Origin of the sequence: Thalassospira tepidiphila MCCC 1A03514, from assembly GCF_001662875.1 — a bacterium.
Taxonomy (GTDB): Bacteria; Pseudomonadota; Alphaproteobacteria; order Rhodospirillales; family Thalassospiraceae; genus Thalassospira; species Thalassospira tepidiphila.
Genome location: NZ_JPVZ01000009.1, coordinates 1 through 57,671, shown reverse-complemented (window position 1 = coordinate 57,671; position 57,671 = coordinate 1). Strand labels below are relative to the sequence as shown.

Annotated in this window: 49 protein-coding genes and 1 tRNA gene (1 of these 50 running past the window's edge); 32 read left to right on the top strand and 18 right to left on the bottom strand. The window is 54.8% G+C overall.

Features of this window, described 5'->3' with window-relative positions; translation table 11 throughout:
- From choV to TH4_RS16755, 3 genes are all read right to left on the bottom strand, one after another.
- A protein-coding gene (gene choV, locus TH4_RS16765) for a choline ABC transporter ATP-binding protein (protein ID WP_064782084.1) crosses the window boundary here: on the bottom strand, positions 1-1,178 show its 5' portion. It extends 19 nt beyond the left edge of the window; only the first 1,178 of its 1,197 coding nucleotides appear in the window; it begins with the start codon at positions 1,176-1,178; its stop codon lies off the left edge, out of view.
- 2 nt (positions 1,179-1,180) lie between these two features.
- Complete coding sequence (choW, locus tag TH4_RS16760) at positions 1,181-2,029, bottom strand: choline ABC transporter permease subunit (protein ID WP_008891859.1); 849 nt, start codon at positions 2,027-2,029, stop codon at positions 1,181-1,183.
- A gap of 114 nt (positions 2,030-2,143) precedes the next feature.
- Complete coding sequence (locus TH4_RS16755; protein WP_064782021.1) at positions 2,144-3,103, bottom strand: choline ABC transporter substrate-binding protein; 960 nt, start codon at positions 3,101-3,103, stop codon at positions 2,144-2,146.
- Between the two features lie 377 nt (positions 3,104-3,480).
- Between TH4_RS16755 and betI the strand changes: the two genes are divergently transcribed.
- The 6 genes from betI to TH4_RS16730 all read left to right on the top strand — a co-directional run bounded on the left by betI (position 3,481) and on the right by TH4_RS16730 (position 10,704).
- The gene (gene betI / locus TH4_RS20900) at positions 3,481-4,101 is read left to right on the top strand and encodes a choline-binding transcriptional repressor BetI (RefSeq protein WP_008891857.1); all 621 of its coding nucleotides are present in this window, start codon (positions 3,481-3,483) and stop codon (positions 4,099-4,101) included.
- A gap of 60 nt (positions 4,102-4,161) precedes the next feature.
- Positions 4,162-5,619 carry a betaine-aldehyde dehydrogenase gene (betB, locus tag TH4_RS16745; protein WP_064782020.1) on the top strand — a complete coding sequence of 486 codons (1,458 nt, stop codon included), beginning with the start codon at positions 4,162-4,164 and terminating at the stop codon, positions 5,617-5,619.
- A 73-nt stretch (positions 5,620-5,692) separates the two neighbouring features.
- On the top strand, positions 5,693-7,378 hold the full coding sequence (gene betA / locus TH4_RS16740; protein WP_064782019.1) for a choline dehydrogenase: 1,686 nt from the start codon (positions 5,693-5,695) through the stop codon (positions 7,376-7,378).
- 162 nt (positions 7,379-7,540) lie between these two features.
- Positions 7,541-8,833 (top strand): L-serine ammonia-lyase, iron-sulfur-dependent, subunit alpha, encoded by a 1,293-nt coding sequence (locus TH4_RS16735; RefSeq protein ID WP_245227975.1) that lies wholly within the window; start codon positions 7,541-7,543, stop codon positions 8,831-8,833.
- Entirely contained in the window at positions 8,791-9,162 is a 372-nt protein-coding gene (locus tag TH4_RS20895; protein WP_245227972.1) for an L-serine ammonia-lyase, iron-sulfur-dependent, subunit alpha, read from the top strand. Before TH4_RS16735 ends, TH4_RS20895 begins: the two co-directional genes overlap by 43 nt.
- Positions 9,163-9,387: 225 nt before the next feature.
- Positions 9,388-10,704, top strand: coding sequence for an NAD(P)/FAD-dependent oxidoreductase (locus TH4_RS16730; protein WP_064782018.1), 1,317 nt, complete (start codon positions 9,388-9,390; stop codon positions 10,702-10,704).
- A gap of 38 nt (positions 10,705-10,742) precedes the next feature.
- Here the strand turns inward: TH4_RS16730 and TH4_RS16725 are convergent, their stop codons facing one another.
- The 4 genes from TH4_RS16725 to TH4_RS16710 all read right to left on the bottom strand — a co-directional run bounded on the left by TH4_RS16725 (position 10,743) and on the right by TH4_RS16710 (position 15,404).
- Positions 10,743-11,564: a cysteine hydrolase family protein gene (locus TH4_RS16725; protein WP_064782017.1), complete on the bottom strand. Its 822-nt coding sequence runs from the start codon at positions 11,562-11,564 to the stop codon at positions 10,743-10,745.
- A 355-nt stretch (positions 11,565-11,919) separates the two neighbouring features.
- A complete protein-coding gene (locus tag TH4_RS16720; RefSeq protein ID WP_063086936.1) occupies positions 11,920-12,405 on the bottom strand; it encodes a group III truncated hemoglobin in 486 nt (161 codons plus the stop codon).
- Positions 12,406-12,525: 120 nt separating this feature from the next.
- A complete protein-coding gene (locus TH4_RS16715; protein WP_064782016.1) occupies positions 12,526-13,875 on the bottom strand; it encodes an NAD(P)/FAD-dependent oxidoreductase in 1,350 nt (449 codons plus the stop codon).
- Between the two features lie 158 nt (positions 13,876-14,033).
- A complete protein-coding gene (locus TH4_RS16710) occupies positions 14,034-15,404 on the bottom strand; it encodes an aspartate aminotransferase family protein (protein WP_063086938.1) in 1,371 nt (456 codons plus the stop codon).
- Between the two features lie 307 nt (positions 15,405-15,711).
- On the opposite strand from TH4_RS16710, the gene TH4_RS16705 reads away from it, so the two are divergent.
- The 5 genes from TH4_RS16705 to TH4_RS16685 all read left to right on the top strand — a co-directional run bounded on the left by TH4_RS16705 (position 15,712) and on the right by TH4_RS16685 (position 21,038).
- Entirely contained in the window at positions 15,712-17,094 is a 1,383-nt protein-coding gene (locus TH4_RS16705; RefSeq protein WP_008891847.1) for a glutamine synthetase family protein, read from the top strand.
- 42 nt (positions 17,095-17,136) lie between these two features.
- Entirely contained in the window at positions 17,137-17,685 is a 549-nt protein-coding gene (locus tag TH4_RS16700) for a cupin domain-containing protein (protein ID WP_008891846.1), read from the top strand.
- A gap of 93 nt (positions 17,686-17,778) precedes the next feature.
- Positions 17,779-19,284, top strand: coding sequence for an aldehyde dehydrogenase (locus tag TH4_RS16695; protein WP_063086939.1), 1,506 nt, complete (start codon positions 17,779-17,781; stop codon positions 19,282-19,284).
- 66 nt (positions 19,285-19,350) lie between these two features.
- Positions 19,351-20,322, top strand: coding sequence for an agmatinase (gene speB, locus TH4_RS16690; protein WP_064782014.1), 972 nt, complete (start codon positions 19,351-19,353; stop codon positions 20,320-20,322).
- Positions 20,323-20,444: 122 nt separating this feature from the next.
- Positions 20,445-21,038 carry a tyrosine phosphatase family protein gene (locus TH4_RS16685; RefSeq protein WP_008891843.1) on the top strand — a complete coding sequence of 198 codons (594 nt, stop codon included), beginning with the start codon at positions 20,445-20,447 and terminating at the stop codon, positions 21,036-21,038.
- Positions 21,039-21,080: 42 nt separating this feature from the next.
- Here TH4_RS16685 and TH4_RS16680 read toward each other — a convergent pair whose 3' ends face one another.
- Positions 21,081-21,449 (bottom strand): cupin domain-containing protein, encoded by a 369-nt coding sequence (locus TH4_RS16680; protein WP_008891842.1) that lies wholly within the window; start codon positions 21,447-21,449, stop codon positions 21,081-21,083.
- Between the two features lie 261 nt (positions 21,450-21,710).
- On the opposite strand from TH4_RS16680, the gene TH4_RS16675 reads away from it, so the two are divergent.
- Together TH4_RS16675 and pgi are read left to right on the top strand one after the other, a co-directional pair.
- On the top strand, positions 21,711-22,670 hold the full coding sequence (locus TH4_RS16675; protein WP_064782013.1) for a PfkB family carbohydrate kinase: 960 nt from the start codon (positions 21,711-21,713) through the stop codon (positions 22,668-22,670).
- 149 nt (positions 22,671-22,819) lie between these two features.
- Positions 22,820-24,469 (top strand): glucose-6-phosphate isomerase, encoded by a 1,650-nt coding sequence (pgi, locus tag TH4_RS16670; RefSeq protein ID WP_064782083.1) that lies wholly within the window; start codon positions 22,820-22,822, stop codon positions 24,467-24,469.
- A gap of 6 nt (positions 24,470-24,475) precedes the next feature.
- Here pgi and TH4_RS16665 read toward each other — a convergent pair whose 3' ends face one another.
- The 3 genes from TH4_RS16665 to TH4_RS16660 are packed head-to-tail and all read right to left on the bottom strand — an operon-like array spanning position 24,476 to position 26,029.
- Positions 24,476-24,763, bottom strand: coding sequence for a DUF3253 domain-containing protein (locus TH4_RS16665; protein WP_083997155.1), 288 nt, complete (start codon positions 24,761-24,763; stop codon positions 24,476-24,478).
- Positions 24,760-24,954: a DUF2256 domain-containing protein gene (locus TH4_RS20530; RefSeq protein ID WP_083997154.1), complete on the bottom strand. Its 195-nt coding sequence runs from the start codon at positions 24,952-24,954 to the stop codon at positions 24,760-24,762. The genes TH4_RS16665 and TH4_RS20530 overlap by 4 nt, the downstream gene beginning before the upstream one ends.
- Positions 24,955-24,982: 28 nt before the next feature.
- Positions 24,983-26,029 carry an NAD(P)/FAD-dependent oxidoreductase gene (locus tag TH4_RS16660; protein ID WP_064782011.1) on the bottom strand — a complete coding sequence of 349 codons (1,047 nt, stop codon included), beginning with the start codon at positions 26,027-26,029 and terminating at the stop codon, positions 24,983-24,985.
- A gap of 194 nt (positions 26,030-26,223) precedes the next feature.
- On the opposite strand from TH4_RS16660, the gene TH4_RS16655 reads away from it, so the two are divergent.
- From TH4_RS16655 to TH4_RS16645, 3 genes are all read left to right on the top strand, one after another.
- Entirely contained in the window at positions 26,224-27,819 is a 1,596-nt protein-coding gene (locus tag TH4_RS16655) for a choice-of-anchor I family protein (protein ID WP_245227969.1), read from the top strand.
- A gap of 162 nt (positions 27,820-27,981) precedes the next feature.
- Entirely contained in the window at positions 27,982-28,716 is a 735-nt protein-coding gene (locus TH4_RS16650; protein WP_063086944.1) for a response regulator, read from the top strand.
- Positions 28,717-28,724: 8 nt separating this feature from the next.
- A complete protein-coding gene (locus tag TH4_RS16645; protein WP_064782010.1) occupies positions 28,725-30,224 on the top strand; it encodes a sensor histidine kinase in 1,500 nt (499 codons plus the stop codon).
- A gap of 81 nt (positions 30,225-30,305) precedes the next feature.
- Here the strand turns inward: TH4_RS16645 and TH4_RS16640 are convergent, their stop codons facing one another.
- From TH4_RS16640 to TH4_RS16625, 4 genes are all read right to left on the bottom strand, one after another.
- Positions 30,306-31,418 (bottom strand): ABC transporter ATP-binding protein, encoded by a 1,113-nt coding sequence (locus tag TH4_RS16640; RefSeq protein ID WP_064782009.1) that lies wholly within the window; start codon positions 31,416-31,418, stop codon positions 30,306-30,308.
- 4 nt (positions 31,419-31,422) lie between these two features.
- Positions 31,423-32,310 carry a carbohydrate ABC transporter permease gene (locus TH4_RS16635; protein WP_063086947.1) on the bottom strand — a complete coding sequence of 296 codons (888 nt, stop codon included), beginning with the start codon at positions 32,308-32,310 and terminating at the stop codon, positions 31,423-31,425.
- On the bottom strand, positions 32,303-33,211 hold the full coding sequence (locus TH4_RS16630) for a carbohydrate ABC transporter permease (protein ID WP_008891832.1): 909 nt from the start codon (positions 33,209-33,211) through the stop codon (positions 32,303-32,305). The genes TH4_RS16635 and TH4_RS16630 overlap by 8 nt, the downstream gene beginning before the upstream one ends.
- A gap of 97 nt (positions 33,212-33,308) precedes the next feature.
- Positions 33,309-34,571, bottom strand: coding sequence for an ABC transporter substrate-binding protein (locus TH4_RS16625; RefSeq protein ID WP_063086948.1), 1,263 nt, complete (start codon positions 34,569-34,571; stop codon positions 33,309-33,311).
- A gap of 266 nt (positions 34,572-34,837) precedes the next feature.
- Here TH4_RS16625 and TH4_RS16620 point away from each other — a divergent pair, with 266 nt between their 5' ends.
- The 3 genes from TH4_RS16620 to TH4_RS16615 all read left to right on the top strand — a co-directional run bounded on the left by TH4_RS16620 (position 34,838) and on the right by TH4_RS16615 (position 38,287).
- Positions 34,838-36,040: an adenylate/guanylate cyclase domain-containing protein gene (locus TH4_RS16620; protein WP_064782008.1), complete on the top strand. Its 1,203-nt coding sequence runs from the start codon at positions 34,838-34,840 to the stop codon at positions 36,038-36,040.
- Positions 36,041-36,338: 298 nt separating this feature from the next.
- The gene (locus TH4_RS20525) at positions 36,339-36,503 is read left to right on the top strand and encodes a DUF1127 domain-containing protein (RefSeq protein WP_008891829.1); all 165 of its coding nucleotides are present in this window, start codon (positions 36,339-36,341) and stop codon (positions 36,501-36,503) included.
- A 236-nt stretch (positions 36,504-36,739) separates the two neighbouring features.
- Positions 36,740-38,287 (top strand): FAD-binding domain-containing protein, encoded by a 1,548-nt coding sequence (locus tag TH4_RS16615; RefSeq protein ID WP_064782007.1) that lies wholly within the window; start codon positions 36,740-36,742, stop codon positions 38,285-38,287.
- Positions 38,288-38,290: 3 nt separating this feature from the next.
- Here the strand turns inward: TH4_RS16615 and TH4_RS16610 are convergent, their stop codons facing one another.
- Positions 38,291-39,868: a cryptochrome/photolyase family protein gene (locus tag TH4_RS16610; protein ID WP_064782081.1), complete on the bottom strand. Its 1,578-nt coding sequence runs from the start codon at positions 39,866-39,868 to the stop codon at positions 38,291-38,293.
- A gap of 263 nt (positions 39,869-40,131) precedes the next feature.
- Between TH4_RS16610 and bfr (TH4_RS16605) the strand changes: the two genes are divergently transcribed.
- From bfr (TH4_RS16605) to TH4_RS16585, 5 genes are all read left to right on the top strand, one after another.
- On the top strand, positions 40,132-40,608 hold the full coding sequence (bfr, locus tag TH4_RS16605) for a bacterioferritin (protein ID WP_008891826.1): 477 nt from the start codon (positions 40,132-40,134) through the stop codon (positions 40,606-40,608).
- Between the two features lie 21 nt (positions 40,609-40,629).
- Positions 40,630-41,121, top strand: coding sequence for a bacterioferritin (gene bfr / locus TH4_RS16600; protein ID WP_008891825.1), 492 nt, complete (start codon positions 40,630-40,632; stop codon positions 41,119-41,121).
- 174 nt (positions 41,122-41,295) lie between these two features.
- Positions 41,296-43,767 (top strand): heavy metal translocating P-type ATPase, encoded by a 2,472-nt coding sequence (locus tag TH4_RS16595; RefSeq protein ID WP_083997152.1) that lies wholly within the window; start codon positions 41,296-41,298, stop codon positions 43,765-43,767.
- Between the two features lie 9 nt (positions 43,768-43,776).
- On the top strand, positions 43,777-44,166 hold the full coding sequence (gene cueR / locus TH4_RS16590) for a Cu(I)-responsive transcriptional regulator (RefSeq protein WP_008891823.1): 390 nt from the start codon (positions 43,777-43,779) through the stop codon (positions 44,164-44,166).
- 30 nt (positions 44,167-44,196) lie between these two features.
- Positions 44,197-44,673, top strand: coding sequence for a c-type cytochrome (locus TH4_RS16585; protein ID WP_245227966.1), 477 nt, complete (start codon positions 44,197-44,199; stop codon positions 44,671-44,673).
- Positions 44,674-44,747: 74 nt separating this feature from the next.
- Here the strand turns inward: TH4_RS16585 and TH4_RS16580 are convergent, their stop codons facing one another.
- Together TH4_RS16580 and TH4_RS16575 are read right to left on the bottom strand one after the other, a co-directional pair.
- Positions 44,748-45,860, bottom strand: coding sequence for a sensor histidine kinase (locus TH4_RS16580; RefSeq protein ID WP_064782005.1), 1,113 nt, complete (start codon positions 45,858-45,860; stop codon positions 44,748-44,750).
- A 35-nt stretch (positions 45,861-45,895) separates the two neighbouring features.
- Positions 45,896-47,146 (bottom strand): D-amino acid dehydrogenase, encoded by a 1,251-nt coding sequence (locus TH4_RS16575; RefSeq protein ID WP_064782004.1) that lies wholly within the window; start codon positions 47,144-47,146, stop codon positions 45,896-45,898.
- Between the two features lie 195 nt (positions 47,147-47,341).
- On the opposite strand from TH4_RS16575, the gene TH4_RS16570 reads away from it, so the two are divergent.
- The 8 genes from TH4_RS16570 (at position 47,342) to TH4_RS16535 (ending at position 57,529) form a co-directional block, all read left to right on the top strand.
- Positions 47,342-48,805 (top strand): bifunctional ADP-dependent NAD(P)H-hydrate dehydratase/NAD(P)H-hydrate epimerase, encoded by a 1,464-nt coding sequence (locus TH4_RS16570; protein ID WP_064782003.1) that lies wholly within the window; start codon positions 47,342-47,344, stop codon positions 48,803-48,805.
- A gap of 149 nt (positions 48,806-48,954) precedes the next feature.
- Positions 48,955-50,361, top strand: a complete 1,407-nt coding sequence (locus TH4_RS16565; protein ID WP_064782002.1) for a malonyl-CoA decarboxylase — start codon at positions 48,955-48,957, stop codon at positions 50,359-50,361.
- A 167-nt stretch (positions 50,362-50,528) separates the two neighbouring features.
- Positions 50,529-50,613, top strand: a tRNA-Leu gene (locus TH4_RS16560).
- Between the two features lie 113 nt (positions 50,614-50,726).
- Positions 50,727-52,199, top strand: coding sequence for a trigger factor (tig, locus tag TH4_RS16555; protein ID WP_008891817.1), 1,473 nt, complete (start codon positions 50,727-50,729; stop codon positions 52,197-52,199).
- Positions 52,200-52,243: 44 nt separating this feature from the next.
- Positions 52,244-52,873 (top strand): ATP-dependent Clp endopeptidase proteolytic subunit ClpP, encoded by a 630-nt coding sequence (clpP, locus tag TH4_RS16550; RefSeq protein ID WP_008891816.1) that lies wholly within the window; start codon positions 52,244-52,246, stop codon positions 52,871-52,873.
- 301 nt (positions 52,874-53,174) lie between these two features.
- Positions 53,175-54,440 carry an ATP-dependent Clp protease ATP-binding subunit ClpX gene (gene clpX, locus TH4_RS16545; RefSeq protein ID WP_008891815.1) on the top strand — a complete coding sequence of 422 codons (1,266 nt, stop codon included), beginning with the start codon at positions 53,175-53,177 and terminating at the stop codon, positions 54,438-54,440.
- Positions 54,441-54,581: 141 nt separating this feature from the next.
- Positions 54,582-56,993 (top strand): endopeptidase La, encoded by a 2,412-nt coding sequence (gene lon / locus TH4_RS16540; protein WP_008891814.1) that lies wholly within the window; start codon positions 54,582-54,584, stop codon positions 56,991-56,993.
- Between the two features lie 263 nt (positions 56,994-57,256).
- Positions 57,257-57,529, top strand: coding sequence for an HU family DNA-binding protein (locus TH4_RS16535; protein ID WP_008891813.1), 273 nt, complete (start codon positions 57,257-57,259; stop codon positions 57,527-57,529).
- Positions 57,530-57,671: the final 142 nt, after the last annotated feature.

Sequence of the window (57,671 nt, the reverse complement as noted above, 5' to 3'; positions counted from 1 at the left end):
GTCTGCGTCAAGCTGTCAAAGAACTCCTTGCGGCCCAGCGTGCCGGTCACCTTGCCATCGCGGGTCAGGATGACCGGGTTCTGGGTGATGGATCGCATCTCGATCAGATCCTTCAGCAGCACATCCTCCTGCGCGACAAAGACAATCGAGTTGTCGGTCGCGTCCAGTTCATCGGGCAGGGTGCCATCATAATTGATCAGCTTAAGCTCGCCGCGTTCGCCATTGTTGGCCGAGCGGACAACGCCATCCTGCAAAGTGACGCGGATATTGGCGTCTTCGAGCAGGAACTCGGTATTTCCGGATTTCTGATCGCTATCAAGGCGATGCATGATCGCCCGTCCGCGCAGGATATTGACCGGGTTCATATGCGCCACAAAGTCGGCAACATATTCGTTGGCCGGGCGGAGCGCGATGTCTTCTGGCGTGCCGTGTTGCACAACATAACCGCCTTCCATGATGGCAATCGAATTGCCAAGCTTCATGGCTTCGTCAAGGTCGTGGCTGACAAACAGGATGGTTTTGTTCAGCTTCTCCTGAAGGTCCAGCAACTCGTCCTGCAGGCGGTTACGGATCAGCGGATCAAGGGCCGAGAACGGTTCATCCATCAGAAGGATCGGCGCATCGGTGGCAAAGGCACGCGCCAGGCCAACACGTTGCTGCATGCCGCCAGACAGTTCATGGGCATATTTGTTTGCCCATTTATCCAGTCCGACAAGGGCCAGTTTTTCACGCACGATCTCGCGGCGTTCGGCCGGACCCATACCGCCCAGTTCAAGGCCAAAGCCGACATTGTCTTCAACCGTTCGCCACGGGAACAGGGCGAATTGTTGGAAGACCATGGCAACACATTCGCGACGCAACTTGCGAAGGGTGGCGCCGTCACATTTGGTGACGTCTTCCATCCAATCGCCATCACGGACCCGAAGCGAACCACGTGATACAGCGTTAAGCCCATTCACGCAGCGCAGAAGCGATGATTTGCCTGAACCGGAGAGCCCCATCAGGACGCATATCTCACCCTGAGGCACATTGAAGGTCACATCGGCGACACCAAGGACATTGTTGGTGGCAGCCGCAATCTCTTCGCGGGTTTTACCTTCGTCCAGCAGTTTCAAGGACTCTGCCTGACGATTACCAAAGATCACGTCGATATTTTCGAATTCAACAGCATTGCTCATGATCATTGCCCCGACTTTTCTTTGTGGTCACGACGGCAGATGCGGTCCAGCACAATGGCCAGAATCACAATTGCCAGACCGGCTTCAAAGCCTTGCGCGATATTCACCGTATTGAGCGCACGCACAACCGGCTTGCCAAGGCCATCTGCCCCGACGAGGGCGGCAATCACCACCATCGAAAGCGACAGCATGATGCACTGGGTCAGGCCGGCCATGATCGATGGCATGGCTGATGGCAATTCAACCTTGAACAGCAACTGGCGCGGCGTACAGCCAAAGCTTTCCCCGGCTTCAAGAAGGGATTTCGGCGTGTTGGAAATACCAAGATGGGTCAGGCGGATCGGGGCGGCAATGGCAAAGATCACGGTCGAAATAAGACCAGGAACGACGCCAAGACCAAACAGGATCAGGGTCGGGATCAGATACACGAATGTCGGGATCGTCTGCATCAGATCAAGGACCGGGCGCATCGCCTGATGCAGCCACGGGCGGTGGGCGGATGCCACGCCAAGCGGCACACCGATCAACATGCAAAACAGCGTCGCATAGATCACCAGTGCCAGCGTTTCCATGGTTTCTTCCCAATAGCCAAGATTGACCACCAGCAACAGGGACAGAACCGTAAATGCCGTCAGTTTCCATGATTTATGCAAGACAGCGGCAAGCGCCCCAAAGACCGCAATGATCAAAAGGGCCGGCAGCCACACCAGAAAATCGATGGTGTTTTCAATAATGAATTCGAGAACATCCGAAACGGTATAGAAAACGAAATCGGCATGTTCGTTCAGCGCATCCATCAGGGACGATATCCACTGTCCCAGCGGAATCTTCGTTTCCGTGAGCCATTCCATGCGAAAAAATCCGTTCAATGAGAATTAAGAAAAATACATCCGATGCGCCCGCATCGGCCGGAAGCCACAAATGAAAACCAGTGGCGGGCGCATCGGTAAAATCAATCGCGGTGCTTAAAGACCAAGACCGGATTTCAGGGCTGCTTTGGCATCGCCACCGTCAAAGGTGGTTACACCGTCAAGCCATGCCATCGCGGCATCCGGGTTGGCTTTAAGCCATGCGGTTGCGGCTTCTGCCGGGTCGGTACCTTCGTTCAGGATCGCGTCCATGATTTCGTTTTCCATGGCGAGGCTGAATTTCAGGTTGGTCACGAATTTACCCGCATTCGGGCATTCGTCGGTGTAACCGGCACGCAGGTTGGTGTGAACAGTCGCACCGCCAAAGTTCGGACCAAAGACGTCATCGCCACCATCAAGATAGGCCATGTCGTATTTCGCGTTCATCGGATGCGGTTCCCAACCGAGGAAGACGATGAACTGGTCGCGCGAGGATTTGCGGCTCACTTCTGCCAGCATGCCCTGTTCGGAGGACTCAACAAGTTCGAACTCGCCCAGACCGAACTGGTTGCTGTCGATCATGTCCTGGATAAGACGGTTACCGTCATTGCCCGGCTCGATGCCATAAATCTCGCCATCAAGCTGATCCTTGAACTTGGCAATATCTGCAAAGTCCTTAAGGCCCGCATCAAAGGCGTTCTGGCTCACAGCAAGGGTGTATTTCGCACCTTCAAGGTTTGCACCAGTCGACACAACGGTGCCTTTATCAAGGTAAGGCTGAATATCGGCTGCCATGGTCGGCATCCAGTTGCCGAGGAAGACGTCAACGTCGCCGTTGGCAAGGCTCGTGTAGGTGACCGGTACCGACAGCAGTTCGGTTTCCGCGGTATAGCCAAGTGATTCAAGGATCACGGATGCGGTCGCCGTGGTTGCGGTGATGTCGGTCCAGCCCACATCAGAGAAAGTCACGGTTTTGCAGGCATCGCTATCGGCTGCTTTGGCAGCAGTGGCACCCAGCAGGGTGGTCGCAATAATGGTGCTGCCAAGAAGGCGGCCGAACGTGGAAAGATTGGTCATGCTTCTGGTTCTCCCTTGTATAAACCTGATGTTGCTGATGACCGGATTTGGCCGGTCATCAGAAGACGCTCGGTTCCGGAGGCCAGACGAACATCAACGCAACAAACATGTCGCCAACACTCGCCCAGAGCCATCAACCACATTCCCCTGAATGGGTGTGATGGGCCGGAATAATCACAAAAACAGCCGCATAGCCGCGCAGCAAAGGCCAAAAGCCCTGAGAAACGCGCCGCATATGTCGGCGTGTTTTTATTGATTGATTGTTCAATTAAATTACAGCATATTCACGAGACGTCAATTGCGAAGGATTAAAAACTGCGTCTTATGCTGTTGCACCGGCGTTAAACCCTTCGCAACGCAGAGGATTGGATGAATTAATGCCCAAAGTTGGTATGCAGCCTGTACGCCGCAGGCAGTTGATCGACGCAACGATTGAAACCATTCATCAGCACGGATTCGCCGACACCACGATTGCGCGGATCTCTAAGGCTGCCGGGATGTCGTCCGGGATTATTTCGCACTATTTTGGCGGCAAGAACGCCCTGTTGCAGGAAACCATGCGCTCCCTGATGAAGGATTTGCGCAATGACTACATGGTGCGACTGGCAACGGCCAAAACGCCGATGGACCGTCTCGAAGCGATCATCAATACCAACTTCAACGAAGAACAGTTCACCCCGCAGGTGACGGTGGCCTGGCTGTCCTTCTGGGCGCAGGTACCGTTTTCCGATCAGTTGCGGCGTCTGAACAATATCTATTTTCAGCGCCTTGCATCCAATCTGCGGCATGAGCTGCGTCAATTGACCACCGAAGAATGCGCAGATGAAATCTCGTCTGCGATTGCCGCCATGGTTGACGGCATCTGGGTGCGAACCGGTCTGTCCCGCGGTCAGGCCGATATTGCCGGGGCGCGCAAGATGGTGCTGGGTACCTTGCGCCTGTATCTGGCGAATTCGCCCAGTCCGGCAAAGTGCCCCAAAAAGCACGCAAAGAAGTAATCGAAACAAACACAAAGACCACGGCTGCCGGTTGTCCCGGTGGCCCGCAGGAGTTTTAAGATGAGCCTTTATCAAATCCAGAATTTTATCAATGGCAAGAAGACCCAAGGTTCGGGCGCAGAGATGGTTACCCTTAACCCTGCGACCAACACGGTTCTGGCCAAGGGCCACGAAAGCACCGCTTCTGATGTGGATGCCGCGGTCAAGGCCGCACGCGCCGGGTTCGAAATTTGGAAAAACACGCCGGCTGCCGAACGGGCGCGTGTCCTTTTCAAGGCTGCCCAGATCCTGCGGGATCGCAATGATGAACTGGCACTGGTTGAAACCCGCGATACCGGGCGCGCCATTCAGGAAACTGAAATTGTCGATGTGATTTCGGGTGTTGAATGTCTTGAATATTTTGCCGGTGTGGCTGGTAGCCTTGCGGGCGAACATATCGACCTTGCCGGCAACTTTGCCTATACCCGCCGCGAACCGGTGGGCGTTTGCGGTGCCATCGGTGCCTGGAACTATCCGATCCAGATCGCCTGCTGGAAGGCCGCCCCGGCATTGGCATGCGGCAACGCGGTTGTTTACAAGCCGTCCGAAACCACGCCGCTTTCGGCCATTGCGGTTGCCGAGGCCCTTCAAGAAGCCGGTCTTCCTGATGGCGTTTACAACGTTGTGCAGGGCGCGCGCGAAAGCGGTGCCGCGCTGGTGGAGCATCCGGGCGTGGACAAGATTTCCCTGACCGGGTCGGCCGCGACCGGTGCCAAGGTGGCCTCTGTTGCCGCAGGTGGCATGAAGGCTGTCACCATGGAACTGGGTGGCAAGTCGCCGATGATCGTGTTCGAAGATGCCGATCTGGACAACGCTGTCTCCGGCGCGCAGATGGCGAACTTCTATTCATCAGGTCAGATTTGCTCGAACGGGACGCGTGTGTTTGTCCATGAAAGCGTTGCCGATGCCTTCATCGAAAAGCTGATCGCACGCTCCAAGGATCTTGTTCTTGGCGATCCGGAAAAGCCCGACACCCAGGTCGGCCCGATTGTCACCAAGGCACAATACGAACAGGTCATGTCCTATATCGAAAAGGGCAAGGCAGAGGGGGCGAAATGCGTTCTTGGCGGCCATGCCGTCACTGAAGGCATGCCGGAAGGTGGACTTTTTGTCGCGCCGACCGTGTTTGCCGATTGCACCGATGACATGACCATCGTGCGCGAGGAAATCTTTGGCCCGGTAATGTCTGTCCTGACCTTTAGCGACGAAGACGAAGTGATCAAGCGCGCCAATGACACCGAATACGGTCTGGCCGCAGGCGTGTTTACCAAGGATCTTTCGCGTGGTCATCGCGTGGTCGCAAGGCTTGAGGCCGGCACATGCTGGATCAACACCTATAACATCACGCCAATCGAAATGCCGTTTGGCGGCGTCAAGAAATCGGGCGTTGGCCGCGAAAACGGCCGTGCGGCGATTGAATATTATACCCGCATCAAATCCGTTTATGTCGAAACCGGCGATGTTGAGGCCCCTTACTAAGGGGCTTTGACCAACCAACGTCGCCAACCACTCACCGGCTGCCCACACAGCACGACCAAACAAGGGATCAGAAATGACGACCCCAACGACCACTGAAAAATATGATTATGTGATTGTCGGTTCAGGTTCGGCAGGGGCTGTGCTTGCCAACCGACTGACCGAAGATGCCGAGGTTAAGGTTCTGGTGATCGAAGCCGGACCAAAGGATCACTGGTGGGACTGGCGCATCCATATGCCGACAGCACTTTCCTATCCGATGCAGTCGGAAACCTATAACTGGGCCTATTGGACAACGCCGCAGCCCAACCTGAACAACCGCCGCATGGAGACGCCGCGTGGCCGTGTTTATGGCGGTTCAAGTTCGGTCAACGGCATGGCTTATGTGCGCGGTCACGCCCTTGATTACAATCGCTGGGCCGAAGAAGACGCAAGCCTCAAGGAATGGGATTATGCGCGCTGCCTGCCATATTTCCGCAAGGCCGATACGCGCAACGAAGACACCGAAGGCGATGAATATCACGGCGGTGATGGTCCGCTGCATGTGACGACCGGTGCCTGTCAGAACGACCTGCATAAGGCCTGGATCAAGGCCGGTCAGCAGGCCGGTTATGAATTCACCCCGGATCAGAACGGCTATCGCCAGGAAGGTCTCGGGACCATGGATATGACGGTCTATAAGGGCCGTCGCTGGTCAACCGCGCGCGCCTATCTGCATCCGGCGATGAAGCGCCCGAACCTGACAGTTTATCACAAGGCCTTCGCGCAACGTGTTGTTTTCGAAGGAAAACGTGCCATTGGCCTCGACTTTTTCCATGACGGCGAAAACAAGCGCGCCCTTGTTGATCGCGAAGTCATTATTTCGGCTGGTTCGATCAACTCGCCAAAGCTTTTGATGCTGTCGGGCGTTGGTCCGGCAGCGCATTTGCGCGAACATGGCATTGATGTTGTTCATGATCTGCCCGGTGTCGGTGAAAACCTTCAGGACCATCTTGAACTCTATGTTCAGATGGAATGCACCAAACCCATCAGCCTGAACAGCAAACTCGATTGGTGGAACAAGCTTAAGATCGGGGCGGAATGGTATCTGTTCAAAACCGGTCTTGGTGCCAGCAACCATTTCGAGGCGGGCGGCTTTATCCGCTCCAAGGCGGGTGTGCAGCATCCTGACATTCAGTATCACTTCCTGCCAGCCGCGATTAACTATAACGGTTCCAAGGCGGCCGAAGGCGATGGCTTCCAGGCCCATGTCGGTCCGATGCGTTCCAAATCGCGCGGGACGGTCCGTCTGGCATCCGCCAACCCCAAGGATCGCCCGATCATTGATCCGAACTATATGAGCCACCCGGAAGACTGGGAAGAAATGCGCGCATCGGTGCGTCTGACCCGCGAAATCTTCGCCCAGGAAGCATTTGCTGATCTGCGCGGGGCGGAAATTGCGCCGGGCAAGGATATCCACACCGATGAAGAGATCGATGCATTTGTCGCCGATCACGCCGAAAGTGCTTATCACCCGTCCTGTTCGTGCAAGATGGGCAGTGATGAGATGTCCGTGGTGGATGAGAAAACCCGCGTGCATGGCGTCGAAGGCCTGCGTGTGGTCGACAGCTCGATCATGCCGACCATCGCATCGGGCAACCTCAATGCCCCGACGATCATGATCGGTGAAAAGGCCGCTGATATCATCCGCGGTCGCACGCCGCTGGCACCATCGAATGCACCGTATTTCGTGCATCCGGAATGGGAAACCAAGCAGCGCTAAATTTACGGGCTTTAAATAGTCTGATGATTATCCCTGGTTCATCTTTTTGATGGATCGGGGATTTTTATTTCCGGTGATTGCAATCGGTTCGGCATCGGAGGATGATCATGGCATATTGTATGCAAATCCCGCGACATACAGCACCCAACAAAAAGTGCCGCCATGCAAGAAATCAGCCTGCTTAATTCCGTTATCGGTCCCGTTATGCGCGGGCCATCCAGTTCCCATTGTGCGGCACCCTATATGATGGCCAAGCTGGTGCGCGAACTTTCCTGTGCCAACGGTGAAACGCTTGGACGTGCCGTGATCCGCTTTGACCCGCGTGGGTCCTTTGCGCCATGTTACAAGGCGCAAAGCTCGGACGAAAACTTTGCCGCCGGGCTTGCCGGGGCCAAGCTGACCGATCCGGATTATCGTGAAATTCTTGGCCGGGTAGAGCAGGGCGAAGGTTTCCATTTCGCGATCGAAGTCACCGAGCTTGAAAACAATAACCACCCCAACCGTGTTGATCTTGAACTGAGTGTCACGACCCCGGAGGGCGAGCAACGTTCAGACCTCTATACCGGCGCCTCCGTCGGCGGGGGCATGTATTACATCGACGGTCGCAATGGCGAACGCCTGTTCATGACCGGCAAAACGGCAACCGTCTTTGTCTGGGGCGCCGAGGCGTTGGCACAGGCCGACGCGTTGGCAAACGAACTGGCGGCAGGGGAAAGCAGCCTGCTGGGTGTGTCGGTTGAACCCGATCACGAACGGGTTGAAATCGCGCTTCAGGCCTTGCCGAATGCCGATGTCCTGACGGCCATTCGAAACCGCGATGGTATTGCCGATGTGCGCTTTGCCGATGCATCGCAATATCCGGTGTGCGCCACCGATGATCTGTTTTCCGAAAGTGCCGCCGTCATTGCGGTTGCCGACGATCAGGAAGGGGGCTCCATCGCCGATGCCGCCCTGGTTCTGGAAGCAAAACGCCTTGGACTGTCCCGCGAAGCCACCCGCGCGCTGTTTCGCGAACGGTGCGAACTAATGCTGCGTGTCGTGGCAGAAGGCTTTGATGCCAAACCCGAAGACAATGTTATGCGGTTCCTGACACTTCGGGCCCGTACTGTCCGTGATGCCAACCTGCCAGCAGGCCTTGGTGGCCCGGTCTTGCAGGATGCCATGGCCGGTGCGCTGTCGGCGATGGAACGCGACAGCAACCGGGGTCTTGTTTGTGCCGCGCCAACGGCGGGCAGTGCCGGCGTGGTGCCGGGCACGCTTTATGGTCTGATCCGCCATGGTATTGAACTTGATGGAGCGACCGATGCCCTGCAAACCATGGCATTGATCGGGGCGGTTTTTGCTGCGCGTGGAACCTTTGCCGCCTTTTTGCTGCGCGTGGACCCTTTGCCGCCGAATGCGGCGGCTGTTCGGTGGAAACCGGCGCATCGGCGGCGATGGCCGCCGCCGGGGTGACACAGGCCTATGGTGGCACGCCAAAACAATGCTTTGATGCCGCCAGCATGTGTTTGATGAATACGCTGGGCCTTGTTTGTGATCCGGTGGGCGGGGATGTTGAAATCCCGTGTCATGCCCGCAATGTCGCCGGTGTGTCGCATGCCTTTTCATCGGCGATGGCGGTTCTCGCCGGGTTTGATGCAGTGCTGGCATATGATGAACTGGTCGATCAGACGGTGAAGATCGGCAATATGATGCATCCTGATTTGCGCTGCACAGCGCGCGGTGGCTGTGCCGCCACCAAAACCGCCCTTCGCATGGTCGAAGCAGTTAATCAGAAACCTTAAAACGCTGATTCTCAAGGGCCTGTTGCGTGCCAACAGCAAAAATCAGTGCCGCAGGTATCACGCTTTGTTGGCTGCTTTACGCAATCGTTCTGCTTTGAGTTGGCCGGTTTTGGCATAATCGGCGAAAAGCAGGTTTAAGGCCGGAAAAAGGGCAGTTTTTCCTTGATAGGTCGGCCGGATTGGGCAGGATAAGCCCACATCCATTTACAAATATGAGGGTTCCTCATGTTCACCCCGAACTTGCTGACCGCCAATGACCGGGCAGGCCAATATCCTGATTCCTATTACGCCGCGACGGCGAATGCGACCGCACCCTTCGCCAAGCTTGAAGGGGATCAGACCTGCGACATTGTTATCATTGGTGGCGGCTTTACCGGGCTGTCATCGGCATTGCATCTGGCAGAGCGTGGCTATGACGTCATCCTGCTTGAAGCGCACCGGGTCGGCTGGGGCGCGTCGGGGCGTAATGGCGGGCAGGTCGGATCCGGCCAGCGGCGTGAACAGGATGAACTTGAACAAATGGTCGGGCGCGATGATGCGCATAAGCTTTGGGATATCGCCGAAGAGTCAAAGGATGTCGTCAAGGCCCTGATCGCCAAGCATAATATCCAGTGCGACTGGAAGCCGGGCATTTTGCATGCCGATCACCGTGCACGCTTTGTCGAACATTCCCGCACCTATGCCGAAAAGCTTCAGACCGAATACGGCTATGAGGATATCCGTTTTGTTGACCGCGATGAAATGCGCGCGATGCTTGGCACCGAATTTTATCATGGCGGATCGCTTGATACGGGGGCGGGGCATTTGCATCCGCTGAACTTCGCCCTTGGTCTGGCCGACGCCGCACGCGCGTCAGGCGCACGCATTTTCGAAGGTGCGGTTGTCACGTCGTATGAAAATCAGGCGGGCAAGGTCACGGTGAAAACCAAGGATGGCGGCGTTGTTAGCGCTAACAAGCTTATCCTTGGCTGCAACGGTTATCTTGATGCATTGGATGATCGGGTGGCAAAGCGTGTTATGCCGATCAACAATTTCGTCATTGCCACCGAGCCACTTGGCGATGATCTGGCGCGCGAACTGATCCGTGATGATGTCGCGGTCGCGGACTCAAAATTCGTGATCAATTACTACCGGCTGAGTGCGGATAAACGCATGCTTTTTGGTGGCGGGGAAACCTATGGCTATAATTTCCCGCGTGACATCAAGGCGTTCGTGTCGCCGCATATGCTCGAAGTCTATCCGCAGCTGAAAGACGTCAAGATTGATTATGGCTGGGGCGGGACGCTGGCGATCACGATGAACCGCATGCCGTTTTTTGAGAAGATCGAAGATAATATCTTTACCGCTTCGGGCTATTCCGGGCACGGGGTTGCGATGGCAACCCTTGCCGGACAGATCATGGCCGATGCCGTTTCCGGCACCATGGAACGGTTTGACGTGATGGCCAACATCAAAACCCCGGTGTTCCCGGGCGGGAAGATGTTGCGCTTCCCGATGCTGGTGGCCGCGATGTTGTGGTATTCGATCCGCGACAAGATTTGATCTGACGTGACGTGATGTGCTTAGCGCTTTGTATGGCGCTAAGCCATTTTGCGTCCTTCGTCTTTGTCTTTTTTGTTCTGGGCACTGGTGTCCTGATCACCGGTGTCGGGCACCGTGGTATTCTGGTTGCCCGTATCGGGCGTACTGTCAGGGGTGCGGGCGCCAGATGGGTCTGCATCCGTTGTATCGGTCTTAACGACCTGTGTGTCTTGGTTCGTATTATCGGATGCGCCGCGTGCGGTCAGAAGTGCCTTGGTGCGTTCCCATTTTTTAGGGTTCAAAGCCAAAGTGGTCGCGTCGCTGAACGAGACGTCATACCCGCGGTTAAGGGCGGCCTGCATGGTTGCCTTGACGCAAAAATCGCCGTCCAGACCCACGATAATCAGTTTGCCGACTTTCTGACGATCCAGAACGCGGTCAAGTTCAGGTTCGCTAAAGCCATCCGCGCGCGCCTTGACGATATCATGGTCGATATCGCCGTTGATCCGTTCATCAAGATCAAGGCCCTTCGATTTGGGGCTGCCACGACCTTCATTCAGGAGCTTTACGAGAAAGTTGATGTACCAACCGCGGAATGTCTGGCGGATCGAGATCACCGGCGTTCCATTGGCATTGGCGGCTTCAACCAGTTTGTTGATTGCGGTGATGAGTTTATCGACCATGTCGGCCGGATAGGCATGCTTGCCGTCCGAACTGGTGAAATCTTCCTGGACGTCAACGATCAGAAGGGCGCTATTGGGGCGCTCTGCGAGATTGATCTTTTTGCCCTTGCTGGGGGCGAGGTGATGGCGTTGGCCATAGATGGTGTAGGCGATGGCGCCCACCAGTAAAATGACAATAAGAGTGATCACCGACCACATGTCCAGGCTCTCCGTTTCGTCGTCTCAGGTCGCTTCGTAAATCTACTTTGCAATCGGACTTAAAGACCATCGGTGAACCGGGCAGTTCAGGTGCGGTAACACACTGAACCACACCCGACCGCTTTGGGACGGGTGTTCCAGGCCAGATGTATCCAATTGTCAGAATGCCGGATGCCGCGTTGCGGCGCGTCCATTTGACGTCACGAACAGAGCTATTTTTTTCTACTCTTCCAGCAATCTTCATAACCACATGAAATCGCAATCATTTAAATTTGTCAACTTAGCCGACAAAAAGCAAACCCGCGGTTTTGCGGGGTGCGTGGTTATGTGTATCTGATTGCCTAACGTTTCAGGATCAGTTTGGTTCCCAACTTGATACCGGGTCATAGCGTTCGCCCTTGGACAGGATCACGCCATTATGGGCGGCAATGCCGACTTCAAAGCTTGAAGCGATGCGAAGGGCCCGTTCCATGAAATGTCGGGCGGCGGGTTCTTCGCAATATTCCGAAAGGGTTTGGGCAAAGAGTTGCAACCAGCGGTCAAAGTGATGACGGGTGATCTTGAGCGGCAAGTGCTTTTGCATTGGGCGCCCGTCATAGTTGCCAGTCGCCAGCGCGACCGAGGACCAGAACATCACCATGCGATCAAGATGATGGTCCCAGTTATCCACCTTTTCATCAAACACCGGGCCCAGCAGGTCATCATCGCGCACCTTGGCGTAAAAGCCATGCACGATGTTCTTGATCATGTCCGTATCAATGCCGGTATCTTCCTTGATACGCCGCGTTGCAATTTCGCGTCGTTCCTTGATTTCGGCAAGGGTTGGCTGTTTTTCGGACATGGTAAGGGGCCTGTTTTGCGCATCAACTGGAACCGCTTTAAACGACGAAGCGATTTTCGGACATGACATATGTCACTTTGTGTCCGAACGCAAACAGATCACCTGTTATGGCATTATCGGTCAGGCAAAGCGATCATGCAGGCCGTAATAGCGATAGCCGATAGAACGCGCCACACGCCGCAATGACGCCATCGGGAATTTATCCATCGGGGTCGTCAAGACAGCGCCCAGATCGTCCTCATCGCAGATGCCCAGCATCCGTTCTGCCAAAAGCTTGCCACCCAGACTTGCCATTGCCACCCCGTTGCCATGCCAGGCAAGGGCGGTCCAGACATCGTGATGACCCGGAACCTGACCGATATAAGGCCGCCAGCTTTGCGACAGGCAGGCAAGCCCGTTCCAGTGATGGGTAAAGGCAACATCCTGCCAGGCCGGGAACATGCGTTTGAAATTATCGAGCAGATCCTGTTTGCCTGCGGCAAAGGCCTTGGGTGTTGCGGTAATCCCGCCGCGTCCACCAAACAGAAAACGATTATCAGGCAGCTTGCGGAAATAATGCAGCAGGATACGGCTGTCAAAAGCCATCAGGTCGCTGGTCCAGCCTTGATTTTCCAGCTCATCCGGGCGAAGCGGACGGGTAATCAGAATACCCGAAAAGACCGGCATCAAGCGCCCGCCGATCCAGTCGGGCAGGTTTTCCGCACTATATCCGTTGGTGGCGATGACGATCTTTGCGGCAGTGATTTGGGTGTTACCGGCATATAGGCGATAGGTATCGCCATCTTCCTCAAACCGCTCGATGGTTGCCTGTTCAAATATCCGAACACCCGCGCGAACGCATTGTTCATGCAAGCCGGAAAGATACTTCATCGGGTTGATGCCAAACCCGGCCTGAACATGCAAACCGCCATACGTTTCAGCCGCACAAAGGCCGCGTTCCTTCAATGCGTCGCGGCTTAGCAGTTCTGTCGGGATGGTTGTGAAATGGGACAGTTCCTGTGCTTCGTGGGCAAGTTCTGCGACCCGGTTAGGTTTGTGCGCCAGCACCACCTCGCCGTCAGAATGACGATCCGCATCAATGCCCCAGTCATTCAGGCGTTGATCCACCAGATCGATGGCATCGCGTTGATGACGGGCAAACTGTTTGACCGCGTCTTCGCCAAAACTCTTCGCCAGTTGGCCAAATCCCTTGCCACTGCCACCCATGCAGCAAAAACCACCATTGCGCCCTGATGCGCCCCAACCGGATCGACCGGCATCGAACACCGCAACACTGGCCCCATTTCTTGCCAGTTCCAGGGCCGTCGAGAGGCCGCAATAACCGCCGCCGATGATGGCGATATCGGTTTTAAGATGACCTTCTTCGGGCAGGGTTTCACAGACAGGAAGTGGCGATGCGCTTTCGACCCAATAGCTGTCAGGCAGGGTGTCGGTGCGATAGGCGGCGGGTTGATAGATACGTTTTAGCATGGTGGGCTCTTTTGGGGCTTGGCTTGGGTGAGGGGCGTTGGGATGTGCGTGCCTGTGGGGCAGGCTTTGGTGGGCGGTTTATTATCGCTGTAATCAAAATACCCGGCAATGATAACTCATGCCGGGTATTTGTATAAGTTACTGTAATCGAAACCGGATTACATTTTGCCAAGTTTCTTCGCGGTCTCGTCAAAGGCGGCACGCGCCCGTTTGACCAGCTCGTCGATTTCTTCCTTGGTGATGCAAAGCGGCGGTGACAGTACCATGCGATCACCACAGGCACGCATGATCACGCCATTGGCAACACAAGCATCGCGGCACATCGTGCCAACGGTGCCTGGCTTGTCAAACATCTTGCGGGTTTTCTTGTCATCCACCAGCGGCATACCGGCAATCAGACCGACGGTTTCAACCGCACCGACCAGCGGGTGGTCTTCAAGGGTTTTCAGCGCCTTGGCGAAATACGGGCCGATATCGTCCTTGACGCGTTCGACCATCTTTTCTTCACGCAGGATGCGAATGTTTTCAAGCGCCACAGCCGCACATGCCGGATGACCGGAATAGGTGAAACCGTGGGTGAATTCACCGCATTCATTAATCAGGACGTCGGCAACCCGATCGCCAACCATGACAGCCGAGATCGGCAAATAGCCCGAAGACATGCCCTTTGCCATCGGCATCAGGTCCGGCTTGATGTCAAAGGTGTCCGAGCCAAACCATTCGCCGGTCCGGCCAAAGCCGCAAATGACTTCGTCAGCAATCAGAAGGATGTCGTATTTCTTGCAGATACGCTGAATTTCCGGCCAGTAGGTTGACGGCGGAATGATCACGCCACCAGCACCCTGGATCGGTTCACCGATAAAGGCGCCAACGCGGTCTGCACCAAGTTCCTTGATCTTTTCTTCAAGCTTGCGGGCTGCAATCAGACCGAATTCTTCGGGGGTGTGATCGCCGCCTTCGCCGTACCAGTATGGCTGATCGATATGAACGATATCGCGCACCAGCGCACCGCCCTGCGAATGCATGCCCGACATCCCGCCAAGCGACGCACCGGCAACGGTCGAGCCGTGATAGGCGTTCTTGCGGCTGATGATGGTGGTACGTTCCGGTTTGCCCTTAAGGTTCCAGTACTGGTGCACCATGCGGACAACCGTGTCATTCGCTTCCGAGCCGGAATTGGCATAGAAAACGTGGTTCAGACCTTCTGGCGTGATTTCGGCAAGAACTTTGGAAAGCTCGATCGCCGGGGTGTTCGCGCACTGGAAGAAGTTGTTGTAATAGGGCAGTTCAAGCATCTGCTTGTAGGCGGCTTCGGCAAGTTCCTTTCGGCCGTAGCCGACATTGACACACCACAGGCCCGCCATGCCATCAAGATAGCGTTTGCCGTTGGAATCTTCGATAAAGACGCCTTCGGCACGTGTGATAACCCGGGTGCCACGATTGTTCAGGTCCGCCGTATCGGTGAACGGGTGAATGTGGTGAGCCTGATCAATATCCTGCCAATAGGCGGTTTTGTCGAAATTATTCATAACGTCTCCTGACAGTGGGGCTGCTCTGCTTTCGTGCGATATGTTGAACATCTGACCTTAGTGTTCGTTTTTTCGAACACCTTTGCAAGAGGATTTTTCGACAATCTTTTTGAGGAATTCAAGGTCAGTTTTTGTTACCTGGCGGTCGATGTGAGTGGTCTGTGCTGCTGAGCCATCCTGTCGCGCCAGAAAATTGTGCATTGCATGATTTGCACGATATATCGAACGAAGGGGCTTGACCGGGGCTATCCGGCGCGGCACGATGCGTTACAGTTTAATAACAGGCCTTCTCAGGGAGTATATGACGATGAACAAGTCGTTCGTCGAAGACAGTAGGGCGGAAGCCCAACGATTCTTTGAAGAAAATCCGGATGTCGAACTTGTTGAGTTGCTCATTCCCGACATTAACGGCGTGTTTCGCGGCAAGCGAATCAGCAAACAGAAATTCCTTAAAAGCTTTAGCGAAGGTGTAACGCTGCCGGGCTCCATGTGCCTGGTTGATATCACGGGTGACAACCCCGAAGGCACGGGCCTTCTTTGGTCGAGCGGTGATCAGGACAATCTGGCAAAACCGATCCCGGGGACCCTTTGTCGTGTGCCTTATGGTGAACTGCCCCTCGCACAGGTGATGATGAGCCTGTATAACCTTGACGGTACCAAGTTTTTTGCTGATCCACGCAATGTGTTGCAGGGCGTCGTTGATCGCATGGCCGCCGATGGTTTTTATCCGACCGTGGCACTTGAGCTTGAATTCTATCTTGCCGATCAGAACCAGGAAACCGCCGCACCGCTGCCGCCGCAGCCGCTTGGTGGCGGGATTGCGTCTGACGGCGTGCAGGTTTATGGCCTGCAACAGATCGAGGATTTTGAAAAAGTCCTGCATGATGCGGTTGCCGAACTCAACCGTCAGGGAATTCCGGCCGACACCATCGTTGCCGAGGCAGGCCCGGGGCAGTTTGAAATCAATCTTGGTCACGTGACCGATCCGATGATGGCGGCAGATCACGCCATGCAGCTCAAACGCGTGGTTAAGGGTATTGCCTGGGATCACGGTGTGACTGCGACCTTCATGGCAAAACCGTATTCCGATCAGGCGGGCAATGGCCTGCATGTTCATGTGTCGCTGCGCGACAAGGATGACAATAATGTCCTGTCGCCGGTAGGTGACGAGGAAGTGTCGGACAATCTGCGCTTTGCGATTGGTGGCCTGCAGGAAAGCATGTTTGAAAGCATGGCGATCTTTGCACCAAACCCGAATTCCTTCCGCCGGTTCCAGAACAAGGCCTATGCGCCGATGTCACCGAACTGGGGTTTGAACAACCGTACCGTCGCCCTTCGTATTCCGGCTGGCAGCCCGAAGGCCGCCCGTGTTGAACACCGCGTGTCGGGTGCCGATGCCAACCCGTATCTGGTCTTGGCGTGTGTTTTGGCGGGCATGCATCACGGCATGAAGAACAAACTTGATCCGGGTGAACCGACCGTTGGCAACGGCTATGAACAGCATGGCGGTCGCATTGTTCCGCGCAGCATGATTTCGGCCCTCGACCGCTTTGTCGAAGGTGACATCGTCAAGGAATATCTCGGCGAACGTTTTGTCGAGGTGTTCGATATCTGTCGCCGTGCCGAATATGACGAGTTCTTTGCCGAAGTCACCCAGCTGGAATATCGCTGGTATCTCGACGCGGTCTAACCAGACAAAACAACAATAAAGTTTGACAGGGAAAAGACGGGAATGTCGCAAAAGGTAGGGGATCGTCTGAAGGCGGTGCGCAGCATGTACGGGCTGTCGCAGCGTGAACTGGCCCGCCGGGCCGGTGTGACCAACAGCACGATCTCGACGATTGAACAGAACCGGGTCAGCCCGTCTGTTGATAGCCTGGCCAAGGTTCTGGCTGGCATTCCCATGAGCCTGATTGATTTCTTCACCATTGATCTTGATACCGGTGAAGAAATCTTTTTCAGGAAAGAAGACCTTGTCGAACTGTCTGACGGGACGATGTCGATGCGTCTTGTCGGGGCATCGCGCAAGGATCGTAACCTGCGCGTGCTGCATGAAACATACCCTGCGGGCGGGGATACCGGTAACAACCTGATTGTCCAGAAGGGCGAGGAAGCCGGTGTTGTCGTCCGTGGCAAGCTTGAAGTCACGGTGGGTGAACGGGTCAAGGTACTTGGCCCCGGTGATGCCTATTACTTCAATGCAGAAATTCCACATCGTTTTCGAAATGTGGGTGACGGGGAATGTGAAGTCGTCAGTGCGGCGACGCCACCGTCATATTGATGACAGATCGTGCTGCCAGAGTGCCTATCAAGGTGCCACGTGCCACGATCAACTTTGAAAAATCCAAACGCGCCATCCGTCAGGAGACTTGCGATGACCAATCCGATGAATTTTGAACAACTGACCGCGCAGGCCGCCGCCCTTGATATTCGTAACAAGGCGTTCATCAACGGTGCCTATGTCGATGCGGCATCCGGCAAGACATTTGATTGCATCAGTCCGCGTGATGGGTCGGTGCTGACCAAGGTTGCCGAATGTGACGTCGAAGACGTCAATCGCGCGGTGGCATCGGCGCGTGCGGTGTTTGAAAAAGGCAGCTGGTCCGAAGCCGCCCCTGCGAAACGCAAGGCAATCATGCTGCATTTCGCCGATCTGCTTGAAAAGAACGCGGCCGAACTGGCGCTTCTCGAAAGCCTTGATATGGGCAAGCCGATCACGCTGGCGGCGCGCGATGACATTCCGCTGTCCTATAAGTGCATCCGCTGGTATGCCGAGGCGATTGACAAGATCTATGACGAAATCTCTCCGTCGGGCACCAATGAAATCGGCATGATCACCCGTGAACCGCTGGGCGTGGTTGCCGCCGTTGTGCCGTGGAACTTCCCGCTGATGATGGCAGTCTGGAAGCTTGGCCCGGCCCTGGCGATGGGGAACTCGATCATCCTCAAACCAGCTGAGCAGTCACCACTGACCGCCCTTCGTGTGGCGGAAATCGCGGTTGAGGCCGGTATTCCCGAAGGCGTTCTGAACGTTGTGCCGGGCTTTGGCCCAACGGCGGGGAAGGCGCTTGGCCTGCATGAAGATGTTGATTGCGTGACCTTTACCGGGTCGGGCGAAGTCGGCAAGCTGTTCTTGCAGTATTCCGGTCAGTCGAACATGAAGCGTGTCTGGCTGGAATGCGGAGGCAAAAGCCCGAACATCGTTCTGGCCGATTGCCCGGATATGGATGCGGCTGCTGCTGCGGCTGCGGGCGGTATCTTCTATAATCAGGGCGAGGTCTGCACGGCTGGTTCGCGCCTGATTGTCGAAGAAAGCATCAAGGACGAGTTTATTGAAAAGGTGGTCGCCGCAGGTGCGAAAATGCAGCCGGGTGATCCGCTTGATCCGAAAAGCCAGATGGGCGCGATTGTCGATGAAAGCCAGATGAACCGTGTTCTGGGTTATATCGAAAAAGGATCCAGCGAGGGCGGGGTCCTTCGCACTGGTGGTAAACGGGTTCGCACCGAATCTGGTGGGTATTATGTCGAGCCGACCGTGTTTGACGGCATCAAGAACGACATGACGATTGCCAAGGAAGAAATCTTTGGCCCGGTTCTGTCGGTTATTTCGGTCAAGGACTGGAAAGAGGCTGTTCAGACCGCAAATGATACGCCATATGGTCTGGCAGCAGCAGTCTGGACGCGCGACATCAACAAGGCACACATGACCGCAAAGAAACTGCGTTCGGGTCTTGTCTGGGTCAATTGCTGGGACGGTGGATCAATCACGATGCCGTTTGGTGGTTACAAACAGTCCGGTACCGGTCGCGACCGTTCGCTGCATGCGCTGGACAAATATTGTGAAATCAAGTCGACCTGGATTGCACTGGGCGACGCGTAAGAACTCCGTCGACCGCTGGCAGGCAGACGGTCCGGGTTTGATACGGGAAGTAAGAAGGGTTTAAAAATGAGCAGCACCGGGGTCATTGACACCAAGGGCGGTGATAACGCCTTTACGGCGAAATCTGTGCATCAGAACACCAGCGAACCGATGTATTCCGGTGCGCTGTCCTTCATGCGCCGCCGATATTCGCGCGATCTCAATGGGATTGATGTTGCTGTGACCGGTATCCCCTATGATCTGGCAACATCAAGCCGACCGGGCACGCGTTTGGGCCCGCAGGGTGTGCGTCGTGCATCGACCAACCTTGCCTGGGCACCGCATTTCCCGTCTGGCCGTGATATCTTTGCCGAGATGGCGGTGATTGATTATGGCGACATGGTTATTGATCCGGGCCATCCGGAAAAGCTTCCGGAAATGATCGAAGATCACGCACGTGACATCGTTCAGTCCGGCGCCAAGATGCTCACCATCGGTGGCGATCACTTCATCACCTATCCGATCCTGAAGGCGCACGCCGAAAAGTATGGTGATGGCATTTCACTGATCCAGTTTGATGCCCATTCCGACACCTGGGAAGATGACGGCGATCGGATTGATCACGGCACCATGTTCTGGCACGCGGCCCAAAAGGGCATCGTCAATCCGTCAAAATCCATTCAAGTTGGCATTCGCACGCACAATGAATCGACCCACGGGTTTAATATCCTGTATGGCCCGGATGTTCAGTCGATGTCGATTGACGCCATTGTTGAAAAGATCAAGGCCACGGTGGGCGACAACCCGGCCTATATCACCTTTGACATTGATGGGCTTGATCCGTGCTATGCACCGGGCACAGGTACGCCGGTTCTGGGCGGTTTGACCAGCCATCAGGCTGTATCGATCCTGCGCGGTCTTGCGGGGCATGTGAACCTGATCGGCAGTGACGTTGTCGAAGTTTCCCCGCCTTATGATGTTTCGGACATCACAGCGCTTGCCGGTGCGACCATGGCGTGGGAAATGCTGAACATTCATGCGGTTAACCGCGCAAAGTAATCTGACGTTTCAGATCAAAAATTTAGGGGGCCGGTATTATTTCATGATACCGGCCCTTGTTTTTTCATTTTCCTGTGCTCTGATAGCAATCAGAAAAACAAAAGAAGACAAGAGATACGGAAATGAAACCAATTGCTATTTCGCGCCTGACCATCTGTGGCATTGACGAGCTGCCGACCCATCGCAGCCATGGTGTGACCCATGTCCTGTCAGTCCTTGATCCCGAACGTGAAGACCCGACCATTTTTGCCAACTTTGACCCGCATGAACGCACTATTTTACGTTTCCATGACGTGATCGAGGACAAGGAAGGCCGTCCTGCCCCGACCAAGGCTGATGTCGAAGCCATCCTTGCCTACGGCGAAACCCTGATCGGAAGCCGCGCGGATCGTCGCGATGGCCATTTGCTGGTGCATTGTCACATGGGCGTGTCGCGTTCGACCGCCGCCATGATCACCCTGATGGCACAGTGCGAACCGGACCGTGATGAAGACAGCATCTTTACCACCATCCGCGAAATGCGTCCGATTGCCTGGCCGAACTCGGTCATGATCGCCTTTGCCGATGAACTTCTTGGCCGCGAAGGGCGCCTGACCGCAGCCCTTCATCGCCACTACGCCATTCAGCTTGAGCGTGATGCGATGTTCGAACGCTGGATGACCGAACTTGAACGCCAACGCGAAGTCGGCTTTGGCAAAGGCCTGCAGAGGACGTAACTCGCCCACCACAGGCACTCTGTCGCAGCAACTTCGTGGACGTTACAACTGCTGCGATAGGGTTTTGGTTTTTTCAGTAACAACATTGCCAGTGTGTTTGGTCGATTTGCTTTCAATCAGCAGGACCCAGCACTCTTCCTTGGCAATCGGGTTATGCATGACCCCTTTGGGGATGGTCAGAAACTCGCCTTCGCTCAGTTCGACCTTGTGGTCTTCGAACTCGATGATCAGGCTCCCCTTGACGATATGGAACAGCTCGTCTTCCTCGTCATGGGCATGCCAGACGAGTTCGCCTTTTACTTTTGCAATTTTCAGATATTGGTCATTCACCTCACCGATGATCTTTGGCGACCAATAGTCGGTAATTTGATCAAAACTTTGCATCAGATTTCGTGCGACGAGTGTGCTCATGAAAATGCCCTGTTGTCTGCTAGTGTGGTTTGGTTTTGATTTCGCGACTTTATATCCGGGGCGATTTTCGCACTGAAGCCCTAATCTTTTGGGGCCAAGCCTTTTGCGCAAGAATGTGAAAAGCCGATATGCTGGCGAATGCGGTGCCGCGTTCGATTAGCATTTGTCTGACGCGTTGAATCGATTTAAAAGGCGGTGGGTCCCACAGACCACACACTATTGATCCGCCGAATTTGCGGACAATTCGAACGGAGAAACGTCATGACAGCCAAAGCTGTTTGTCTTGGGGAACTGCTGATTGATTTTGTTCCGACCGTGACCGGAACCGGCCTTGCCGATGCGCCGGCCTTTGCCAAGGCGGCCGGGGGCGCACCGGGCAATGCGGCTGTGGGTTTGCAGCGTCTGGGTATTGAAACCGGTTTTATCGGTAAACTCGGCGATGATGCCTTTGGCCATTTTCTGGTCGATACCCTTAAGGCAGACAATGTCGATACATCGGGCATTGTGCTCACCAAGGAAGCCCTGACCGGGCTTGCATTCGTCTCCCTGCGTGCCGATGGGGAACGCGAATTTTCATTCTATCGCAGCCCGTCTGCTGACATGTTGCTCAGCATTGCTGATCTTGATCAGGACATGCTGAAATCAACCGATCTGTTCCACTATGGAACGCTTTGCATGATCGATGATGACCCGCGCGCGGCGACGCTTGAAGCGATCAAAATTGCCCGCGAGAACGGCGCGATCATTTCGTGTGACCCGAACCTGCGCCTGCCGCTGTGGCCGAGTGCGGAAAAGGCACGTGAAATCCTGCGTTTGGCGATCAGTCAGGCCGATGTCGTCAAAATGTCGGACGAGGAAATCACTTTTGTCTCCGGCAAGGATGATCTTGAAGAAGGCATCAAGGATCTGTGGTGTGATCAGTGGCGTGCGATGATTGTGACTTACGGTCCCAAGGGATCACGTTACATCACACCGGCGTTTGATGGTTTTGTGCCGTCCTTTGAAATCACGGCGGTTGATGCGACCGGGGCAGGGGATGGCTGCACGGCAGGCTTCCTGTCGCGCCTGCTGAAGGACCCGGAGCTTCTGGGGTCCGAAGACAAGCTTGCAGCCGCGTGCCGCTTTGCCAATGCGGTCGGCGCGATTACGGCAACCAAGCGTGGTGCCATCAACGCATTGCCGACGGAAAAAGAAGTCGAAGACTTTCTTTCGAACCGATAAGATCACAGGCGTAAATGAAAAATCACGCGGCGGCCATAATCTTGCCGCCGCGTGCTGCAAACTGTCCCACACATGGTTTGAAACGCGTGTTAGCCTGTTGGCGATAGCACCGCATTGTTATGAATAAATTTGAATGGGCCGAGGGTGGTATGTCTGCTGATAAAATGACCGCAAACTGGGATAAACTCGATCAACTGGGCGCGGAAGTTTCCGAAAAGCTCAATCTGCGTAAGGCCTTTGCCAACGATCCCGCGCGGTTTGAACGATACAGTGCGGCCCTCAATGACCTGTTTGTTGATTACTCCAAAAACCTGATCACCGACGATGTGATGGCGGCCCTGGTTGAGCTTGCGACGGCGGCCAATGTTGAAGGCTGGCGCGACCGGATGTTTGCAGGCGACAAGATCAATGTCACCGAAAACCGTGCGGTCCTGCATACAGCACTCCGCAATCTTGATGGTGGCCCGGTCGAGGTTGACGGCAAAGACGTGATGCCGGCGGTCAAGGAAGTGCTTGCCCGTCTGAAAGACTTTGCAGGACGCGTCCATTCCGGCGAATGGAAAGGCCATACCGGCAAGAAAATCACCGATGTGGTCAATATCGGTATTGGGGGCTCCGACCTTGGTCCGGTGATGGTCAACGAGGCGCTGCGGCCATATCACATCGATGGCATTCGCTGCCATTTCGTGTCCAACGTTGATGGCGCGCATATTGTCGATACGCTGAAATTCCTTGATGCGGAAACGACGCTTTTCATCATCGAGTCCAAAACCTTCACCACAGACGAAACGCTAACCAACGCCTATTCGGCGCGTGATTGGCTTGTCGGGATGCTGAAAGACGAAGCAGCCGTTGCCAAGCATTTCGTCGCGGTTTCAACCGCGCTGGACAAGGTCGCGGCATTTGGCATTGATACCAACAACGCATTCGGTTTCTGGGATTGGGTTGGCGGACGTTATAGCCTGTGGTCGGCAATCGGTCTGCCGATCATTCTGGCCGTCGGGTATGACAAGTTCGAAGAATTGCTGCGCGGGGCGCAGTCGATGGACAACCATTTCAAAACAGCCCCGATTGAAACCAACATTCCAATGATCCTTGGTCTGATCGGGGTTTGGTATCGCAATGTGCTGGGCGCATCCAGTCAGGCTATCCTGCCCTATGATCAGCACCTGTCGCGTCTGCCGGCCTACCTGCAGCAGGCCGATATGGAAAGCAATGGCAAGTCCGTCACCCGTGACGGCAAACCGATTGCCTATGAAACCGGCCCGATCATCTGGGGAGAACCGGGCACCAACGGCCAGCATGCGTTTTATCAGCTGATCCATCAGGGCACCGAACTGATCCCGGTTGATTTCATTATGGCGGCCAATGCGCTACATCCGTTGGCCAACCATCACGACAAGTTGGTGTCGAACTGCCTTGCACAGGCCGAGGCATTGATGCGTGGCAAGACCGAAGAAGAAGTCCGTGAAGAGCTTTCTGGCAGTGACCTGTCACCGGCCGAGATTGACGTGCTGGCACCGCAAAAGGTGTTTGATGGCAACAAGCCCAGCACCATGATCCTTTATAAGCAGCTTGATCCCTTTACCCTTGGCCGGTTGGTTGCGATGTATGAACATAAAATCTTTGTTCAGGGCATCATCTGGAACGTCAATTCCTATGACCAGTGGGGCGTTGAACTTGGCAAGCAACTTGCCAAGGAACTGCTTCCGATGGTCGAGGGCAAGGAAGATGCCGGTACGCGCGATGCGTCGACGGCCGGTCTGATCAAACGGCTGCATGCCTTGCGCGGCGCATAAGCTGGCTTAGTCGTCCTGATCATCAGCGACGATACGCAATCGATAGTTACCCGAAGGGCGGTTTTGGCCATGGCTGATGCCGCCCTTTTCAAATGTCAGTTTGCGTTCGGCACATAGTTGCTCTGCCACCTGATGCACGCGCGGCATCAAATCCCGCCAATAAGATCCAAAGGTTTTGGCAACCTCTGACGGGCAGATCGTTTTGTCCGGCCCGCGCTGTGTTGCCAGATCAATCACGCGCTGGCGCAGGATGGCGTAGGTTGGCTGATCTTCGTCTTTTCGGTCAAACATCATGATACTTGGTCCTGCATGTCCGTTTTTGCAGGCTGCTTTCGCTGGCGACGGCACCGGTCAGAACAATATTGAACCTCGTCCCAGCAATCCTTCCATTTGCGCCGCCAGTTAAACGGTCGTGCGCATGTCACGCAGGTTTTCTGCGGCAAATCTGATTTGCTGTGACGACGTCCATTGGCATTTTTTGGCATGACACTGCGTTCGGATCACGTTTACCGATTACCCGATCAGGGCTTCGACCATGGCATGTGCCGCTGTTCGGCCACTGCGCCAGGCCGCCTCGACCCGTGCGCCAAGGCACCAGTCGCCTGCGGCAATCACCCGGCCATTCATGCCATTAAGGTGACTTTTGCCAAGCGGCAATTCAGTACGGGCATAGCGCCAGCGATGGGCCTGCACCGAATGAAGTTCAGGCAGTTTCACGCCACTGACATCACGAAGGGCGGCCAACAGCTTTTCAATCACGCGGTCCTTGTCTTCTTCAAGGTGCTGGCGTGACCATTCCGGGCTGGCATGAAGCACCCACGGATCGGGTGTGCGACGGTGGAACATGTCATCGTTCTGGCTGCTCCGCGCGGCCCAACTGATTTCAGGGCTCGGATACAACATCGCGTCAAAGCCGGTGGGAAGCGGGCTTTCAAAGGCGGCCATCACTGCCCAGCACGGCGCCATGACAACCTCGTCAATCGGGGCATAGCGCGGGGCAAGCGGGCGCAAAAGATCGGCAGTCTGCGGGGCAGGGGCGGTGACGATCACACCATCAAACGGGCCGTAAGTCCCGTCCAGATCATCATGGAGTATAAAACTGCGCGGTCCGCTCGGCTCGATGCCGACGATGCGGTGTTGTTTCTGGATCGGGAAGGTGTCGACCAGTGGGCGGATCAGTTTGTTCATCTGCGGCGCACCCTGATACCAGGGTTCTTCGGCAAGGTTGCCGACATGGCGCGCGATCGGTGAAAGTGCCGCACCGGATTGTGCGGGGGCGGACGTTCCGCGATGCAGGTTGGGCGACCAGTTCTGGGCCGCGTTAAACTCGGTTGCTTCTTGCAAAAACGCATTAAAGCCGGGATCGCGCGCTGTCACATATTGCGCACCATGATTGAAATGGCCAAAGTCGGTGCGCCGTGACGCCAGCCGCCCGCCAAGACCGCGGCTTTTTTCAAACACCGTTACATTCATGCCGATGCGGTGCAGCGTGCTGGCCGCCTTTAGGCCCGCCATTCCGGCACCAATGATCGCAATATTCACGTTTGACATCCGTGGCATGTGTGGCTCCTGTCTGGGTCGCGGGGCAAATCCCGACGGATTGTTTCGAGTTATAGTTTTGATACGAAACCAGACAGGGATTGGAGCAGTCCCACCGATAAGAAATTTATGAAACTGTCACGACCAAGTCATGAAACCGTTACAACAAACACGCAGTCTGCCTGCTTTGATTACGGTTATTCCAAGGGGAAAACATGCGTTCTTCATTGATGGCGACAGCCGCTGTTTCTTTGCTTCTGACAGCCTGTGCAGGCACTGCACCCAACCACACCAAGATGGCCGGTGACGTCATCAATGCGGGTGCGCATCCGATCACGATTGTGCCGATGGGCGAGTATCGGACCGGGATGCTGGATGAAAGTGCGGCGGAAATTCCGGCATTTGATCCGGTGTCAAAGCGCATCTTTGTCGTCAATGGCGCGGACAAAGTGGTCGATATTCTTGATATGTCCGATCCGTCCGAACTGACCAAGATCGCTGCGATTGATCTTTCTACCTGGGGCAAGGGTGCCAACAGTGTTGCCATCAAAAATGGCGTTGTCGCCGTGGCCGTGGAAAACAGCGATAAGCAGGCACCGGGTCAGGCCGTTTTCTTTGATACCGATGGCGGGTTCATTTCAGCGGTCACCGTTGGCGCACTGCCCGACATGATCAAGTTTTCCCCGGATGGGAAATATGTTCTGGTCGCGAATGAGGGTGAGCCGAATGACGCATTCACCAATGATCCGGAAGGTAGTGTTTCGATCATTTCCATGGCCGGTGGTGCAGAAAACTTGTCCGATGATGACGTCCGCACGGTTGATTTCAAGTTCCTGAATGATGGCAAGCTGCCCCATGGCATGCGTACGTCCAATCCGGGTACTTCAAGCGTGGCACAGGATGTGGAGCCGGAATATATCGCCGTCTCCAATGACAGCAAAACGGCCTATGTGTCGTTGCAGGAAAACAACGCGGTTGCGATTGTCGATATCGAAACTGCAACGGTCAAAAACGTCGCCGGTCTTGGCTTCAAGGATCATTCGGTCCATGCCTTTGATGCCAGCGACAAGGACGGCAGGATCAATATCCGCACTTGGCCGGTGATGGGCATGTTCATGCCTGACACCATCGATGCGATCAATATTGATGGCAAGGAATGGGTCCTGATCGCCAATGAAGGCGATTCACGCGACTATGACGGTTACAGCGAGGAAACCCGCGTTGGCAAACTGACGCTTGATCCGGTGGCCTTCCCAACCGCAAGCACCCTGCAAAAGGATGAAAATCTTGGTCGTTTGAAGACCACAACCGCGCAGGGTGACGTTGATGGCGATGGTGATTTCGATGTCATCTATAGCTATGGCGCGCGGTCGTTCTCGGTGCTGGATGCAGACGGTGAAATGGTCTTTGACAGTGGTGATGCGTTTGAGCAGATATTGGCGGCGAACTATCCCAACGTTTTCAATTCCTCGGATACTGAAAACTACAGCCGTGACAACCGCTCCGATGACAAGGGCCCGGAGCCAGAAGGCATTGCAAGTGGCTATGTCAACGGGACGCCCTATGTCTTTATCGGGCTGGAACGTCAGGGTGGCTTCATGGTCTATGATCTGACCAACCCGACCAACCCGCAATTCGTCACCTATCACAGTGATCGTCGTTTCTCAGGCAATCCGGAAAATGATACTGCCGGTGAACTGGCCCCCGAAGGCTTGCAGTTTGTTGATGCCAAGGACAGCCCGACCGGCAATGCAATGCTGGTGGTGGCATCGGAAGTATCTGGTAGCACCAAGGTTTATGACCTGAAGTAACCTGATTACAGCCCTTACGACTGGATATGGGGAAGCCGGGCATTGCCCGGCTTTTTCCTTTTTAAACGCCAGATGGAAAACGGTTCAAACCGGTGGCGATATCGACTAAACTCCCGCCGCGGTCGGGGACATGGCCGATGAATATCAGGGGAGTTCGGGACACTGACGACGCGACGTGAACCACATATTCTGGTCGTTGATGACGACCAGGAAATCCAGAAGCTTTTGAAGAAGTTCCTGTTGCAACACGGTTTTCGCATTACCACCGTGTCCGACGGTAATGAAATGCATCGTGCACTGCGCGACTGGAAAATCGATCTGGTGATTCTTGATATCATGTTGCCGGGCGAGGACGGCTTTGCCCTGTGCCGGGATGTTCGACGGACCTCCAAGGTGCCGATTGTCATGCTGACCGCGGTGGGCGAGGATACTGACCGTATTCTTGGCCTTGAACTTGGTGCAGATGATTACCTGACCAAACCGTTTAACCCGCGTGAATTGTTGGCCCGTATCCGTGCTGTGTTCCGGCGCTTTGAAACGGGGGCGGTTGGGCCGTCTGATAACGAAGTCGCCCCGGCGCACAAGATCATTTTCGGTGAATGGACGCTTGATATCGGATCACGTGAATTGCGCGATGCCGATAATGTCGCCGTGCATCTGTCGACGGGCGAGTTTTCGTTGCTTCTGGCGCTGGTCAAGAACAACAAGCGGGCGCTATCGCGTGAACAGCTTGTTGATATTGTGCGCGGGCAAAGCTCGCTGCCGTTTGATCGCAGCATCGATATCCAGATCAGTCGCCTGCGCCGCAAAATCGAAAAAGACGCCAAGAACCCGAAACTGATCAAGACAGTGCGCGGCATCGGCTATCAGTTCTGCGCCGACACCCAAACGATTTAGGCCGACCCATGGCCGATATGTTCGCAAAATTCAGCAACTATATGCGCCGCTACAAGCCGCGCACGCTGGGCGGGCGTATCTTTCTTTTGATGATGCTGGGCGGACTGATCATTGCTGCCCTTAGCGCCATGGCATCCTATTATGTGATCGAGCGGGACGAACGCATTGGCCGGGCCTATACACTGGGCTTTACCATTCGCGAACTGGTACGGATTGCCGAAAACCCGGAATTTGAAGAAAACATCATCGACATCGCCGCGCGCGATGGCATGACAATGCGCATCCTGCCATCTGATGATGTCGGGACATTGTTGTTGTTTTCCAGACCCGCACAGCATATCGCCATGCCGGTCCGACTGGCCAATACCGGTTGGCCGACCTCGGTCAAGGTGAATTTCGAACGCGGTCGTTTAAGTGCCGAACAGCGCGCCACCATCGAGGCCACCGAAAATCCCAGCCTGTTCTTTGCAGAACTGTCGCGTGAAATTGCGCGTCTGGGGCTTGAGGCACAGGTGGAAATCATGATGCCGTCAGGCAAACGCATTCTGGTGCACCATAACGAGCTGTGGGCGAATTATTCATCGCCGTCGCTGGTGTTTCTGATGTTCCTGATGGGGGTGGCGGCGGTTCTTGTCGTGTTTGCCGGGCTTGCCGATTTGTTGGCAGGCCCGTTCAAGCGCCTTACGCGTGCAATCATTGATCACGCCGATGATGTCAGCGGCCCACCGGTCGAGGAACGCGGACCGACCGAGGCCCGGTCAATGGCCGCAGCCTATAACGATTTGCGCGAACGTATTTCACGGATGCTGGGTGATCGCACCCGGATGCTGGCCGCGATTTCGCACGACTTGCGCACACCCAGCACACGGTTAAGGCTGCGCGCCGAGTTCATTGAAAATGATGAGCTGCGCGAAACCGTTTTGCGCGATCTTGATGAAATGGACAGTCTGCTCAATGACGCGCTTGATTTCCTTGGCGACTGGATCGCCAAGGAAGAAGAACGCACGGTTGATTTCATTTCCGTGCTTGAAGCCATCTGTGACGACTATGCCGATCTTGGCCGCCCGGTTAGCTTTGCCGGGCCACAGCCGTTGCAGTTCAGTTCGGTCCATACTGTGTTCGGCGGCAATGATGATGCCCATTCCTTTGAGGGCAAACGCAGTATCCGGTTGTCTTGCCGTCCGGGCACGTTAAAGCGTGCCTTTACCAACCTGATTGAAAATGCCCTGAAATATGGCCATCGCGCCAATGTCAGCCTCGAAGCAACGGCGGATACCGTGCTGGTCACCATTCGTGACGAAGGGCCCGGGATCCCGGTCGAACATCAGGATAAGGTGTTCCTGCCGTTTTATCGTGTTGAAGGATCACGGGCGCGCAGCACCGGGGGCAGTGGCCTTGGGCTGTCGATCGTGAAAACCGTGATTGATGCCCATGACGGGCGCATCGAGTTGCGCAATATGCCGGGAAAAGGTCTGGAAGTTATCGTGTCCCTGCCGCGCAGGGTTTAGGCCGAAGTCGAACAGTATCGGGTGGAGCAGGGCCCAAAAAGAAGAATGGCGGGTGGCCCCCAGAACCACCCGCCAATCAGATCAGATCCGCAACTCGGTATCCGGGTCAAACAGACTGATCTGAGACATGTCGGCCGAGAACGTCATGCTCTCGCCCGGTTTCGGCTGACGGTCCGGACGGACGCGCGCCACGATTTCCTTACCGGCGATTTCGATCACGGTCATCGTGTCGGCACCGGTCGGTTCGATCACTTCGACCTTGCTGTCGAAATTGACATACTGGCTGCCCGGTTCGTCCGACCCGGTACGTTTGTGGGTCAGGGCTTCGGGACGAATGCCAAACACGACATCCTTGCCGATATAACCACGATAGCTTTCCGGCGCCTCAAACAGCGGCAGGACAATCGGGTTGCCATCGCGCGGAATGGTCAGGGCCAGCTTGCCGTTGTCTTCGGTCAGGGTCGCATCAATGAAGTTCATCGACGGCGATCCGATGAAGCCGGCCACAAACATGTTGTTCGGGCGTTCATAGATGTTCTGCGGCGTATCGAACTGCTGGAGGATACCGTCCTTCATCACCGCGATGCGCGAGGCCAGGGTCATGGCTTCGATCTGGTCGTGGGTGACATAAACGATGGTCGAGCCAAGACGCTGATGCAGCTTCTTGATCTCGGTCCGCATGTCGACACGCAGTTTCGCATCAAGGTTTGAAAGCGGTTCGTCAAACAGGAAGATATCCGGATCACGGACAAGCGCGCGGCCCATGGCAACACGTTGACGCTGACCACCCGAAAGTTGGGACGGTTTGCGATCCAGAAGTGCTTCGATCTGAAGCAGTTTGGCAACATCGGCAACGGCCTTGTCACGTTCCTGATTGGAAACGCCACGGATTTCGAGGCCAAAGGTGATGTTCTTGCGCACCGTCATGTTCGGGTAAAGCGCATAGGACTGGAACACCATGGCGATGTTACGGTCTTTGGGATGCACGTCGTTGATAACGCGATCCCCGATGCGGATTTCCCCGTCGGTGGCTGTTTCCAGACCTGCAATCAGGTTCAGAAGGGTCGATTTGCCGCAACCCGACGGTCCAACAAGGACGAGAAACTCGCCATCGTCAATCGCCAGATTGATTTCCTTGAGAACTTCGACAGGGCCAAAAGCCTTGCGAACTTTATCGAGGGTGAGTGATGCCATTTGCTTATCCCTTCACCGAGCCGGCGGTCAGGCCGCGGACGAAGTATTTGCCAGCGAGAACATAAACCAGCAACGTCGGAAGGCCGGTCAGCAGGGCTGCTGCCATATCAACGTTGTACTGTTTCACGCCGGTCGTGGTGTTGACGATATTGTTGAGTGCGACGGTCATCGGTGCGTTTGCGCCAGAGGCAAACGAGGCACCGAACAGGAAGTCGTTCCAGATCTGGGTGAACTGCCAGATGACCGAAACCACGATGATCGGGGTCGAGATCGGCAGAATAATGCGCCAGAAAATGGTGAAGAACCCGGCACCGTCAATGGTGGCTGCCTTGACCAGTTCGTCCGGAATCGAAACGTAGTAGTTCCGGAAGAACAGGGTGGTGAAGCACAGGCCGTAAACCACGTGGACCAGAACAAGGCCCGGGGTAGAGCTGGCAAGACCAAGCTTGCCAAGAACCTGTGACATCGGCAGCAGAACGACCTGGAACGGAATGAAGCAACCAAACAGCAGCAGGGCAAAGACGATGTTCGCCCCCTTGAACCGCCACTTGGTCAGCGCATAGCCGTTGATCGCACCAAGGAAGGTCGAAATCAGAACAGCTGGGATCGCCATTTTGACCGAGTTCCAGAAATAGATTTTGATCCCGGTACATTCGACACCAACGCAGGCTTCGTTCCATGCATAGTTCCATGCATCAAACGTCACCACACGCGGCAGCGAAATCAGCGACCCTTCACGAATTTCGTCAAGCGACTTCAACGAGGTCGAAATCATGACGATCAGCGGGAAAAGGTAATAGGCCGCAAACAGGATCAGAATAAGATACAGCAACCCGCGCAGAACGGTATGTTTCCAGCCTGCATCGTGGCTATAGGTCTGAATATCAGCCATTTTTCTTGCCTCCGCGCAGTTCGGAATACAGATACGGCACAATGATCGCCATAACGGTCGCCAGCATCATCATGGCACTGGCGGCACCAACACCAAGCTGGTTACGCTGGAAGGCCATCGTGTACATGAAGGTTGCCGGAAGATCGGATGAATAGCCCGGGCCACCACCGGTGAGCGCAATGACAAGGTCAAAGCTTTTGACGGCAAGGTGGGCCAGAACGACGATCGCACTCAGGAAAACCGGGCGGATCGACGGAATGATGATACCGAAATAGATCCGGGGCAGGCTGGCACCGTCCATATAGGCTGCGCGAATGATGTCCTGATCGACGCCGCGCAATGCCGCAAGGAACATTGCCATGACAAAGCCCGATGCCTGCCAGACTGCTGCGATCACAACCGTGTAGATCGCCATGTCCGAATTGACCAGCCAGTCGAACTTGAAGCTCGTCCAGCCGAGGTCATGCATCATGCTTTCAAGGCCAAGGCCCGGATTAAGAAGCCATTTCCAGACAGTACCCGTCACGATGAAGGACAGGGCCATCGGATAAAGGAAGATCGTACGAAGCGCACCTTCGGCGCGAATACGCTGATCAAGAAGAACTGCCAGAAGGCACCCGATGATCAGGCAGGTCACGATAAACAGACCGCCAAAGATCAGCAGGTTTTCAATGGCAACATGCCAGCGTTCCATCTGCCACAGACGTTCATATTGCCGAAGCCCTGCCCAATCCCAGACGGGAAGCATGCGCGACTTGGAAAACGCCATATAGCCGGTCCACAGGATGAACCCGTAGACAAAAAACAGGGACGCAGCAAAGGACGGTGCAACAACGATCTTGGACAGATGACGCTGGATGCTGGCCGTCAGGTTGCTTTCGGTGCTTTGAGAAGCCCCCATAACCTTTGCCTCAAAAGTTAAATGAGTGGGAAACAGGCCCCGGAAATTCCGGGGCCTGCAAATTGCTCATATCTCAGATTGTACTGATCAGATGAGATTAGTCTTTGGCCAGTTCAACAGCTTCGACCAGACGCGAGACGGCTTCGTCAGACGACATGTCGGAGTTGAAATGTGCGGTCACGACGTCAACGATCGCACCTGCAAGGTGGCCACGAAGCGCCATGCCATGTGCCATGGACGGAAGGAAACCACCGGCTTCCTGTGCGGCCTGAAGGTCAGCTTCGGACTTCTTGGCGCAATCATCGAACTTATCAAGCGAAACGCCTGAACGTGCCGGGATCGAACCTTTGAGAAGGTTGAAGGTTTCCTGGAACTTCTCGCCAACAATCAGTTCGGCAAGCAGTTTCTGGCCAGCGACCTTGTCGTCGCCCGAAACGTTGAACATGGCAAAGCTGTCAACGTTGAACAGGTAGCCGTTTTCAGACGGGGTTGCTGCACAGATGAAGTCTTTGCCCGGTACTTTGCCAGCAGCAAGGAATTCGCCTTTTGCCCAGTCACCCATGATCTGCATGGCGGCTTCGCCATTCATGACCATTGCGGTTGCAAGGTTCCAGTCACGACCCGGGAAGTCGGCATCGACATAACCGCGGATTTTGCGCATCTGGTCAAACACCGCTTTCATGGTGTCGGAGTTCAGTGCGTCTTCGTCGAGATCAACCAGAGCGCTCTGGAAGAATTCCGGGCCGCCAAGGCCAAGAACGACGGTTTCGAAGACGGTTGCGTCCTGCCACGGCTGACCACCATGGGCAACCGGCGTGATGCCAGCAGCCTGGAGTTTGTCAGCAAGGGCGTTGAACTCGTCCCAGGTGGTCGGTGCGGAATCGGCACCAACTTTTGCCAGAAGGGTCGGGTTTGCCCAGATCCAGTCAACGCGGTGTACGTTTACCGGAACAGCAACATAGTCGCCTTCGTATTTCATAACGTCCTGGATCGCAGCCGGGATAACGTCATCCCAACCTTCAGCAGCGGCAACGTCATTGAGATCAGCAAGGGCACCCTGTTCGGCCCATTCCTGAATTGCCGGACCTTTAAGCTGAACAGCAGCCGGTGCATCACCCGACAGAACGCGCGAACGCAGAACGGTCATGGCTGCATCGCCAGCACCACCAGCGACCGGGCTATCAACCCAGGTGCCGCCATTGGCTTCGAAATCTTCTTTAAGGGATGCGACAGCTTTTGCTTCGCCGCCCGAAGTCCACCAGTGCAGAACTTCAGCGGTCGGCTCGGCATGAGCAAAGTTAGCAGTCGCGAGTGCAGAAAACGCCACACCAGTGGCGAGGATGGTTTTGCGCAGATACATCTAGGTTTCCTCCCTGGCTTTTAACCATTTGCAGCGACAACATGCTGCGAGAAGGGGCACAATGCATCCACAAAACTGTAACAGGGCGTTTCCAGATTGCGAACTGAAACACTTTGTTACAAAATTGGCAATATACATCGCTAATATATTGCAGAGCAGCAAAAACAATTAGGGCGTTTGTCGGCATTAAAGCTGTGACGCATCGGAATAAGTGCATTGAATTTAGTCGTGATTATCATGCGATAACAGGGGAATAGAGGACGGCCATGTGGAATAGCGCACCTGTTATCGACTGGATTGCCAAAGAAGGTCGCCTGATCGAGGATGCAAATGCCTTCCTTGACCAACTGATGACGCGGCTCAACGCCCAAGGATTTCATATTGCACGCATGCGCTGCTCGATGGAGGCACTCCATCCGCAAGTCGCCGTCTGGTCGTTTCTTTGGGATCGCGAACACGGGGCCCGTCTGTGGGAGGCCACCCACGGCATTCATGAAAGCGGTTCTTACATCGGAAGCCCGGTCGAAGACGTGAACCTGCATGGTGGCCCGGTGCGCATTCACCTTGCCAGGGTCAATCCGGCCGATCATCACCCGCTCGTCGGCGAACTGATCGGCATGGGGTTGACCGACTATTATTGTACCCGCATTCGGTTCAGTGGCGGCCGCTGGTGCGTTATGACCATCGCAACAGATCAGCCCGACGGTTTCGATGATAGCGAAATCGCCTGTTTCGAAGGATTACTGGATCACGTTGGCGGGGTGCTTGAACTGCATGTGACCAAACGGATCGAACATTCGTTGCTTGATACCTATCTGGGCGAACGCACGGGTGCGCGGGTCATGCATGGTCATATTCGTCGCGGCGACGGTGAAACCATTCGTGCTGCCCTTTGGTTCAGTGATGTGCGCGATTTCACGGTGATGACCGAAACCCTGTCGGTCGAACAGCTGCTTGACAGTCTTAATGTCTATTTTGAAACGGTCGAACGTGCCGTGCGCGCCCACGGGGGCGAAATTTTGCGTTTTGTCGGCGATGCGATGCTGATTGTCTTTGCCCAGGAAAACAATCAATCCGCCGAAAGTGTCTGTGAAAACGCCGTGCGTGCGGCAAAGGCCGCCTTGGCCGATCTGGAAAATGTGAACCGGAAACGTTTGGAAGAAGGACTGCCAATCCTTCGCTTTGGCGTCGGGCTTCATTACGGCGAAGTGGTCTATGGCAATGTTGGTGGTACCCACCGACTGGATTTCACCGTGATGGGGGTGGCGGTAAACCGGACAGCCCGTCTGGAAAGCCTGACCAAACAGATCGGCACACCCTTGTTGATGTCAGATGTTCTGGCAAGCCACATCACCGAGCCGACGGTTTGCTGTGGTGACTTCGCGGTCAAAGGCGTTGCCGCGCCGCTTACCGTCCATGCCCTTCAATCGGCTTTGCCTTTTGCCAAGGTTGCAGAGGGCAACGCCTAGGGCAGGGTGTTTTGGTCTGAAAATCTGGCGAAAATGCTGCGCTGCACTATGCGCGTTCAGGTATATTTCAACTCAAAACATCATACTTAATCGCCGTATCAGCCACGGATTGTCGGGTATGGTTTGTTCATGTGTGTTTATCTGTGAATAAATGGCACAGATGATATGCATTTTTTGGTGGTTGAGGATCAAGTGGAATTTCGACATATTGCAACGCGAAGCAAGCTGATGAATGCGCCAGACAGTTGGAGGTTACCTCCAAGGCAGCATTCAAAATAGTAACCCAAGGAGGTTCAACATGTTCCTGTCCAGTATTCTTGTTGCTGTTCGCCGTTGGGCCTATGCACGCTCGGTCGCGAATGAACTTTACGGCCTTGATAAGCGCGATCTTGATGATGTCGGGATTTCCCAGTGGCAGATCAAAGACGTTGCTCGTAAAGCAGCACGTGACGCGATTGCATAACGCTCGCACCATATAGGCACCCGTCAATCGGGATTGCCAATGCGGAAGCCGGACACAAGTCCGGCTTTTTGTGTTCCTGGGCGACACTCTGGGGCAAACCAATCCGGACAAAGTCACGCAGCGTATGGAAGCAATGTTCTTGTGATTGCGAGTTCCGTTTGCATGCCGCTGTTTTGTTTCCGCATTCTAAGTCTGTCCACCACACCTGATGCAACTGTTGTCGTTGGGTGGTGCTGATGCGCCCACCCATCACAATTGTCTGGTTAAAGCGCGACTTGCGTCTGCATGATCATGCGGCGCTGAATGGGGCGATTGCTGCCGGATATCCGGTTGTGTTGCTTTATGTCGTTGAGCCCGATTATTGGCGGCTGCCAGACACATCAGCACGGCATTGGCAGTTTATCCGCGCGTCGCTTGATGAACTGGCGTCTGATGCCCGTGCGCTTGGTCAATCGCTTGCCGTGCGGGTTGGCGATGTTGTTGATGTTTTGACCGGGCTCGCCGACACATTTGATATCCGTGCCATTCATGCACACGAAGAAACGGGCAATCTCTGGACGTTCAAACGTGATCTGGCTGTCTCGGATTGGGCTCGCCAAAATGGCATTGCATTCCGTGAACATCGGCAGTTCGCGGTCATCCGCGGCAGGCTTGATCGCGTTCACTGGCACGGGGCATGGCAGGCGTTTTTTGCCAGCCCACCGACCGGGCAGGTGCGGTTTCAAACACCTGCTGTTGATCTTGATCCCGGCTCAATTCCCGAACACCCGACTGCACACCTTTCCGCACCTTGCAATGACCCGCAGGGTGGTGGACGTCGTGCGGGGATGCGGTTGCTTGACAGTTTTCTTGGCTATCGCGGGCAGAGATATCACCGCGAAATGTCATCGCCCCGAACCGCATTTGAAAGCTGTTCACGGCTAAGTCCGCATATTGCCTATGGCACAGTATCCTTGCGCGAAATCATTCATGCCGTGCGTGAAAGACGGTGCGATATCCATGCCATGCCTGCAACAGATCGCCCCAAAGGGTTTCTTTCCGCGCTAAAGGCATATGAAAGCCGGCTGCACTGGCATTGTCATTTCGTCCAGAAACTTGAAACCACACCGAAGATCGAAATCGAAAACCTGCAACCGGCCTATAGCGGTTTGCGGCCTGATCATCCCGATGATCCGGGACTTCTGGCATGGAAAGCGGGCAAAACCGGATTTCCGTTTATTGATGCCTGCATGCGCGCCCTTGATCACACAGGCTGGATCAATTTCAGGATGCGCGCGATGCTGACAGCCTTTGTCAGCTATCAGCTTTGGCAACATTGGCGTGAACCCGCATTGCATCTCGCACAGCAATTTGTCGATTACGAACCGGGCATTCATTACCCGCAAATTCAGATGCAATCAGGCACGACCGGGATCAACACGCCACGCATCTATAACCCGGTCAAACAATCCAATGATCAGGACCCCCATGGTGACTTTATCCGCCGTTGGGTGCCGGAATTGCGTGACGTTCCGGACGCCTTCATTCACGAACCCTGGCGCCTTGCCCCGATTGAACAGATCGATCTGGGCGTTGAGATCGGAAAACATTATTCAGCGCCGATTGTCGATCACATGGCCGCCGCCCGACATGCCCGCACCAACATCTGGGCCATTCGCAAAAATGATGATTTCCGCGATCAGGCACAGCAAATCGTCAAGCAGCATGGCAGCCGAACCTTTAAACAGAAACGGCCACCATCTGGGAGCGATAAACCCGATCAACAGATCACGTTTGATTTCTAAGCCTCAGAAAAGGCTGCCTTGTTCTGATACGGTATCAAACTTGCCATCATCAAGTTTGCGCAAGAATGCGTCGGCCTGTGCGATCAGATCGCGCTTATTGTCGTCCTTCATGCGGGCCCAGTTGCGGTATGGCATGCCAAGGCGCGGATTGTTGCCAAGTTTGTCGGCGTTGCGATCCAAAAAATGCCAGTAAAGCGCATTAAACGGGCAGGCATCCTTGCCAGTGTTGTTGCGCGGGTTGTACTGGCAGTCCTTACAGTAATCCGACATGCGGTCGATATATTTGCCGCTGGCCGCATAGGGCTTTGATGCCATCTTGCCGCCATCGGCATAAAGCGCCATGCCAAAGGTGTTGGGAAGCTCAACCCATTCAAACGCATCGATATAGACCGCCAGATACCAGTCGCAGACTTCTTTGGGATCAAGCCCGGCCAGCAGGGAAAAATTGCCAATCACCATCAAGCGCTGAATGTGGTGGGCATAGGCATTTTCAAGCGTTTCACCAATCGCCTGTTTCAGGCAATTCATCGGCACATCGCCATCCCAGAAGAATTCGGGCAGGGGGCGTTTGGCATCAAAATGATTGCCGCTGCCGTAATCCGGGCCAAGATACCAGTAAAGCCCGCGGACATATTCCCGCCAACCAAGGATCTGGCGAATAAACCCCTCAACCGCATTCAGCGGTGCCTTGCCCTCATGATAGGCCTTCTCGGCCGCCCGGCAGACTTCATCAGGCAACAACAGCCCGGTATTGAGGCACGGACTGATCAGGGAATGATAAAGGGTGGCACTTTTGACCGTCATTGCATCCTGGTAATCGCCAAACTGCGCCAAGCGATGCTTCATGAAATGATCAAGTGCCGCAAGCGCATCTTGGCGGGTGACCGGCCAGCCAAATGACGCAACATCCCCCAGTGCATCGGGGAAGTCATCGCAAACGCGATCAAGCAAACCTTGCGTGATTTTGTCGGGTGCAAATGTCTTTGGCGTCGGGGGCGTCACATCATCGGGCAGGCTTTTGCGGTTGTCGTGATCAAAGTTCCATTGTCCGCCAACCGGCTTGCCATCGGGTTCCATCAGGATGCCGGTATCGCGTCGCAAACCGCGATAGAAATACTCCATCCGGAGTTCCTTGCGGTCCTTGGCAAAATCCTCGAATGCCGAAAGCGGGGCAAAGAACCGGTCATCGGCGCGCACATCAACCGAGATATCAAGGTCTTCGGACCATGTATCGATTTCATGTTTGACCCGCCATTCACCGGGCTCGGTGATGATGACTTCTTTGACGTTGTGCTCGGTAACGGCCGCTTTCAGGGCGTCGGTGAAGGATTTGGTCGGATGGTTTTGATAATCGAAATATGCGACGTGAAATCCGTTTTCGCGCAACTCCTCGGCAAAGTGGCGCATCGCAGACAGGATCATCACGATTTTCTGGCGATGATGGGGGACATAGGTGGCCTCATCATGCGGCTCTGCCATGACGATCAGGTCCTGATCGGGATCGGCGTCCTTCAGGCTTGAAAGCGACGGTGTCAGTTGATCCCCAAGGATGAAACGAATGGTTTGAAAGTGCTGCTTCATGTTTTGCTTCAATTGATTGCACGGCAGTTGCGAGTCGTACGAAAACATCCGGGCACAAGATCTTTGCAAAGGGCAATTTCACCGAACCGATTTTCATTCTCAGGGAAATCCGTGCGAATGATTTTTAGTCATTCACCCCAACTGGCTTATTTCGGGAAAATCGGCTAAATTATTGATAATGGTAATCAAAGGCGCGTTTTTTCCTTGAAACAAGCCGGGTGGATTCCCACTATCTGCATAGCCCAACCATCAGGAGAGCCATGATGAAAGGTGATCCCAAGATCATCACATATCTTAATCGCATTCTGACCAACCAGTTGACTGCGATTAACCAGTATTTCCTGCATGCCAGAATGCTGCGGGACTGGGGCGTGGAAGAAATGGGCGAGTATGAGTACAAGCTCTCGATCAAGGAAATGAAACGCGCTGACGACACGATTGAGCGCATTCTGTTTCTTGAAGGTCTTCCCAACCTCCAGAACCTCAACAAACTGATGATCGGCGAAAATGTCGAAGAGATCATCAGTTGTGACATGAAGTTTGAATTGGCGTCTCTGCCGCTTCTGCGCGAAGCCATCACCGCCTGTGAAAAGGCCGAAGACTTTGTGACGCGCGATCTGCTTGTGAAATTCCTGGAAGAACAGGAAGAGCACGTTGATTGGCTTGAGACTGAAGAATGGCAGCTCGAAAATGTCGGGATTGCAAACTACATCCAGAGCCGTTCAGGCGACGGCGACTAACCAGATCAGGAGTATTACGCCATGAAGGGTAGTAAAAAGGTCCTCGCCGCGCTGAACAAACAGCTCACTGCCGAACTGTCGGCGGCGGATCAGTACAACACACATGCTGAAATGTATGCCGATTGGGGCCTGCATTCGCTGTACGAACGCATGCATCACGAAAAGGATGAGGAGCTTGAACACGCAAAGCGTCTGATCGAGCGTATCCTGTTCCTTGAAGGCGTGCCCGATACCGCATCGCGCGAACCGATCAAGATCGGCAAAACCGTGCCCGAGATGATGAAAAACGATCTCGAACACGAATATCATGTGATCAATCTTCTGAAAAAGGCGATCAAGATCGCCGAAGCAGAGGACGATTTCCAGACCCGTCAGATGCTGGTCGCCCTGCTTGATGACAGCGAAGAAGATCACGCCTATTGGCTGGAACAGCAGATCCGTCTGATCGACATGATGGGCCTGCCGAACTACATCCAGTTCCGCGCAGCCGGGGAACCAAGCCCGGAAGGCTGATCATAAGCCAGCAAACAATTTTCAGAAGGCCCCGGCAATGTCCGGGGCTTTCTTTTTGGTATCAGAGGCTTAGCTCTGCATTTTTATATATCGCTTTTTTATCTTGACCTTCCAGTTGCTGGAAGGTCTATCGTGCCCCATATCTTGTAATAACCCCTTTTTGAGGTGCGTGATATGGATCGCCGAACAGACGAGTACGATACCGCAGCAGGCGGTGGGGCATCCGTGCAGCCGACTGCCAATACCAGCGAAGTGAACCTCGAGATCGAAGGCATGACCTGTGCAAACTGTGCAGGCCGCGTTGAAAAGGCCATTGCTGGTCTCGATGGTGTTTCTGATGTCACCGTGAACTTTGCGCTTAACAGTGCAAATGTGCACTTTGATGACAGCAAGCTTGATACATCCAAAATCGCCGAGGCGGTCGCGGATTCAGGCTATAGCGTCGTGACCCAGCAGCTTTCCTTTGATGTCGATGGCATGACATGCGCGAACTGCGCTTTGCGGGTTGAAAAGGCACTTTCGGCATTGCCGGGCGTCACCACGGCAAGCGTCAATTTCGCGCTGGAACGTGCCGATATCTCGGCCCTTTCGGGCAAGGTCAATGATGCCATCGCGATCAAGGCGATCGAGGATGCCGGCTATCACGCAACGTCACGCAACAAATCCGGATCCGAAGACGGTGATGCAGACGAGGCGACACGCAACGAAAAGAAACAGGACAAGTCCCTGATCCTTCTTGCGGTATCGGCATTGCTGACCGCACCACTGGTTTTGCAGATGGTCTGGATGAACCTTGGTGTGTCCTATCATCTGCCGGCATGGGTTGAACTTGCGCTTGCAACCCCGGTTCAGTTCTATATTGGTGCGCGCTTCTATCAGGGGGCTTACGCGGCCCTGCGCCATCGCAGTGCCAATATGGATGTGCTGGTCGCACTCGGGACATCGGCGGCCTATTTCCTCAGCCTCTATAACATGCTGACGGCCAATGCCGGTCAGACCCATCTTTATTTCGAAGCATCGGCTGCGATCATTACCCTGATCCTTGCGGGTAAAATCATGGAAGAACGCGCCAAGCGCGGGGCATCAGCCGCCATTCGTGAATTGATGGCACTGCGCCCACGGCGTGCGCGCAAGGTGGTCGCCGGTGAAGGCGAACAGGATGTCGCGATTGAAAGTCTTTCGGTCGGTGATATCGTTCGCGTTTTGCCGGGCGAACGTGTGCCGGTCGATGGCAAGGTTCATGCCGGTGAAAGTGAACTGGATGAAAGCCTGATCACCGGGGAAACCCGACCTGTGGCACGTGTTAGTGGTGATACTGTCGTTGGTGGCGCTGTGAATGGTACCGGACGCCTTGATATCGAAGTCAGTGCGGTTGGCGATGATACGACGCTGTCGCGCATCATTCGCCTGGTTGAAAAGGCCCAGACCGGAAAGGCCCCGGTTCAGAAGCTTGTCGACCGGGTATCGGCCGTGTTCGTGCCGATTGTAGTTGTTGTTGCTCTGCTGACCCTGGGCGCCTGGTTGTTTACCGGCTTTGGCGCAGAGGCATCGATCGTTGCCGCGGTGTCGGTGCTGGTGATTGCATGTCCTTGTGCGCTTGGTCTGGCAACGCCGACTGCGCTGGTGGCCGGTACCGGCAGTGCTGCACGCAACGGAATTCTGATCCGTAATTTCGAGGCGCTTGAACAGGCCCACAATGTCGATACCGTCATCTTTGATAAAACCGGCACCCTGACGGAAGGTACGCCGACCGTACGCGATATCTGCCCGGTTGAGGGTGTTGACCGTAATGAGTTGCTGCGCCTGACAGCAGCCGTTCAGGCCGCCAGCGAGCATCCCCTGGCGCGTGCGGTTGTCTCGATTGCCAAGGATGAAGGTGTATCACTGCCCGATATCGATAACTTCAAGGGCAAAACCGGTGCCGGTGTCATGGCCGATGTTGAAAAGCACAAGATCGCGATTGGCAGCGAAGCCTTGCTGAGTGATCTTGATATCGCAGGTCCACCACAGGATCTGGCAAAGGACATCAAGAAACACGAAGGCGAAGGCAGAACCGTTATTCTGGTTGCGATTGATGGTACGTTTGCCGGTTACCTGACCCTTGAGGATCGCATTCGTGAAGGTGCCAAACAGGCGATTGCCGATCTGAAGGCACGCGGCATTTCATCGATCATGTTGTCGGGTGACAGTCAGGATGTCGCAAGCCACGTGGCACGCGAACTTGGCCTGGAACGCGGCGAAGGCCGTATTCGCCCGCAGGACAAGGCGCGTGAAGTCGAAAAACTCCGCAAGGAAGGCCGTCATGTCGCCATGGTTGGTGACGGCATCAATGATGCGCCTGCATTGGCCGCCGCCGATGTCGGTATTGCCATGGGTGGTGGCACCGATGTTGCCATGGAAACGGCTGGCATCACCCTGATGCGGTCTGATCCGGCACTTGTGTCTGCCGCGATCGATATTTCGATCGCCACGCGCCGCAAAATCGCACAGAACCTGTTCTGGGCCTTTGCCTATAACGTGGTGGGTGTTCCGTTGGCAGCATTCGGCGTGCTTAGCCCGGCGATTGCCGGTGCGGCGATGGCGCTCAGCTCCGTCTCGGTTGTTGGTAACTCGCTGACATTGCGGCGCTGGACAGTCCGGAAATAGGAGAGGGCGATGAACATTTCTGACGCCGCGACTGAATGCGGACTTCCGGCGAAAACCATCCGTTATTACGAGGATATCGGTCTGGTTTCGCCGGGGCGCCTGGCCAACGGGTATCGTGACTATGACGAAAACGATCTGCACAAATTGCGGTTCCTGCAACGTGCCCGCGGGCTGGGGTTTTCGGTCGAAGATTGCCGGGTGTTGCTGTCACTTTACGAGGACCGCAACCGTGCCTCTTCCGATGTAAAGGAAATCGCCAAAACCCATCTGGCAGAGATCGAACGCAAGATCGCCGAACTTCAAAGCCTGCGCGATACACTTTCCGACCTTGTGCAGTCCTGTCATGGCGATGATCGTCCGAACTGCCCGATCATCAATGATCTCGCCCGCAAGGCGTGATCCCGAAACACAGATGAATGAGAGAACACATTGAAGAATAAAGGTGTTATGGCGCTTGGCGCCCTTGTCGGTGCGGCGATTATGTATGGCATCGTCACGTTCTTTGGCCCGGATGCGATCGCGGATCAGGATGTGTCGTTGCGTCCCGGTGATCTGCAACTGGTGGCGCAGGGCAAGAAGATCTATGACGCAAACTGTGCTTCCTGCCACGGTGCAAGACTTGAGGGCGAAGCCAATTGGCGGGAACGCGGTCCTGACGGTTTGCTTCCGGCACCGCCTCATGATGAAACCGGGCACACCTGGCATCACCCCGATCAGGTGTTGTTTGAACTAACCAAATACGGACCGGCAGCAATGGCCGGGGGTGACTATAAATCGGCCATGCAGGGTTATGAGGGCGTGCTGAGCGACGAGGAAATCATTGCCAGCCTGTCTTATATCAAAAGCCGCTGGCCCAAGGACGTCATCGCGCGGCACGACCAGATCAATCAATCTGCGGCCCATTAAGGCCTGAAGATCAAAAGACCCGCCTCGGACATGTCCGGGCGGGTCTTTTGCAACATAGAGTTAACGATATCAGGTTATGGTCGGGGCAGGGTAATGCGCACGGTCGTGCCCTTGCCAAGATCGCTTTCGATACTAAGCCTTCCGCCATGCAGTTCGACCAGAAGCTTGGCCAGCGGCAGGCCAAGACCGGTGCCGACACTTTCCTTCACCCCGGATGGATGAAGCTGCGAGAACCGGGCCAGCGCACGGGGAATGTCATTCGGGCTCATGCCGACACCATTATCCTCGACCGCAAAACTCACGTCTTCGTCGGTGGTGGTCAGTCCGATGCGGATCTTGCCGTGTTCGGGTGTGAATTTTGCCGCGTTACTCAGGATATTGATCAGGATCTGTTTGAGCTTCAGCTTGTCACACAGCATCGAAACCGGCTGATCCGGCAGATCGAATTCCAATTGATGGCTGCGACGCGAAATATCATCCCCGACAAGCCGGGCGGCATCGCGTATCACCGAACCAAGATCAGCCTCTTCAAGCTGTAAGGTCATCGAACCGGCAGACAGTTTTGATACATCCAAAACATTATTGACCAGTTCAAGCAGATGCTTGCCCGCCTCGTAAACGTCACGGCCACATTCGCGATACCCGTCGGGCAGATCGCCAAGAACCCCATGCGCAATCAGTTCGGAGTTGCCGATAATCGCATTAAGCGGGGTGCGCAATTCATGGCCCATATTGGCGATAAAATCGGATTTTGACGCGTTGGCATCCGATTGATTGCGGTTTTGCTCCATCAGGGTGCGTTCGGCCTGTGCCTGACGGTCATTTTCAAGCAATGTCATCAGCACCGCGGTGCGCGTTTCATTGTTCTGGCAATATTCAAGCGGCGCAATAGACAGATCGCAGACGTGGCTTTCCTTGGCGGCACCGACCAGAATGATATCGCCGCGCCAGGTCCGGCCAGAAGAAAACACATCTTCGATGTCGCTCATCAGGCCCTTGGAAATGAAACCGGCCTTGCGGCCCAGCATGCGATCACGCGAAACGCCGATCAAACGCGCGATGGCCTCGTTACATTGCATGACGATGCCGTTGCGATCACAAATGACGGCGGCATAGGGCAGGGCGTTCAGAACAACCTGGTCGGCCAATGGCACATTGGTTGAACCAATTGGTGTGTTGCTGGTCATGTCAGCCCGTGATCCCATAATAATCAGGTCGTCCGCTAAAAGCGGTCGATACCCAGCCCCGTCAGAGAGATGTCAGGGGTCTTGTCGCTGATGAGATCGGCGACTGCTTTTGCTGATCCGCAACTCATCGTCCAACCCAACGTCCCATGCCCCGTATTAAGGTATAGATTAGCATACTTCGTATCCCCAAGAACAGGGGCAGAATCCGGCGTTACCGGCCGCAAACCCGACCAGAAATCGATGCTGGAGCGATCACCTGAATTCGGGAATAATTCCAGTGCTTTATCAACGATAAGTTTTTGTCGGCGTGGCGACATCCGAAGGTTATAGCCATCAAGCTCTGCCGTGCCGGCAACCCTAAGATGTGTTCCAAGTCGTGAATACACCATTTTCACACTGTCATCGATCAGGGCCGTTTCCGGTGCCCCGGAATAGCCGGTGGTATCGATACTGATGGAGTATCCCTTGCACGGATAAATCGGCAATTTGATGCCAAGCGGGGCCAGCATCAGCGGGCTATAGCTGCCAAGACAGACCAGAAAGGCATCCGCATGGATGTCACCCTGGTCTGTTTGAACACAGGTGATCTTGCCCTGATCATGGACAAGGCCGGTGATGTTGGTGTTGAACTGAAACGATGCGCCCTTGGCGATGCAATGTTCGCTCAGACGTTCGGTGAATTTACGCGCATCACCGCTTTCGTCATCGGGCGTAAAACTGCCACCAATGATCGGGGCGGTGGCATCACGCAGGGCCGGTTCGATGGTAAGGCATTCCTCGGACGATACAAGTCTGCGTTTAAGCCCGTATTCCTGCATCTGGGCGGTGGCCTTTTCGACCGCGACCATGTCCTGCTCAGTGCGGCAGATATGCAGGATGCCACGTGTGCTATGATCGTATTCAAGATCAAGCTCGTCGCGAAGCGTGCGCAGGCAATCGCGGCTATAGATCGCAACCCGAAGCGCCTTTTCCAGATTGATCCTGGCCCGCGCATCGGTGCAGTTGCGCAAGAACCGCAAGCCCCATGAAAACAGCTGCGGGTCAAAGCGCATCCGAAACAGAAGCGGTGCTTCTTCCCGGCCAAGCCAGCCGAGGATTTGTTTCGGGGTGGATGCATTCGCCCAGGGGGTTGCGTGACAGGCAGAAATCTGACCGCCATTGGCAAAGCTTGTTTCCTGCGCACTGGCATGCCGACGATCAATGACCGTAACCTGATGACCATTTTGCAAAAGATACCAGGCCGCCGTTGTCCCGATGACCCCGGCGCCCATGACGACTACATGCATGCGGGCAAAGCCTTGCTGCGGAAAGTTTCGTGTTGCGGTCTGATGGTCAGCCTTTCTGCCAACTATCCGACATGCGAATTTCGCTGCACTATAGTGGGGTGAAATTTAAATGGCTACAGTCGACTGGACCTGTTTTAAATGCTGTCTTGATGCACAACGCAGACCGGAAGTTCACGACAAGGATGACGGGGTGAAATGTTTGAAATCCTGACAACCGATCAAATGTACGAAGCAGACCGCCGCACGATCGAAGGCGGCATTCCCGGCGACGTTTTGATGCAAAATGCCGGTCGCGCCGTGTTTGAGGAAATCATCCGTCACTGGTCACCGCGTTCCGTATCTGTGTTGTGTGGCCCCGGCAATAACGGCGGCGATGGTTTTGCCATTGCCAAGCTTCTTCGCGATGAAGGCTGGTCGGTGCGTTTGGGTCTGATGGGCGATGCTGCTGACCTAAAAGGGGACGCCGCCCTGCATGCCGCCCGTTGGGAAGGGGCGACCGAACTTCTTTCACCGGCCCTTGTTGTTGGCGCGGATCTGGTGGTCGATTGTATTTTCGGGGCCGGGCTTGCGCGCGCCATTACCGGTGATCTGGCCGAACTTGTCACCACAATCAATTCAAGCCCGTGCAGCGTTGTTGCGGTCGATGTGCCATCGGGGGTTGATGGCAATACCGGTATGGTTCTGGGTGTCGCAGTCAAGGCGGACCTGACCGTGACGTTTTGTCGGGCAAAGCCCGGGCATTATCTTTTGCCGGGGCGTTTGATGTGCGGTGAACTGGCCGTGCGCGATATCGGCATAACCGATCAGACGGTGCTTGATATTGCGCCGGCCTGCTGGCGAAACGATCCGGTTTTGTGGCGGGCAGGCATCCATTGGCCGGGGCTTGAAGGCCACAAATACCATCGCGGGCATCTTTTGGCCTTTGGTGGCGCTACCATGACCGGGGCAACCCGCCTTGTGGCGCGTGCCGCACGCCGATCCGGGGTGGGGCTTCTGACCATCGTGGCAGATGCGCAGGCGTTGCCGATCTACGCATCCGATGCGCCGGGCAACATGACTGCCCCGATGTCTGCGTTTGATATGCTTGTGAATGACTGTCGTCATAATGCCTTTGTCATCGGGCCGGGATTTGGGGTGGGCGATGATACCCGTGCCCTTGTTCTGAAACTTTTGCATCTGTGCCGGGCGACGGTGCTTGATGCCGACGCACTCACAAGCTTTGCCGAAGATCCGTCTACCTTGTGCTTTGCCGTACAAGGCCCGACCGTCCTGACCCCGCATGAGGGCGAATTTGCCCGCCTGTTTCCCGATATTACCGGTGACAAGCTTTGTCGGGCACGCGCAGCGGCCAAACGCTGCAGCGCCACTGTCCTGATCAAGGGGGCTGATACGGTGATTGCCGCCCCCGACGGGCGGGCAGCCATCAGTGCGGTCGATGTGCCTTGGCTGGCAACCGCCGGATCGGGCGATGTATTGGCCGGGATCATTGGTGGTTTGATGGCTCAAGGCATGGACAGTTTTGACGCCGCTTGCATGGGTGTATGGCTTCATGCACGAAGCGGGGCGGATATTGGCCCCGGCCTGATTGCCGAAGACATTCCGGAACATCTTCCGGCTGTTTTGCGTGAACTGTGGCTGGCATCGCGCAAAAAGGCATGACGTGAACTAAGATGAATAAGAAGTCACCGCAGCCGCTGGCACTTGCGGTATAATCACCCGATATAAAAACGGTATGGCGTGATGGGATGGATCATCACGCATTGAGGAAACGATTTGAAGTTCTTCTGATATCGGAGTGGGAGACAGGCATGTCTCAGACGTTTCTCGACAGAACCCTTGATAACCTTCGTGGCGCCTGGCGCGAACTGCGCGATAGCCCGGTGGTGCGTGGTCTTGGTTTTGATGAAAGCCAGACCCGCCAGGATCGTTGGCGTGAACAAATCGCCGATTGTCTGGCAAGGCGCGGTGGGGCGGTATCGGCCCGTGCGCGTGCAGCCGCCCTTGGACATGATTTCTTGCGCCTTGATGATGCGGGGAAACGTGAATTCCTGCATCTTCTGGTCAATGAATTCGGGGTGGATCGCGACCGTGTTGCGGCTGTTATGGCCGATTGGACGGCGGCTGATGATCTGGCCGAACAGGCATTGCTTGAAACTGAACTGCGTGCCGCACTGGTGCCGCCATTTCGTTTGATCCTCAAGGAATTCAATTCATTACCACAAGGTGTGAAGTTCCTGGTTGATCTGCGCGCCGACCTTTTGCGCTGGCGCAAGGAGGCCCCGGGACTTGCCATTCTGGAACGCGACCTCAAGACACTGCTGGCAAGCTGGTTTGATATCGGCTTTCTGGAACTGAGCCGCATCACGTGGAATTCACCGGCAGCCCTTTTGGAAAAACTGATCGCCTATGAAGCCGTTCACGCCATTCAAAGCTGGGATGACCTTAAACGTCGACTGGCATCAGACCGGCGGTGTTTTGCCTTCTTCCATCCCGGAATGCCGGACGAGCCGCTTATTTTCGTGGAAGTCGCGCTTGTGAACGGGATTGCCGGTAACGTCGATGAACTGATCGAAAGCAAGGATGACGATTTGGGTAGCTCGGAAAAGGCGCCCAAAAGCGACACGAAGCCCGACACGGCGATCTTCTATTCAATCTCGAACGCGCAAGCCGGATTGGCGGGAATCAGCTTTGGCGATTTCCTGATCAAACGTGTGGTCGCGCAATTGCAACGCGATCTGCCGCATCTCAAACAATTTTCAACCCTGTCGCCGATACCGGCACTGCGCAGCTGGATGGACCGGCAGCTTGATATCATGGCCAAGGGTGAGGAAACCGGCCTGCCCAAGGCGATTGAGGCGGCCCTAACAGATTGTGATAACCTGATGGGGCCAAAACCACCTGCCACCAGCCCGGACGGGGTTTCGGAGCGCACACGCGCAAATATCGAGTACCTGACGGCGTGGTATCTTTTGAATGCCAAGCGTCCCGGCATGGACACCGCCTTTGACCCGGTCGCGCATTTTCATCTGAGCAACGGTGCGCGGGTTGAACGGCTGAACTGGAACGGCAATGCCAAGGAAAATGGCTGGAACCAGTCATTCGGGATGATGGTGAACTATCTCTATGACCTTTCGACCATCGAAAAAAATCACGAAAGTTACGTCGGACAGGGCAAAATCGCGGTTTCCAGTGCCGTAAAACGTCATTTCCGCTAGGGGGGCGTCACCTAAAATCGGCTGATTGCCGTCGATTTAGGCCCTGTTTGATGGATATTTTCGACAAGATTGCGTTTGTCGAAAAGGCGATGCTTGCATGAGGGGATCGAAGTTTGTATTAAGGCGCACTCATTCCGGTGTGACCGGAGTGATTTCTATGCTTGTGTGCGGGTGTGGCGGAACTGGTAGACGCGCTGGATTTAGGTTCCAGTGGAGCAATCCGTGGGGGTTCGAGTCCCTTCACCCGTACCATAAGCAGGCTGAAAATTTGACCGGGTACCATATTCGTTTAGTCGTATTGACTTTCTGACGTCCGGACTGCGTCGCGTAACGGACATTATTCGAACCAAGCAAAAGAGTTATCTATGCAGGTTACTGAAACCAAAAACGAAGGCCTGGCGCGCGAGTTCAAAGTCGTCGTGCCCGCCGCACATATCGAAGAAAAAGTCGTCGCCAAACTTGACGAGATCAAGGATCAGGTTCGCCTGCCGGGCTTCCGTCCGGGCAAGATTCCGGCGAAACTCCTGCGTCAGCGTTACGGCCAGGCCGTCATGGGCGAAGTCCTTGAAGCCGCTGTCAACGAAAACACCGGCAAGGTTCTGAACGACAATGACCTGCGCCCGGCTGTCCAGCCGAAAATCGAAGTCACCAAATTCGATGAAGGCGGCGATCTGGAATTCGACATCGCAGTCGAAATCATCCCGGCCATCGAAGCAATGGACTTCAAAAAGCTGAAGCTGACCCGTGAAGTTGTTGAACTTGACGACAGCAAGGTGAACGAAACCCTCGAGCGCATCGCATCCGCACAGGGTACGACCGCACCGCTCGCGCGTAAGCGCAAGTCCAAAGCCGGTGACGTTGTTGTCATCGACTTCCTGGGTAAAATCGACGGTGAAGCGTTCGAAGGCGGCAAAGCCGAAGATTACGAACTTGAACTCGGTTCGGGTTCCTTCATCGAAGGTTTCGAAGATCAGCTGACCGGTGTGAACGCTGGTGACGAAGTCGTCGTCAAAGTGAAATTCCCGGAAGCTTACGGTGCTGCCGAACTCGCAGGCAAAGACGCTGAGTTCGACGTAACCGTTAAGGAAATCAAGGAAAAGAAACCGGCTGAGCTGGATGATGAACTGGCCAAGAAACTCGGTCAGGACAGCCTTGAGTCCCTGAAAGAAGCGATCCGCAAGGACTTTGGCCGCGAATACGAATCGGTTTCCCGTCAGAAAATGAAGCGTCAGCTTCTTGACGCGCTGGCTGAAAACCACAGCTTCGAACTGCCGAAGTCGCTCGTTGAAAACGAACTCGAAGGCATCATCGGCCAGATCAAACAGGCCCGTGAAGCTGGACAGGAAGACGACGAAACCAAAGGCAAGTCCGAAGAAGAGCTGACCGAAGAGTTCCGCGAAATCGCAGAACGTCGCGTTCTTCTGGGGCTTCTGCTTGCAGAAGTCGGCCGTGAGAATGAGATCCAGGTCACTCAGGAAGACGTCAACAAGGTCCTCGTTGCCGAAGCCCAGAAATATCCGGGCCAGGAACAGCAGGTTATCGAATTCTATAAAAATAACCCGCAGGCCTTGCAGGCGCTTCAGGGCCCTGTATATGAAGACAAGGTCGTTGATTACATCGTCGAACTCGCCAAGGTAGAAGAAAAAACCGTTTCGGTTGAAGACCTTCTGAAGCCGGAAGAGGAAGACGAAGCTCCGAAGAAGAAATCGGCTGCTAAGAAAGCACCGGCGAAAAAGGACGCAGAGAAAAAGGCTCCGGCTAAAAAAGCCCCGGCCAAGAAAGCTGCAGCCAAAAAGCCGGCCGCTAAAAAAGCTGCTGACAAATCCGAAGACAAGTAATCCGGCCGGACACGGTTTAGGATCATGCAGGGAGATTGCAGTTGATGATTGAAGAACGGATGAATTCGCTTGTACCGATGGTCGTTGAACAGACCAGCCGTGGCGAGCGTGCCTATGACATCTTTTCGCGCCTTCTTAAGGAGCGCATCGTTTTCATCAACGGTCAGGTCCATGACGGCATGTCGTCACTGATCTGTGCGCAGTTGCTGCATCTCGAATCGGAAAATCCGGATAAGGATATCTCGCTTTACATCAACTCACCGGGCGGTGTTGTGACCTCGGGTCTCGCCATCTATGACACCATGCAGTACATCCGTTGCGATGTCTCCACGGTGTGCATGGGGCAGGCGGCATCCATGGGCTCGCTGCTTCTGATGGCCGGTGCAAAAGGCAAGCGTTACTGCCTGCCCAATGCACGTGTCATGATCCACCAGCCGTCCGGCGGCTTCCAGGGTCAGGCATCGGACATCGAAATTCATGCCCGTGAAATTCTGGCTCTGCGTCAGCGTCTTAACGAGATCTATGTCGAACATACCGGCCGCGATCTCAAGACCATCGAAGACGCAATGGAACGTGATAACTTCCTCACCCCTGATCAGGCCAAGGAATTTGGTCTGATCGACGAGGTCGTTACATCGCGTCCGAAGCCGGAAAGTGATGAAAAGAAAGACTGATCACTCAGGTGTGATTGGTGGAAACGCCCCGGTGATCGGCCGGGGCGTTTTTTTATGTCTTGCCTCATGGCAGTTTTAAGTCATAGACAAGAGTATGTGCAGGCTTGGGCGTTATTGTTCGGAACTTGCTGGCCGCCCGAACGTTTGGGTGATTAGTGCAAGGGGTTTCGCAACCAAGATAGCGAACCCATATCAAACATGACGCCATAAAGCCGAAAAGCGCAGATTAAACGTTGAGATCGGTATCGTTTACCGGCTAACATGGCGATAAAAGATAACGTCAAACGTAATTGGGGTTTGTATGAGCAAATCGAATAGCGGGGACTCCAAGAACACTCTGTACTGTTCTTTCTGTGGAAAGAGCCAGCACGAGGTTCGCAAGCTCATCGCCGGTCCAACCGTGTTCATCTGTGATGAATGCGTAGAGCTTTGCATGGACATCATCCGCGAAGAGCACAAAACACATCTCGTCAAATCGGCAGACGGGGTGCCTTCTCCGCAAGAGATTTGCAAGGTCCTTGATGACTATGTCATCGGTCAGGGCCATGCGAAAAAAGTTCTCTCGGTCGCGGTTCACAACCATTACAAGCGCCTGCACCATTCCAGCAAGAATGAAGACATCGAGCTGGCAAAATCGAACATCATGCTGGTTGGTCCGACCGGTTGCGGTAAAACGCTTCTGGCCCAGACCCTGGCACGTATTCTTGATGTGCCGTTCACCATGGCAGATGCCACCACCCTGACCGAAGCCGGTTATGTGGGTGAGGATGTCGAAAACATCATTCTCAAGCTGCTGCAGGCTGCTGACTACAATGTCGAGCGGGCCCAGCGCGGCATCGTCTATATCGACGAAGTCGACAAGATTTCGCGCAAGTCCGACAACCCGTCCATCACCCGTGACGTCTCGGGCGAGGGCGTGCAGCAGGCATTGCTCAAGATCATGGAAGGCACTGTTGCTTCCGTTCCGCCGCAGGGTGGCCGGAAACATCCGCAACAGGAATTCCTGCAGGTCGACACCACCAATATCCTGTTCATCGTCGGCGGCGCATTCGCTGGCCTGGACAAGGTGATTTCCCAGCGTGGCAGGGGCAGCGCAATCGGCTTTGGTGCCGATGTCCGTGGCCCTGATGAACGCCGTGCGGGTGATGTTCTGCGCGAAGTCGAGCCGGAAGATCTTTTGAAGTTCGGTCTTATTCCGGAATTCATTGGTCGTCTGCCGGTTCTGGCAACGCTCGAAGACCTCGACAACGAAGCTCTGGTCCAGATTTTGACCGAGCCGAAAAACGCACTGATCAAGCAGTATCAGCGCCTGTTCGATATGGAAGACGTGAAACTCACCTTCCAGACGGATGCGCTCAAGGCGATTGCCGACAAGGCAATTGAACGCAAGACCGGTGCACGTGGTTTGCGCTCGATCATGGAAGGCATCCTGCTTGAAACCATGTTCGATCTGCCGACCATGGAAAGTGTCGAGGAAATCGTCATCAACGCTGACGTCGTTAATGGAAAGGCAAAGCCGTTGCTGATCCATGCAGAACGTCGTGAAGGTGTTGAAAATACTGCCTGAACGTAATTCCCGCACCGGCAACTATTGCGGTGCGGGAAATCCGGATTATCTAACGATTATCTAAAACATGTTCGCGTTGCTGGCGGGGCCTATGGCAGGACCGCACAGCAGCGTTACGGCTCAGAGTAGGGAAAGAACATAATGGTCGAATTGGCGCGTGGCGAAATATACCCGGTGCTGCCGTTGCGTGACATTGTCGTGTTCCCGCACATGATTGTTCCGCTGTTTGTCGGACGTGAAAAATCGGTGCGTGCGCTCGAAGATGTGATGCGCGAAGACAAGCAGATCCTGCTTGTCACCCAGAAAGACGCCGGTCTTGATGACCCGGCTGTCGAAGATCTCTATGAAATTGGTACTGTCGCAACTGTCTTGCAGCTTCTCAAGCTGCCGGACGGAACCGTAAAGGTATTGGTTGAAGGCGGGAAACGTGCCGAAATTACCGGCTACGTTGATAACCCGGAATTCTTCCAGGCCTATGGTTCGGTGCGTGAAGACAGTGACGAGGATGACAGCGAACTCGAAGCGCTGGCCCGTTCGGTCGTCACCCAGTTCGAACAGTACATCAAACTCAACAAGAAAATTCCGCCTGAAGTTCTGGTTTCGGTCAATCAGATCGAAGAACCGGCCAAGCTTGCCGATACGGTGGCATCCCACCTGTCGCTGAAGATTTCCGAAAAGCAGGAATTGCTGGAAACCAAGCTGGTTGGCGATCGTCTGGAACGTATTTTCGGCTTCATGGAATCCGAAATTGGCGTGTTGCAGGTTGAAAAGAAAATCCGCAACCGCGTCAAACGCCAGATGGAGAAAACCCAGCGCGAGTACTATCTGAATGAGCAGCTCAAAGCCATTCAGAAGGAACTGGGCGAGGGCGAAGATGGCAAGGATGAAGCTTCTGAAATCGAAGAGAAGCTGAACAAGGCCAAAATGCCCAAGGAAGCCAAGGAAAAGGCACAGGCAGAGCTCAAGAAACTGCGCAATATGAGCCCGATGTCGGCAGAAGCCACCGTGGTGCGCAACTATCTTGACTGGATGGTGTCTATTCCGTGGAACAAGCGTTCGCGTGTTTCACATGATCTGAAAAAGGCCAAGAAGGTGCTTGATAAGGAGCATTACGGTCTTGAAAAGGTCAAGGAACGCATCCTTGAATATCTTGCGGTTCAGGCGCGCACCAAAAAGGTCAAAGGTCCGATCCTTTGCCTTGTGGGTCCTCCCGGTGTTGGTAAAACCTCGCTTGGTAAATCAATGGCCAATGCGACCGGGCGCAGCTTTGTGCGCATGTCACTCGGTGGGGTTCGCGATGAATCCGAAATCCGCGGTCATCGCCGGACCTATATCGGGTCCATGCCGGGCAAAATTGTCCAGGGCATGAAAAAGGCGAAGTATTCCAACCCGCTCTTCCTTCTCGACGAGATCGAAAAGATGGGTTCGGACTTCCGCGGTGATCCGGCCTCGGCTCTGCTTGAGGTCTTGGATCCGGAACAGAACTCGACCTTTAACGATCACTATCTCGAAGTCGATTACGATCTTTCGGATGTGATGTTTGTCACCACGGCCAACTCGCTTCGCATGCAGCAGCCGCTGCTTGACCGTATGGAAGTCATCCGGATTTCCGGTTACACCGAAGACGAAAAAGTCGAGATTGCCAAACGTCACCTTATTCCCAAGCAGGTCAAGGATAATGGCCTGAAGAAAGGGGAATGGAGCATCTCGGACGAAGCACTTCGTGATCTGATCCGCTATTACACCCGCGAAGCCGGTGTGCGTAGCCTCGAACGTGAATTGGCCAAGCTGGCCCGTAAGGCGACCAAGCGGATCATGCTTGAAAACCTGAAAACGGTTCGTGTTACCCCGCGGACACTTGGTAAATATGCCGGTATCCGCAAGTTCCGCTTCGGCGAGACCGAGGGTGAAGATCAGGTCGGTGTTGTTACTGGTCTTGCCTATACCGAGTTCGGTGGCGATTTGCTTCAGATCGAATCTGTTACCGTGCCGGGCAAGGGCAACATGAAAACCACCGGTAAACTCGGTGAAGTCATGACGGAATCGATTCAGGCGGCGACCTCGTTTGTCCGTTCGCGTGCGGTTGATTTCGGGATCAAGCCGACCTTGTTCCAGAAACGGGACATCCACGTTCACGTGCCAGAAGGTGCCACCCCCAAAGACGGTCCTTCGGCCGGTGTTGGTATGGTGACTTCGGTTGTTTCGGTTCTGACCGGCAACCCGGTGCGCAAGGACGTTGCGATGACCGGCGAAGTTACGCTGCGTGGCCGTGTGCTTGCGATTGGCGGTTTGAAAGAAAAGCTCTTGGCTGCGTTGCGCGGCGGGGTAAAAACCGTTCTGATCCCGCAGGAAAACGAAAAGGATCTCGAAGAGATTCCGGACAACGTCAAACGCGGCATGGAAATCATTCCGGTGTCGCATGTTGACGAAGTTCTGAGCCACGCCTTGGTCAATCCGCTTGTCCCGATCGAGTGGGAAGAAGAGGTTGATGACGTTGCTGTCAAATCCAAGGACGGCGAAGAATCGGAAATCGGCGGTGTGACGACTCACTAAGGATCGTCAGAACGCGCAGAAAACAAGGGGGCCGACACTGTCGGCCCCCTTTTTCTGTGGATAACTTTGCCCAAGAATCGGCGCAGGAACATGTCGGGATTGGTGTAAAGCGCAAAAAATCGAAAAAAACGTCAAAAACCGCAGAAAACTGCGTCTCTCGCATTGACGAGCTGTTTGCGACCTGCTTACACTGCCCATGCAACAGGTTTGGGGCAAACCAAATTTCCTCATAACTCCGAACGTCCAAACAAGGGGGCCAGGAAGTGAATAAAAACGATCTCGTTGGAAGTGTAGCTGCTAAAGCTGATCTGTCCAAAGCTGACGCTGCAAAGGCAGTAGACGCTGTTTTCGATTCCATCACCGATTCTCTTAAATCCGGCGACGAAGTTCGTCTGGTTGGTTTCGGTACCTTCGCTGTCGCTGCTCGCGCTGCTTCAAAAGGTCGCAACCCGCGCACCGGTGAAGAAATCGACATCCCGGCATCGAAACAGCCGAAGTTCAAGGCTGGTAAAGGCCTTAAGGACGCCGTCAACTAAGTTTGACGATGTTCAGCTAAAAAATGCCGGTGACTTGCGTCACCGGCATTGCTTTTTGGAAAATCCATGCTATGTTCCGCTCCGCTTCGGGGCCATGGACCCCAAGAAGACGGGTGATTAGCTCAGCTGGTTAGAGCATCTC

Coding starts and splice junctions, on each gene's coding strand:
- bfr (WP_008891825.1), top strand. CDS start 40,630: ATGAAGGGTAGTAAAAAGGTCCTCGCCGCGCTGAACAAACAGCTCACT.
- bfr (WP_008891826.1), top strand. CDS start 40,132: ATGAAAGGTGATCCCAAGATCATCACATATCTTAATCGCATTCTGACC.
- cueR (WP_008891823.1), top strand. CDS start 43,777: ATGAACATTTCTGACGCCGCGACTGAATGCGGACTTCCGGCGAAAACC.
- TH4_RS16695 (WP_063086939.1), top strand. CDS start 17,779: ATGACCAATCCGATGAATTTTGAACAACTGACCGCGCAGGCCGCCGCC.
- TH4_RS16675 (WP_064782013.1), top strand. CDS start 21,711: ATGACAGCCAAAGCTGTTTGTCTTGGGGAACTGCTGATTGATTTTGTT.
- TH4_RS16710 (WP_063086938.1), bottom strand. CDS start 15,404: ATGAATAATTTCGACAAAACCGCCTATTGGCAGGATATTGATCAGGCT.
- TH4_RS16655 (WP_245227969.1), top strand. CDS start 26,224: ATGCGTTCTTCATTGATGGCGACAGCCGCTGTTTCTTTGCTTCTGACA.
- TH4_RS16580 (WP_064782005.1), bottom strand. CDS start 45,860: ATGACCAGCAACACACCAATTGGTTCAACCAATGTGCCATTGGCCGAC.
- clpP (WP_008891816.1), top strand. CDS start 52,244: ATGATTGAAGAACGGATGAATTCGCTTGTACCGATGGTCGTTGAACAG.
- TH4_RS16625 (WP_063086948.1), bottom strand. CDS start 34,571: ATGTATCTGCGCAAAACCATCCTCGCCACTGGTGTGGCGTTTTCTGCA.
- TH4_RS16635 (WP_063086947.1), bottom strand. CDS start 32,310: ATGGCTGATATTCAGACCTATAGCCACGATGCAGGCTGGAAACATACC.
- TH4_RS16595 (WP_083997152.1), top strand. CDS start 41,296: ATGGATCGCCGAACAGACGAGTACGATACCGCAGCAGGCGGTGGGGCA.
- lon (WP_008891814.1), top strand. CDS start 54,582: ATGGTCGAATTGGCGCGTGGCGAAATATACCCGGTGCTGCCGTTGCGT.
- TH4_RS16575 (WP_064782004.1), bottom strand. CDS start 47,146: ATGCATGTAGTCGTCATGGGCGCCGGGGTCATCGGGACAACGGCGGCC.
- pgi (WP_064782083.1), top strand. CDS start 22,820: ATGTCTGCTGATAAAATGACCGCAAACTGGGATAAACTCGATCAACTG.
- TH4_RS16755 (WP_064782021.1), bottom strand. CDS start 3,103: ATGACCAATCTTTCCACGTTCGGCCGCCTTCTTGGCAGCACCATTATT.
- TH4_RS16735 (WP_245227975.1), top strand. CDS start 7,541: ATGCAAGAAATCAGCCTGCTTAATTCCGTTATCGGTCCCGTTATGCGC.
- TH4_RS16640 (WP_064782009.1), bottom strand. CDS start 31,418: ATGGCATCACTCACCCTCGATAAAGTTCGCAAGGCTTTTGGCCCTGTC.
- TH4_RS16730 (WP_064782018.1), top strand. CDS start 9,388: ATGTTCACCCCGAACTTGCTGACCGCCAATGACCGGGCAGGCCAATAT.
- TH4_RS16610 (WP_064782081.1), bottom strand. CDS start 39,868: ATGAAGCAGCACTTTCAAACCATTCGTTTCATCCTTGGGGATCAACTG.
- TH4_RS16630 (WP_008891832.1), bottom strand. CDS start 33,211: ATGGGGGCTTCTCAAAGCACCGAAAGCAACCTGACGGCCAGCATCCAG.
- TH4_RS16665 (WP_083997155.1), bottom strand. CDS start 24,763: ATGATGTTTGACCGAAAAGACGAAGATCAGCCAACCTACGCCATCCTG.
- TH4_RS16685 (WP_008891843.1), top strand. CDS start 20,445: ATGAAACCAATTGCTATTTCGCGCCTGACCATCTGTGGCATTGACGAG.
- betA (WP_064782019.1), top strand. CDS start 5,693: ATGACGACCCCAACGACCACTGAAAAATATGATTATGTGATTGTCGGT.
- TH4_RS16645 (WP_064782010.1), top strand. CDS start 28,725: ATGGCCGATATGTTCGCAAAATTCAGCAACTATATGCGCCGCTACAAG.
- TH4_RS16715 (WP_064782016.1), bottom strand. CDS start 13,875: ATGCTAAAACGTATCTATCAACCCGCCGCCTATCGCACCGACACCCTG.
- TH4_RS16680 (WP_008891842.1), bottom strand. CDS start 21,449: ATGAGCACACTCGTCGCACGAAATCTGATGCAAAGTTTTGATCAAATT.
- TH4_RS16725 (WP_064782017.1), bottom strand. CDS start 11,564: ATGTGGTCGGTGATCACTCTTATTGTCATTTTACTGGTGGGCGCCATC.
- TH4_RS20525 (WP_008891829.1), top strand. CDS start 36,339: ATGTTCCTGTCCAGTATTCTTGTTGCTGTTCGCCGTTGGGCCTATGCA.
- TH4_RS16720 (WP_063086936.1), bottom strand. CDS start 12,405: ATGTCCGAAAAACAGCCAACCCTTGCCGAAATCAAGGAACGACGCGAA.
- TH4_RS16570 (WP_064782003.1), top strand. CDS start 47,342: ATGTTTGAAATCCTGACAACCGATCAAATGTACGAAGCAGACCGCCGC.
- TH4_RS16615 (WP_064782007.1), top strand. CDS start 36,740: ATGCGCCCACCCATCACAATTGTCTGGTTAAAGCGCGACTTGCGTCTG.
- TH4_RS16620 (WP_064782008.1), top strand. CDS start 34,838: ATGTGGAATAGCGCACCTGTTATCGACTGGATTGCCAAAGAAGGTCGC.
- choW (WP_008891859.1), bottom strand. CDS start 2,029: ATGGAATGGCTCACGGAAACGAAGATTCCGCTGGGACAGTGGATATCG.
- speB (WP_064782014.1), top strand. CDS start 19,351: ATGAGCAGCACCGGGGTCATTGACACCAAGGGCGGTGATAACGCCTTT.
- tig (WP_008891817.1), top strand. CDS start 50,727: ATGCAGGTTACTGAAACCAAAAACGAAGGCCTGGCGCGCGAGTTCAAA.
- TH4_RS20530 (WP_083997154.1), bottom strand. CDS start 24,954: ATGCCAAAAAATGCCAATGGACGTCGTCACAGCAAATCAGATTTGCCG.
- TH4_RS16705 (WP_008891847.1), top strand. CDS start 15,712: ATGAACAAGTCGTTCGTCGAAGACAGTAGGGCGGAAGCCCAACGATTC.
- clpX (WP_008891815.1), top strand. CDS start 53,175: ATGAGCAAATCGAATAGCGGGGACTCCAAGAACACTCTGTACTGTTCT.
- TH4_RS16700 (WP_008891846.1), top strand. CDS start 17,137: ATGTCGCAAAAGGTAGGGGATCGTCTGAAGGCGGTGCGCAGCATGTAC.
- TH4_RS16565 (WP_064782002.1), top strand. CDS start 48,955: ATGTCTCAGACGTTTCTCGACAGAACCCTTGATAACCTTCGTGGCGCC.
- betI (WP_008891857.1), top strand. CDS start 3,481: ATGCCCAAAGTTGGTATGCAGCCTGTACGCCGCAGGCAGTTGATCGAC.
- TH4_RS16660 (WP_064782011.1), bottom strand. CDS start 26,029: ATGCCACGGATGTCAAACGTGAATATTGCGATCATTGGTGCCGGAATG.
- betB (WP_064782020.1), top strand. CDS start 4,162: ATGAGCCTTTATCAAATCCAGAATTTTATCAATGGCAAGAAGACCCAA.